The organism is Nostoc sp. 'Peltigera membranacea cyanobiont' 232, assembly GCF_002245985.1.
In the GTDB taxonomy this organism is placed as follows: domain Bacteria; phylum Cyanobacteriota; class Cyanobacteriia; order Cyanobacteriales; family Nostocaceae; genus Nostoc.
The window spans coordinates 1-57,671 of sequence record NZ_NOLK01000034.1 but is presented as its reverse complement, the minus strand read 5'-3'; the positions used below and the strand labels follow the sequence as shown (position 1 = coordinate 57,671).

General features: G+C 41.7%; 47 protein-coding genes. 19 read left to right on the top strand and 28 right to left on the bottom strand.

All coding sequences use genetic code 11. The features are described from left to right. Positions 1–132: 132 nt before the first annotated feature. From CDG79_RS14080 to CDG79_RS14060, 5 genes are all read right to left on the bottom strand, one after another. Complete coding sequence (locus tag CDG79_RS14080) at positions 133–1,185, bottom strand: serine/threonine-protein kinase (protein WP_094342666.1); 1,053 nt, start codon at positions 1,183–1,185, stop codon at positions 133–135. A gap of 273 nt (positions 1,186–1,458) precedes the next feature. After that, complete coding sequence (locus tag CDG79_RS14075; RefSeq protein ID WP_094342665.1) at positions 1,459–3,693, bottom strand: glycoside hydrolase; 2,235 nt, start codon at positions 3,691–3,693, stop codon at positions 1,459–1,461. Positions 3,694–3,795: 102 nt separating this feature from the next. Continuing rightward, positions 3,796–4,026 (bottom strand): NifU family protein, encoded by a 231-nt coding sequence (locus tag CDG79_RS14070; RefSeq protein WP_012408256.1) that lies wholly within the window; start codon positions 4,024–4,026, stop codon positions 3,796–3,798. 472 nt (positions 4,027–4,498) lie between these two features. Next, positions 4,499–6,259 (bottom strand): ATP-binding protein, encoded by a 1,761-nt coding sequence (locus CDG79_RS14065; RefSeq protein ID WP_094342664.1) that lies wholly within the window; start codon positions 6,257–6,259, stop codon positions 4,499–4,501. Between the two features lie 173 nt (positions 6,260–6,432). Further along, positions 6,433–6,669 (bottom strand): hypothetical protein, encoded by a 237-nt coding sequence (locus CDG79_RS14060; RefSeq protein ID WP_094330513.1) that lies wholly within the window; start codon positions 6,667–6,669, stop codon positions 6,433–6,435. 588 nt (positions 6,670–7,257) lie between these two features. Between CDG79_RS14060 and lepA the strand changes: the two genes are divergently transcribed. Beyond that, positions 7,258–9,069: a translation elongation factor 4 gene (gene lepA / locus CDG79_RS14055; RefSeq protein WP_094342663.1), complete on the top strand. Its 1,812-nt coding sequence runs from the start codon at positions 7,258–7,260 to the stop codon at positions 9,067–9,069. A gap of 186 nt (positions 9,070–9,255) precedes the next feature. Here the strand turns inward: lepA and CDG79_RS14050 are convergent, their stop codons facing one another. Beyond that, positions 9,256–10,329 (bottom strand): 2-aminoethylphosphonate aminotransferase, encoded by a 1,074-nt coding sequence (locus CDG79_RS14050; protein WP_094342662.1) that lies wholly within the window; start codon positions 10,327–10,329, stop codon positions 9,256–9,258. A 242-nt stretch (positions 10,330–10,571) separates the two neighbouring features. Here CDG79_RS14050 and CDG79_RS14045 point away from each other — a divergent pair, with 242 nt between their 5' ends. The 3 genes from CDG79_RS14045 (at position 10,572) to CDG79_RS14035 (ending at position 17,065) form a co-directional block, all read left to right on the top strand. Further along, a complete protein-coding gene (locus CDG79_RS14045) occupies positions 10,572–11,927 on the top strand; it encodes an AAA family ATPase (protein ID WP_094342661.1) in 1,356 nt (451 codons plus the stop codon). Positions 11,928–12,063: 136 nt separating this feature from the next. Further along, positions 12,064–16,260, top strand: a complete 4,197-nt coding sequence (locus CDG79_RS14040) for a WD40 repeat domain-containing protein (protein WP_223278144.1) — start codon at positions 12,064–12,066, stop codon at positions 16,258–16,260. 190 nt (positions 16,261–16,450) lie between these two features. Further along, the gene (locus CDG79_RS14035) at positions 16,451–17,065 is read left to right on the top strand and encodes a hypothetical protein (RefSeq protein ID WP_094342660.1); all 615 of its coding nucleotides are present in this window, start codon (positions 16,451–16,453) and stop codon (positions 17,063–17,065) included. 301 nt (positions 17,066–17,366) lie between these two features. Here the strand turns inward: CDG79_RS14035 and aepY are convergent, their stop codons facing one another. Genes aepY through CDG79_RS14020 form a run of 4 tightly spaced genes read right to left on the bottom strand, consistent with a single transcriptional unit; the run spans position 17,367 to position 21,177 of the window. Next, the gene (gene aepY, locus CDG79_RS14030) at positions 17,367–18,530 is read right to left on the bottom strand and encodes a phosphonopyruvate decarboxylase (protein ID WP_094342659.1); all 1,164 of its coding nucleotides are present in this window, start codon (positions 18,528–18,530) and stop codon (positions 17,367–17,369) included. Between the two features lie 22 nt (positions 18,531–18,552). Then, positions 18,553–18,705, bottom strand: a complete 153-nt coding sequence (locus CDG79_RS42355; protein ID WP_189524992.1) for a hypothetical protein — start codon at positions 18,703–18,705, stop codon at positions 18,553–18,555. A gap of 18 nt (positions 18,706–18,723) precedes the next feature. Continuing rightward, on the bottom strand, positions 18,724–20,379 hold the full coding sequence (gene aepX / locus CDG79_RS14025; protein WP_094342658.1) for a phosphoenolpyruvate mutase: 1,656 nt from the start codon (positions 20,377–20,379) through the stop codon (positions 18,724–18,726). Positions 20,380–20,421: 42 nt separating this feature from the next. Continuing rightward, a complete protein-coding gene (locus CDG79_RS14020; protein WP_094342657.1) occupies positions 20,422–21,177 on the bottom strand; it encodes a phosphocholine cytidylyltransferase family protein in 756 nt (251 codons plus the stop codon). Between the two features lie 107 nt (positions 21,178–21,284). Between CDG79_RS14020 and CDG79_RS14015 the strand changes: the two genes are divergently transcribed. Then, positions 21,285–21,629 (top strand): hypothetical protein, encoded by a 345-nt coding sequence (locus tag CDG79_RS14015; protein ID WP_094342656.1) that lies wholly within the window; start codon positions 21,285–21,287, stop codon positions 21,627–21,629. Positions 21,630–21,649: 20 nt separating this feature from the next. On the opposite strand, the gene CDG79_RS14010 is transcribed toward CDG79_RS14015, so the two are convergent. The 5 genes from CDG79_RS14010 to hpnJ all read right to left on the bottom strand — a co-directional run bounded on the left by CDG79_RS14010 (position 21,650) and on the right by hpnJ (position 27,300). After that, the gene (locus tag CDG79_RS14010) at positions 21,650–22,363 is read right to left on the bottom strand and encodes a 2OG-Fe(II) oxygenase (RefSeq protein WP_094342655.1); all 714 of its coding nucleotides are present in this window, start codon (positions 22,361–22,363) and stop codon (positions 21,650–21,652) included. 127 nt (positions 22,364–22,490) lie between these two features. Further along, on the bottom strand, positions 22,491–23,096 hold the full coding sequence (locus CDG79_RS14005; protein ID WP_094342654.1) for a CDP-alcohol phosphatidyltransferase family protein: 606 nt from the start codon (positions 23,094–23,096) through the stop codon (positions 22,491–22,493). Between the two features lie 412 nt (positions 23,097–23,508). Next, the gene (gene hpnI / locus CDG79_RS14000) at positions 23,509–24,711 is read right to left on the bottom strand and encodes a bacteriohopanetetrol glucosamine biosynthesis glycosyltransferase HpnI (protein WP_094342679.1); all 1,203 of its coding nucleotides are present in this window, start codon (positions 24,709–24,711) and stop codon (positions 23,509–23,511) included. 131 nt (positions 24,712–24,842) lie between these two features. Further along, the gene (gene hpnK / locus CDG79_RS13995) at positions 24,843–25,718 is read right to left on the bottom strand and encodes a hopanoid biosynthesis-associated protein HpnK (RefSeq protein WP_094342653.1); all 876 of its coding nucleotides are present in this window, start codon (positions 25,716–25,718) and stop codon (positions 24,843–24,845) included. A 127-nt stretch (positions 25,719–25,845) separates the two neighbouring features. Then, on the bottom strand, positions 25,846–27,300 hold the full coding sequence (hpnJ, locus tag CDG79_RS13990) for a hopanoid biosynthesis associated radical SAM protein HpnJ (RefSeq protein WP_094342652.1): 1,455 nt from the start codon (positions 27,298–27,300) through the stop codon (positions 25,846–25,848). 547 nt (positions 27,301–27,847) lie between these two features. On the opposite strand from hpnJ, the gene CDG79_RS13985 reads away from it, so the two are divergent. The 3 genes from CDG79_RS13985 (at position 27,848) to CDG79_RS13975 (ending at position 29,882) form a co-directional block, all read left to right on the top strand. Beyond that, a complete protein-coding gene (locus CDG79_RS13985; protein WP_094342678.1) occupies positions 27,848–28,039 on the top strand; it encodes a CbtB-domain containing protein in 192 nt (63 codons plus the stop codon). Positions 28,040–28,077: 38 nt separating this feature from the next. Next, positions 28,078–29,289, top strand: coding sequence for a hypothetical protein (locus CDG79_RS13980; RefSeq protein WP_094342651.1), 1,212 nt, complete (start codon positions 28,078–28,080; stop codon positions 29,287–29,289). A 158-nt stretch (positions 29,290–29,447) separates the two neighbouring features. After that, positions 29,448–29,882 (top strand): DUF1636 family protein, encoded by a 435-nt coding sequence (locus tag CDG79_RS13975; protein ID WP_094342650.1) that lies wholly within the window; start codon positions 29,448–29,450, stop codon positions 29,880–29,882. Positions 29,883–30,092: 210 nt separating this feature from the next. Here CDG79_RS13975 and CDG79_RS13970 read toward each other — a convergent pair whose 3' ends face one another. Then, entirely contained in the window at positions 30,093–31,748 is a 1,656-nt protein-coding gene (locus tag CDG79_RS13970) for a B12-binding domain-containing radical SAM protein (protein WP_094342649.1), read from the bottom strand. Between the two features lie 161 nt (positions 31,749–31,909). On the opposite strand from CDG79_RS13970, the gene CDG79_RS13965 reads away from it, so the two are divergent. After that, entirely contained in the window at positions 31,910–33,529 is a 1,620-nt protein-coding gene (locus CDG79_RS13965) for a cyclic peptide export ABC transporter (protein WP_094342648.1), read from the top strand. Positions 33,530–33,760: 231 nt separating this feature from the next. Here the strand turns inward: CDG79_RS13965 and CDG79_RS13960 are convergent, their stop codons facing one another. After that, the gene (locus tag CDG79_RS13960; RefSeq protein ID WP_094342647.1) at positions 33,761–34,219 is read right to left on the bottom strand and encodes a TOBE domain-containing protein; all 459 of its coding nucleotides are present in this window, start codon (positions 34,217–34,219) and stop codon (positions 33,761–33,763) included. 94 nt (positions 34,220–34,313) lie between these two features. Here CDG79_RS13960 and modA point away from each other — a divergent pair, with 94 nt between their 5' ends. Next, positions 34,314–35,108, top strand: coding sequence for a molybdate ABC transporter substrate-binding protein (gene modA / locus CDG79_RS13955; RefSeq protein WP_094342646.1), 795 nt, complete (start codon positions 34,314–34,316; stop codon positions 35,106–35,108). Between the two features lie 440 nt (positions 35,109–35,548). Here the strand turns inward: modA and CDG79_RS13950 are convergent, their stop codons facing one another. The 4 genes from CDG79_RS13950 to CDG79_RS13935 form a co-directional block, all read right to left on the bottom strand. Further along, the gene (locus tag CDG79_RS13950) at positions 35,549–36,106 is read right to left on the bottom strand and encodes a peroxiredoxin (protein WP_094329424.1); all 558 of its coding nucleotides are present in this window, start codon (positions 36,104–36,106) and stop codon (positions 35,549–35,551) included. A gap of 57 nt (positions 36,107–36,163) precedes the next feature. Continuing rightward, positions 36,164–36,406, bottom strand: a complete 243-nt coding sequence (gene sipA, locus CDG79_RS13945) for a regulatory protein SipA (RefSeq protein WP_094329425.1) — start codon at positions 36,404–36,406, stop codon at positions 36,164–36,166. A 234-nt stretch (positions 36,407–36,640) separates the two neighbouring features. Then, on the bottom strand, positions 36,641–37,162 hold the full coding sequence (locus CDG79_RS13940) for a ubiquinone biosynthesis protein COQ4 (RefSeq protein WP_223278143.1): 522 nt from the start codon (positions 37,160–37,162) through the stop codon (positions 36,641–36,643). Positions 37,163–37,226: 64 nt separating this feature from the next. Then, on the bottom strand, positions 37,227–37,745 hold the full coding sequence (locus tag CDG79_RS13935; protein WP_094342645.1) for a Spy/CpxP family protein refolding chaperone: 519 nt from the start codon (positions 37,743–37,745) through the stop codon (positions 37,227–37,229). Between the two features lie 365 nt (positions 37,746–38,110). Between CDG79_RS13935 and CDG79_RS13930 the strand changes: the two genes are divergently transcribed. Together CDG79_RS13930 and CDG79_RS13925 are read left to right on the top strand one after the other, a co-directional pair. Then, the gene (locus CDG79_RS13930; protein ID WP_094342644.1) at positions 38,111–39,376 is read left to right on the top strand and encodes a sensor histidine kinase; all 1,266 of its coding nucleotides are present in this window, start codon (positions 38,111–38,113) and stop codon (positions 39,374–39,376) included. After that, positions 39,376–40,038, top strand: a complete 663-nt coding sequence (locus CDG79_RS13925; RefSeq protein WP_094342643.1) for a response regulator — start codon at positions 39,376–39,378, stop codon at positions 40,036–40,038. Before CDG79_RS13930 ends, CDG79_RS13925 begins: the two co-directional genes overlap by 1 nt. Before the next feature lie 272 nt (positions 40,039–40,310). Here the strand turns inward: CDG79_RS13925 and CDG79_RS13920 are convergent, their stop codons facing one another. Continuing rightward, positions 40,311–40,736 carry a nucleoside deaminase gene (locus CDG79_RS13920; protein ID WP_094342676.1) on the bottom strand — a complete coding sequence of 142 codons (426 nt, stop codon included), beginning with the start codon at positions 40,734–40,736 and terminating at the stop codon, positions 40,311–40,313. Between the two features lie 88 nt (positions 40,737–40,824). Here CDG79_RS13920 and CDG79_RS13915 point away from each other — a divergent pair, with 88 nt between their 5' ends. Continuing rightward, a complete protein-coding gene (locus CDG79_RS13915; protein ID WP_094342642.1) occupies positions 40,825–41,616 on the top strand; it encodes an ion transporter in 792 nt (263 codons plus the stop codon). Positions 41,617–41,680: 64 nt separating this feature from the next. After that, complete coding sequence (gene fghA, locus CDG79_RS13910) at positions 41,681–42,538, top strand: S-formylglutathione hydrolase (protein ID WP_094342641.1); 858 nt, start codon at positions 41,681–41,683, stop codon at positions 42,536–42,538. A gap of 101 nt (positions 42,539–42,639) precedes the next feature. On the opposite strand, the gene CDG79_RS13905 is transcribed toward fghA, so the two are convergent. The 3 genes from CDG79_RS13905 to CDG79_RS13895 all read right to left on the bottom strand — a co-directional run bounded on the left by CDG79_RS13905 (position 42,640) and on the right by CDG79_RS13895 (position 44,820). Then, positions 42,640–43,791: an endo-1,4-beta-xylanase gene (locus CDG79_RS13905; RefSeq protein WP_094342640.1), complete on the bottom strand. Its 1,152-nt coding sequence runs from the start codon at positions 43,789–43,791 to the stop codon at positions 42,640–42,642. Between the two features lie 106 nt (positions 43,792–43,897). Beyond that, entirely contained in the window at positions 43,898–44,263 is a 366-nt protein-coding gene (locus CDG79_RS13900; RefSeq protein WP_189524991.1) for a Lin0512 family protein, read from the bottom strand. Between the two features lie 188 nt (positions 44,264–44,451). Beyond that, a complete protein-coding gene (locus tag CDG79_RS13895) occupies positions 44,452–44,820 on the bottom strand; it encodes a Crp/Fnr family transcriptional regulator (RefSeq protein WP_094342675.1) in 369 nt (122 codons plus the stop codon). 304 nt (positions 44,821–45,124) lie between these two features. Between CDG79_RS13895 and ileS the strand changes: the two genes are divergently transcribed. Further along, the gene (ileS, locus tag CDG79_RS13890) at positions 45,125–48,001 is read left to right on the top strand and encodes an isoleucine--tRNA ligase (RefSeq protein WP_094342638.1); all 2,877 of its coding nucleotides are present in this window, start codon (positions 45,125–45,127) and stop codon (positions 47,999–48,001) included. A 367-nt stretch (positions 48,002–48,368) separates the two neighbouring features. Continuing rightward, positions 48,369–49,514 (top strand): histidine decarboxylase, encoded by a 1,146-nt coding sequence (locus CDG79_RS13885; protein ID WP_094342637.1) that lies wholly within the window; start codon positions 48,369–48,371, stop codon positions 49,512–49,514. 66 nt (positions 49,515–49,580) lie between these two features. Here CDG79_RS13885 and CDG79_RS13880 read toward each other — a convergent pair whose 3' ends face one another. Next, on the bottom strand, positions 49,581–52,964 hold the full coding sequence (locus CDG79_RS13880) for an EAL domain-containing protein (protein WP_094342636.1): 3,384 nt from the start codon (positions 52,962–52,964) through the stop codon (positions 49,581–49,583). A 233-nt stretch (positions 52,965–53,197) separates the two neighbouring features. Continuing rightward, positions 53,198–54,082 (bottom strand): ParA family protein, encoded by an 885-nt coding sequence (locus CDG79_RS13875; RefSeq protein ID WP_094342635.1) that lies wholly within the window; start codon positions 54,080–54,082, stop codon positions 53,198–53,200. Between the two features lie 589 nt (positions 54,083–54,671). Here CDG79_RS13875 and CDG79_RS13870 point away from each other — a divergent pair. After that, complete coding sequence (locus CDG79_RS13870) at positions 54,672–56,099, top strand: site-specific integrase (RefSeq protein ID WP_094342634.1); 1,428 nt, start codon at positions 54,672–54,674, stop codon at positions 56,097–56,099. A gap of 290 nt (positions 56,100–56,389) precedes the next feature. Continuing rightward, positions 56,390–56,575: a hypothetical protein gene (locus CDG79_RS13865; RefSeq protein WP_094342633.1), complete on the top strand. Its 186-nt coding sequence runs from the start codon at positions 56,390–56,392 to the stop codon at positions 56,573–56,575. Positions 56,576–56,884: 309 nt separating this feature from the next. Here CDG79_RS13865 and CDG79_RS13860 read toward each other — a convergent pair whose 3' ends face one another. After that, positions 56,885–57,079, bottom strand: a complete 195-nt coding sequence (locus CDG79_RS13860) for a hypothetical protein (RefSeq protein WP_094342632.1) — start codon at positions 57,077–57,079, stop codon at positions 56,885–56,887. A 124-nt stretch (positions 57,080–57,203) separates the two neighbouring features. On the opposite strand from CDG79_RS13860, the gene CDG79_RS13855 reads away from it, so the two are divergent. Continuing rightward, a partial coding sequence (locus CDG79_RS13855) for a hypothetical protein (RefSeq protein WP_223278142.1) occupies positions 57,204–57,671 on the top strand: 468 nt, incomplete at its 3' end.

The window sequence follows — 57,671 nt, the reverse complement described above, 5'->3', positions numbered from 1 at the left end:
CAAAAGGTTGTTTGAAAAGTACACCATAGCTAAAAAGGGGGCAAAAACTACTCGAAGTCACCCAATTTATCGAGAGATTTCGGCGGATCTATAAGTCTTTGAGACATCACAAATAACTTTAAAACATCGTCTTTACTTAAGCCTTGCTCGCCATTTCCGAATAGCACTAGCAGTTCTGGCAACAGGTGGCAGGTACACATCAGGAGTTTCGTTAGAGTTTTCGTATTGTGTAATACTTTTATTACTTAATTTTTGCGTAGTTAGACAGTTAGCTAAAGTAGGCAAATAGCTTTCATAACTTAAAGCTTTTATCACTTCATCAGCAGCCTTAAACCGATCGGCTAAGGTCATCTTCACCATTTTTCCTAAAATCTGGGCGAAGCTATCGGTAATACTTACTTCTTTTTGCCACCATATCTCACCAGTATTTGGGTGATAATCAAATTCTAAAGGACTTTTAGCGGTCAACATATAAATACAAGTTACACCTAGTGCATAAATATCACTGGCATAAACCGGACGCAGAGAAAATTGTTCTGGTGGCGCAAATCCTCTAGTACCAATAAAATTGGTATTAGCGGCTTGATTGGTAGAGTTTTCACAAGCATCAACTAATTGTTCTTTCACCGCACCAAAATCAATCAGCACTACCCGCCGATCGTACTCACACCGCAATAAATTTTGGGGCTTAATATCCCGATGAATCACATGATGTTTATGAAGATACTGTAATACTGGTAATAATTCTCGTAAAAACTGTTTAACTGAGGCTTCACTTTTAGGCCCAGTTCGCCGCATTTCTTGGGCCAAAGTCAAACCCGGTATGTATTCTTGAATTAAAAAAAACTCTCCATTGGACTCAAAGTAGTCTAATAGCATGGGAATTTGCGAATGACTACCGAGTTGACCTAAAGTTCTTGCTTCTTTTTCAAAACGCGCACATGCCTTTTGCCAACTTTGGGGACTAGTCACTTTCGGACAAAGCTGTTTAATCACACACAGAGGATTCCCTGGTAATACGGCATTTTTGGCTAAAAATGTAATGCCAAAACCACCTCTACCTAGAATTTGCAATATTTCATAGCGATCGCGAAACAGCTTCTTGGAACCACACATCTGACCAAGTTGACTTTGCTGTGAAATGCTCTCTTGAGAATTCGTTATTTTCTGAGAAAAGCGATTCATTAGTATAGAGTATCTGCTCTGAAATGTCTCTAATCTTACGACGAATATTTCTTGATAACAGTAATCTTACTGGAACTTTGCTAAATCATCACTACTTTTCTGTTAAAAATTTAAAAAGCAAAAATAAATCTCTGTAGAACTAGCGCTTTTAAAGTAACTCCAAAAATCTCTTTTGTCTCTGCGTTCTCTGCGCCTCTGCGGTTTAAAAGTAATTTATTTGACTAGCAAACACGCAGATAGCACAGGGTAAGAAGTTAAAAACGGTATTGAGTTCTAAGGCACCTCAATGGGAATCAAAGCATTTTCTGGCAAATAGTTGCAAAAACGCCCTTCATCTGCTAGCACCAAAATCAAGCGCAGAGGATAATCTGGCGGAACTTGCAAATCTGCCCACGGGACAGCTAATTCTAAACAATTATTTAAGGCTACTTGAGCGCGACTGAAACGGGGCTGCCATTGATAATTGTCTCCAGCTTCCCGAAACTGAATCGATTGCGTGAGCAAGTTAACTTCCAGAAGATGGTGAAAAAGGTAATTAAGTGGGGCTGCATCTGGTAAATCTGCCAAGGGAACTGGGCTATTAACCATTGTTTTTTCTGGATAAAACCACAGCAAATTTAACTCTGTTGGCAAATCCTGTCCTGGCGTAGCGCCACTTTTAAAGTCCAGCCGCAAATAGAAATTCAGGTGATCCACCCCATACCAAAGTCGCTGGATGACACTGCTATTGTGCATTGTTCCCCGCGCCCCGCCGATTTCTATGCGTCCAGCTTTGTCCCAATCTTGCTCGTCACCCTTACCATCAATGACGGGATGGATAAATCCTTGTGGGGTCTGGTTTGTCTGTGCTTCGTGGATTTCCACTGGTTGCTTGAGATAGGGCGGTATAGGTTCGTTTAATGCTTTGTAAATGCCAAACAGGTGTTCTCGAAATAACTGGTCAAAAATGGCATCTTGATTTGAAGAGTGTCCTGCACCAAACCACCAAAACCAGTCTGAACCCTCTGCGGCATACAATGCTTCCCATGCTTCTGGGTTGTTTTCTTCCGTCGCTTCGGGATGACTTGCCAGCATAATCCTTGCCTCTGTCAAGTAATCCCAAGCACGATTTTTGGCGCGATCGCCGATCCAGGTGGTGAAGCTACCATCCACCCAAGAACCACTATGTAGTTGCCCTGCGGGAATGGTGGCTGTGGCGGGAAATTCTTCGAGAAATTCGGAGGCGGTGACGAGTTTGAGATGAGGTTCATCGCTCAAACTTTGATATAAAGCTTCTAGGAAGGGTTTACCGTCTTGGGGATAAAATTCCCAGCAATTCTCCCCATCCAAGGCGATGGTAACTAGCCAAGGTTGTTCACTTTGACTATCTCTTTGCATTTTTGCGATCGCTTGCAAATGTCCCACCAAGTCTGCTGCTGCCTGCTTTGCTGGCATCGCACTGTAGGTAAAGCCAATCAAATCTGATAATCTGTGGTCGCGAAATACAATTGACAAATCACCCTCTGCGGTTTGCAGGCGATAGGGCCGATACAACAGTTCTGGTTGCTGTACATTTCCCGCTCCATCCCGATGAAAAAAGTGTTTCAGCGTCCACCCTAAGACTGCTTCATCTGAGCATATCCACTTAAATCCTTGGTTAATAATGTGTGGAAGGATTGTCGGGCTGACTGACTGTTCCGAAGGCCACAAACCACGAGGGATTTGTCCAAAGCGGTCTTGATAAAAGTTCCAAGCTTTCCGTAAGTGGCGGGGAATATCTTCTTCCCACTGAAAGCGCTGCTGAGGTAGTGTCATATTGGGCACAGCTACCCGACCAGAGTTAGTATCAGCTAGCAAGGGCAAAATTGGGTGGGTGTAAGGCGTGGTAGTAACTTCTAGCTGCCCCGCCTCTTGCATTTTGCGATGTTGAGGGATAATGCGGCTGAGAATTTCTCGTTGTTTGGAATAAATGCGCTGGCGATCGCTTAAAGTAAAATTCCGACCCTGTTTTAACCAAGTCGCAATTTCCGGGTCATCCCAAAACAGAGGATCGATCCAAGCCAAATTATGCCAAGCTAGCAAATCACCATAATCTGGCAATTCCCAATTTGCTAAACACCAAGCTTGCCCCTTCTCCTGCCTTTGCTGATATAACTCGGCATAGCGAGGATGGGGGTCAATTAGCGTATGGTGATTGGCATCAAAAAAGTGTTGGATAATAAATTCGCGCTGTTGCTGGGTGAGTTGTTCATCCGGTGTCAAGCAGGCTGTGAGATAAGGGTCAAAAGCAGTCCCAGCAATATAATCTTCGAGTTGTAATATCAGCGATGGTACTAAATTTACCGTTTGGTGTAACTTAGGATACCGTTCTAAGAGCAATACCAAATCTAAATAATCTTTAGTCCCATGTAAACGTACCCAAGGTAGACGGTACTGCTGGCTCGCAGATAGTGAAACGCCACTACCAGGAGATTTGTACAGAGGCTGATGTTGATGCCAGATAAAAGCGATGTAAAGAGGATGGGGCATAGCGAGTGACTAGGGGTTAGGAAATGGGGATTAGGTATTAATGATAAATTATGAATGAAAAAATCCATTCTTCCCCAGTCCCCAATCTCCAGTCCCCAGTCTCTACACTACTTGTTCAATTTCCGCAATTTCAGGAATCATTTCTTTTAAGCGACGTTCAATACCCATTCTCAGGGTCATTGCCGAACTGGGACAAGAACCACATGCACCTTGCAGGCGCAGTTTTACAACAGGCCCATCGAGTTCTACGAGTTCCACATTGCCGCCATCAGACATGAGATAAGGGCGCATTTCATCTAAGACTGTTTCAACGTTGTCAATTGTGAGTTCCATAGTTTTAGACCTGCTAAGTTAATGATGGGCATTGGGAATGGAGCTTTGGGAATGGGGCATTGAATAATGGTGATTACTGTACCCTATACGCCGTTACTGGTTAACCATTATCCAAAATTTTATTTTTCATGTTGTCTGGAACAGAGTTTTCGTCTGAGCCTCCTACTTTACTTTAGCTTTTAGGTTCTGCTTTGCAGTCTGACGGAAGACAGGATTTTAAGTAAAAGGGGTCAAAAATCTATTTTTCGCAAATTTGAGTAGAGCAAAACAAAAGCCAACATTTAGGTGTTTGTTGTGTTTTGTTCTTCACAACCCAGCCCATAATTATACAATTGTGTGGACTAGGGGCATAATTCTTTCCAATCCCCCATCCCCAATTTGATGATTTCTTAACTAATAATTACTAAAAAACTTTAAAATTTAAAATCCAAAACCTAGTATTACTAATGACCAATGACCAATGACTAATGACTCATTCAGCACTATTTATAGAGTCGCCATCACCAGACGAAACCATAACTGGTTGTTGATATAGTGGCACGGTGAATGTGACTGTTGAGCCAAGTCCTTCACCCAAACTATAAAAATGTACCTCGCCGCCCATAGCCTCCACTAACTTCTGGGATATTACCAGTCCTAAACCTGTGCCGCCGTACTGGCGAGTGCGGGAGCCATCCACCTGAGAGAATAATTGAAAAAGCTTATCTTGTTTGTCTAAAGAAACACCAATACCCGTGTCTGCAACACGTACTTTCACCATCCCAGGAAATTGCTGACCTTGAAAGTTCGCCTTTTTGAGTACTAAATCGGCGCTGACAGTAACGCCGCCTTCATGGGTGAACTTGATGGCATTGTTCACCAAATTAAGCATCACTTGTAGTAACCGTTGATAGTTACTTTGGACAATGATTTCATCAGAGGTAGCAGGCATTTGCATCCGAAAGCTGAGGTTTTTTATTTGTGCTTGGGGACGCATGAAACCTTCTACATGACTAAATAGCTCATCTAGCTTCACTGGAGCGTAAGCTAGTTCCATTTTGCCAGCTTCGATTTTGGCAATGTCCAAAATGTCGTTGATGATATTCAGCAGATGTATCGATAAGTGATGAGCTTCTGCCAAAAACTGGTTTTGTTCTTCTGGGTCGTCTGCCATCCCTTCCAAAATCAGCTTCAAGAAGCCAATCATGCCGTTGAGAGGGGTACGAATTTCATGAGACACATTGGCCAGAAACTCGCTTTTGAGGCGGGAAGCTTCTTCGGCTTTTTGACGCGCTATTTCTAATTCTTCATATAAAGTAGCATGAGCGATCGCAGTTCCCAATTGATCTGCTGCTTCTTTAGCTAGTTCTAATTCCGATTCTGTTAATGTGTAACATTCATCCTGCCAATTCAAGGCAACCAATCCATTCGCTTGGTCTTGATAGCAAGTTGCAACCACCAAAGTTTTCTGCCGCCCAGACTCCTTGTATCCAGCCACTTCCATCACAACTGGTTCTAGGGTTGTCAAAGCCTGAGTAAAAGCAGGCTCAGAAGCTATATCTATTTCTGAGCCAAGCATTGATTTGAGTTCTGGCTGGCGATACTCAGCCTTCACTTTTACTTTTGAGCTAGAGGGTTGATAAGGACAAATAATACAGCGCTCTAGCCGCAGTGCTTTCCCCAAACTGTCAACTGTTTGCTGCCAAATTATATCTAAATCCAATGTCCTGCGGATATTTCTGGTAATGCGATTTACCAGTTTTTGGTGTTGCTGCGATCGTAAAGCCAACTCTATTTGTGTGGGCGTTTTGGATGCTACACGCGCTTGTTTTTTGTTCAGCGTTGCTTGCACTAACCGTCCCATCACTAAAACTGTAGTGGCAGTTGTTCCTAAACTCGGCATAATCGGACTAATCACTAAGTCCAACTCAAATAATTCCTGGTGGTAGCTAAACCAACACTGAAACCTTTCTGGCACCAAATTTGTCAAAATTCGGTGCAATCGTTCCAAATAATTAACCTTATCCACCGGGACAAAGGTTTGGGTCTGGTTCAGATCGTCAACTATTTTTTCGGTATTTAACCCCAGGAGTTCGCTGTGCTGCCAACAAAAGGTCAGATAGCGCCCTGCCCCATCTTGCGTATATACCAACTCGGCTCCTAGAGCTGGTAATGAGCCATCAGTCTTACTGGTAATAGATTCCAGATTTTGGGAAAATACATTTGGCAATTGGGAATTGGCAGTAATAGTCATTAATTGAGTTGGATAGACAAAGGGTATCCGACCGTGATTGTACTAAAGCTGCTCAAATTTTTGCATAAATTTTTACAGCTTTTTTATTTTTGATTATGTATTTCTTAATGTTTTGAAATCCGGGTTGGCAAACTTCACCTTTTTTAACTTACATTGACAGATGAATGATGGCATCAATCGTTCCATTCACCTCGAGGAGGAACGGGGGTACGCACAGGGGTGCGCGTCAGTTCGTCATCTCTGAGGATTTCACCGCGTAACCACTGGCGAATTGCTACCTCAATCACTTTACTTGGATCGTTGGTGAGATGCTGAATTTGCTCTAGTAACTCGGAATCCAGGCGGACAGCAATTTCTACCTTATCGGCTCGTGTGTTTTCCGCTTCGGTAGTTCTCTCTTGCATATTCATAGGTTTGATATACTGTGAATTGGTTTTGTCTAAAGCTTTGTAAAGTAGTTATATTCATCATTTGGGCTAATTCACTGAAAAATCTTCAAGGGGACAGTTAAATAGTTCCCCCAAATAGCACCAAAGTAACAGCTTTAAGTTTCAAATCGCATTTTACATATAACTGGCTAGACAATGGCTTTAGAAGTTTTGCCGATAAATTCAGTGATTATGGGGAATTACGAGTCGCAATTGCCCACGATCGCTACACGATCCTACATGTACTTATTTACATTTATTGTACGCTCCTAGATGTTGAATACTAGCAGCGACAAATAGACTTTCATAATATTCTTAAAAGTCCACCTATTTAGATCGAAAGTTAAAGATGGGGTGAAGAAGGGACTGGGAATTGGGTACTGGGTATTGGGGACTGGGTATTTTGGGTATTAAGTTAGGAAAACTCTTCCCTAGTCCCTAGTCCCTAGTCCCTCGTCCCCAGTCCCCAGTCCCCATTAAAAGCAAGCAGCGTCTTGGCTAAGAAAGCATTAAAATACATTAAGTAAATTGCTCTTTTAACTTTGGTTGCTGCTAAGGCAAAGATAGTATATGACTGACGTTCCCGCAGTTCGCATTCGCAATTTTTGTATTATTGCTCACATCGACCACGGGAAATCAACCCTCGCCGATCGCTTACTACAAGCTACTGGCACTGTTGAAGACCGACAGATGAAGGAACAGTTTCTCGACAACATGGATCTGGAAAGGGAGCGCGGCATTACGATTAAGCTGCAAGCTGCCCGGATGAATTACACAGCGAAAGATGGTCAGCAATATGTGCTGAACTTAATTGACACTCCAGGACACGTTGATTTCTCTTATGAAGTCTCCCGCTCTCTTGTTGCTTGTGAAGGAGCGCTATTGGTAGTAGATGCGTCCCAAGGTGTAGAGGCGCAAACTTTGGCAAATGTATATTTAGCGTTAGAGAGTAACCTGGAAATTATCCCGGTTTTGAATAAAATTGATTTGCCAGGGGCAGAACCAGAACGGGTAATTGGCGAAATTGAAGAAATTATTGGTCTAGATTGCAGTGGTGCGATTCTGGCTTCTGCTAAAGAAGGAATTGGTATTAATGAGATTTTAGAAGCAGTTGTCGAGCGGATACCGCCACCGCCCAATACCATAAATGAACGCTTACGAGCGTTAATATTTGATAGTTATTACGACAGTTACCGGGGAGTAATTGTGTATTTTCGGGTGATGGATGGCACACTAAAAAAAGGCGATCGCATCCATTTAATGGCATCCGGTAAAGAATTTGAAATTGATGAGTTAGGCGTTCTTTCTCCCACTCAAAAGCAAGTTGAAGAACTGCACGCCGGAGAAGTAGGCTATTTGGGGGCGGCAATTAGAGCTGTAGCTGATGCACGAGTAGGAGACACAATTACCCTCAGTAAAGCGAAAGCGGAGTCACCCTTACCAGGTTACGCAGAAGCGAACCCAATGGTTTTTTGCGGGATGTTCCCCATTGATGCCGATCAATTTGAAGATTTGCGGGAAGCCTTAGAAAAGCTGGAACTCAACGATGCAGCGCTGCACTACGAACCAGAAACTTCGAGCGCGATGGGGTTTGGCTTCCGTTGCGGGTTCTTGGGCTTGCTGCACATGGAAATTGTCCAGGAACGTCTAGAGCGAGAGTATAACCTCGATTTGATCATTACAGCCCCCTCGGTGGTTTATAAGGTGATCACCCTTAAAGGTGAGGAACTCTACATCGATAATCCTAGCCGCTTACCTTCGCCTAACGATCGCGAAAGGATTGAAGAACCCTACGTCCAAGTAGAGATGATTACGCCGGAAACTTATGTTGGCAGCTTGATGGAGTTGTCACAAAACCGCCGTGGCATCTTCAAAGATATGAAATATCTCACTCAAGGACGAACCACACTTACGTATGAGCTACCCTTGGCGGAAGTTGTAACTGACTTTTTCGATCAAATGAAGTCGCGATCGCGCGGCTACGCCAGTATGGAATATCACATCATTGGCTACCGTGAAAATCCTCTGGTGAAGCTGGATATTATGATTAACGGCGATCCTGTGGATTCCTTGGCGATGATTGTCCATCGGGATAAAGCTTATAACGTCGGGCGGGCAATGGCAGAAAAACTCAAAGAGCTAATTCCCCGCCATCAATTCAAAGTCCCAATTCAGGCATCTATTGGCAGTAAAGTTATCGCCAGCGAACATATCCCTGCTTTGCGGAAAGATGTGCTTGCCAAGTGCTACGGTGGTGATATCAGTCGGAAGAAGAAACTTTTGCAGAAGCAAGCAAAAGGTAAAAAGCGGATGAAATCTGTAGGTACTGTGGATGTACCCCAGGAAGCTTTTATGGCAGTACTGCGCTTGGATCAAAACTAAGAGAAAGAAGAATTCAGGAGTCAGGAATCAGAATAGGCTAAACCTTAGCTATCCGCTAACAGAATGAATTGAAGTCCGAGTGGCGGATAGCGTAGCGATAGCGAGTTTGCGTTAAGTTATGCGTAAGTAAAATATTCTGAATTCTGAATTCTGAATTCTTTTTCAACGTTATCCCTTCTGTGAATATTACGAATTACGAATAATTTGTTTAACAACAACAATAAAACGTTCCATGTCAGCTTGGGTAATAGCTCCCATTGTTGATACTCGGAAGATAGATTGAGCTAAATTTCCCTGTCCAGAATAAATGATATAGTTTTGTTGCTTGAGTTGGTCGTGAAATTTCTCATAGCTGAAACCATCGGGTAAGTAATAGGCATTCAAGACAACGGATGAACTGCCAAGAGGAAGTAGAGGTTTAATTCCCATTGAGGCTAATCCGTCTCTGACTAGGCTGGCAAGTTGGTTGTAATGGCTGTGTCTGGCACGCCAACCCCCTGCTTCGGTCATTTCTTGCAAAGCTTCTGTTAAGGCATAAAATGTCTGTACTGATTGCGTAAAAGGTGTACCGCCTCGGTCTTGCTGCTGGCAATAGGTTCCTAAATCTAAATATAAAGTGCGGGGAATTGTGTCTACTGGTAGTGCATCCCGTTGCAGGATGACAAAGGACACTCCAGGAACCCCATGCAAACATTTATTGGCTGTTGCAGCGCAAGCAGTAATTCCCCAATCGGCAAAATTTAGTTCCTCTGCACCAAAGCTGCTGACACCATCTACTAATATTTTGATCTGGCGTTCTTGACAAATGGGTGCAAGTTCTAGCAAATTATTGAGGCGACCGGTAGTAGTTTCGTGATGAACGACAGCCAGGTGGGTGATGTCAGTGTTTTCATCTAAAAGCTTGACTAAAGCGTTGATATCTATTTCGGCATCCCAAGGATGGGAAAGTGTGATGTAATTAATGCCGTGGATTTTGGCGATTTTGGATAGTCGTTCGCCATATACACCGTTTTCAATGACTAGTAATTTCCCGTCTGTGGGTACTAAACTGCTAATCATCGCTTCCATCGCGGCAGTACCAGAACCAGTTAGGAGAACTGCTGCCCAGCCGCTTCCAAGACCATAAACTTGAAGTAATTGTTCGCGGATTCTGCTCTGAAGTTGGGAAAATTCTACTTCCCGATGACACAAATCGGGATGTAATAGGGCATTTCTGACGCGATCGCTTAAATTGACGGGGCCGGGATTTAGTAAAATCATTTTGTTATTTGTTAGGGAACTCCAAAAAATAAATTATTCAATTTGTCTACTCAACTAGACTTCTTTCTTCCTTGTCTCCCTTGTCTTCCTTGTCCCCCTTGTCCCTCTCCGACGGAATATTTTTTTACTTGGAAATCCCTTATTGGTCATTTGTCATTGGGCATTTGGCATTAATAAATTAAAAGTTTGTATTTTGAACAAGAATATCTAGGACAATACGAGATAATTGCACTACCAGCGTTATGTCCATAGATTTACGGGAATTTTATCAGGCTACCGACCCCAGCAGAACTCTGTTTGTTAACAATAGCTCTGATGGCAAGTATTATATAGATTTTTCTTCAGTTCGAGGTGGTGATATTCTGGGCAAGCTGAAGCAGAAAATTACTTTTTTTAAGCCCAATGAACCCACTTGCACTTTATTTACTGGGCATATTGGTTGTGGAAAATCGACGGAACTATTACGGTTACAGGCAGAACTGGAAAAATTAGGCTTCCAAGTGGTCTATTTTGAGTCCAGTGACGACCTGGAAATGACTGATGTTGATATTGCTGATGTGCTACTAGCGATCGCTCGACGGGTAAGTCAAAGTTTGGATAAAATTACTCTGGAGTCACCTAACAAGTTTAACGAGTTGCTCCAAGGTGCTTGGAAGGTCTTAAACTCCGAGGTGACGGGGGTAAAAGTTAAGGTTCCCAATGTCGGCGATTTTGGTGTAACTTCTGAAAAAGAAAAGCTTTCTCTATCTGTGGGCATTGGTGAAATCACCGCAAAGATGAAAAATGACCCCACGCTGCGAGAAAAACTCAATCAGTATTTAGCACCGCAGAAAACTAAACTGCTAGAAGCAATTAATCAAGAATTATTGGAACCTGCGATCGCTAAACTCAAACAGCAGGGTAAAAATGGTCTGGTGGTAATTGTCGATAATCTTGACCGCATAGATAATCGTGTCAAACCTTGGGGTCGTCCGCAGCAAGAATATCTATTTGTCGATCAAGGTGAGTTTTTGACTAAGCTTAATTGTCATCTCATCTACACCATGCCCTTATCTTTGAAGTTTTCCAACGATTACGGAATGCTGACTCAGCGTTTCCCAGAAGATCCCAAGGTGTTACCAATGGTTCCTGTACAAAAGACTGATGGCAGTGTTCATTTACAGGGAATGGCACTGATGCAGCAGATGGTACTAGCAAGAGCTTTTCCTGAGTTGACACCAGAGGAGCGTTTAAATAAAGTTACCGAGATTTTTGATAGTGCGGCTAGCCTAGAACGGTTATGTAAAATCAGCGGTGGTCATGTGCGGGACGTGCTGAGGCTGTTGAATACCTGGATTATGGAAGAAATGAGTCTTCCCTTAACCCGTGACACCTTAGAGCAAGTTATTCGTTCTCGGCGGAATGAAATAATGTTGCCGATTTCTGATGATGAGTGGCAATTGTTACGTCATGTCAAGGAAAGAAAAAAGGTGAGTGATGACCAAGGATATCAAAAACTGATCCGCAGTCGGTTTGTTTTTGAATATCGGGATGGTGGCGAGTCTTGGTTTGATGTTAATCCCGTCTTGGCTGAAGCCAGAGAGTTGAACGTTCCTTAACAGTAGGGTGTGTTACGGCTTCCGTAACGCACCATCTCTAGTACACAACCGACATCTTCCGTAACGCAGCATCTCAGGTTTTCGGTGCGTTACGCTTCGCGGTAACACACCCTACACGCACACTGTACATAAGTTTATGATTCCAGAACAACCATCAGAAGATGAGCATGTAAACAGCGATGTCTACGACGGGCTACACCTACGCTCTCTGAAACAATTAGCTTGGGCGATTGAATCTTCCGTGGGACAGTTTAAGCTGATTTTGGCACGGTGTAATTATGCTAGCTTGCGCGATCGCTTAATCTCCAGATTGCGAGAAATTTGTCAAGTCGAAATTCGTGTCTTGGCGGTGCAGCAATCTCGCAAAACTCTTTATACTGCGATTCAGGAAGAATTCACCGAAGAGATACCAGCCTGTGTAATGGTTGTGGGTTTGGAATCAGTGCAGAATTTATCTGTGATGTTAACTTCTGCGAATCAGGTGCGGGAAGAGTTTCGCAAGAATTTTGCTTTTCCTTTAGTGTTGTGGATTGACGATGAAATCTATAAGCAACTAATACAGCTTGCGCCAGATTTGGAAAGTTGGGCAACTACGAGAAATTTTGAGATATCAACACAAGAATTAGTAGATTTTGTTACTGAAACGGCTAATTCTTGGTTTAATAATAACTTAAAATTTAGCGTAGATGTATATATCAAGCTGGAAAATGAGTTAGAAGCAGCGCAAAGATATTTACTCAATAAGCCAGATGTTTATAATTTAGAAATTCAAGCTAATTTAGAATCTTTATTAGGTTTTCTCAAACAGATAAATAATCAAAAAGATTTGGCTTTAGAATATTATCACAAAGCTGATAAGCTCTGGCAGCAAAGTAATGATTTAGAACGTCAGATAAAAATCCTCGGTGAAATCGGTTTTTGTTATTATCTCAAAGCTTTTAAACATCAAGATATTAATCATCCCGATTGGCAAGCGACTTGGCATTATCTTCAAGAATATATAAATTTTATTAGCCGGTTGAGAAGTCCAGATTTAATTGCTAATGCAGTAGTTAAATTCGGTGATATCTTGCGAGACTTGCAAAAGTGGGAAATTTTGCAGAGTCTTGCAGAACAAGCTTTAGTAGTACATCAAACTAATAACCAGCTAAGGGAATTAGCCAAAGATTACGGTTTTTTAGCTGAGGTGGCTTTGGCTAAAAGAAACTGGGTTGAAGCAAATCAGCTTGTTCAGCAAGCTTTGAAAGTTTTTGCTGCAATTCCCAGTGTGGAATCAGCGAGTATATCAGGGGTTGTATCGGAGATTTCCGCAAGAGATTTTAAATCAAAAGATTTGAGTTTATATCAGTTTATTTTAGGTCGTTCTCAATACCATTTGGGTCAAATTCAACAGGCAAATCTCAGCTTAGAAACTGCTAGGGATGTGGGTAATCCCCTAGAAGATGTCAGGCTTTACTTGGATATTCTGAGATTTTTGCAGCAGATTTATTTTGAACAGAAAGAATATCTCAAAGCATACAAAATCAAACAGCGACGGCGTTCTATTGAACAGCAATTTGGTTTGCGGGCTTTTATTGGTGCGGGTAGGTTAGAAGCTACAAAGCAGGCGCTTGTAGAGACATTGCGCTTAAACTCTCCCCAAGGAAACATTGCCCCAGAAATTGCTGCATCTGGTCGCCTATTGGATGTAGAACGTTTGATTGAACGCATGGGTCGCCCTGATTATAAATTGATAGTAATTCATGGGCAATCGGGTGTTGGCAAAAGTTCCCTAGTGAATGCGGGACTGATACCAGCTTTAAAGAATAAAGCGATCGGTGTTCAAGATTATATGCCGGTAGTAATGCGGGTTTACACCAACTGGGTAGAAGAATTAGGCAGGCTTTTGGGAAAAAGTGAGGAGTGGGGAATTTGTAGAGACGCGATTCATCGCGTCTTTCCTGAATGGCGAGAGTCAGAACTCGGAACTTCAGCCTCAGAACTCGGAACTTCGACCTCAGAACTCGGAACTTCAGCCTCAGAACTCGGAACTTCGACCTCAGAACTCGGAACTTCGACTTCAGAACTCGGAACTTCGACTTCAGAACTCGGAACTTCGACCTCAGAACTCGGAACTTCGACCTCAGAACTCGGAACTTCGACTTCAGAACTCGGAGGTTCGACCTCAGAACTCGGAACTTCGACCTTTGATATTCAAAATACCCACTCCTTACTTCTTTCTTCTTCTTCACGCCCTAGTGCAGACGCGATGAATCGCGTCTCTACAAAGTTTCTAATCACTCAACTACGGGAAAACGAACAGCGCAATCTCCGCACAGTGCTAATTTTCGATCAATTTGAAGAATTTTTCTTTGTTTACACCGAACCTGCACAAAGGAAGCAATTCTTTGAGTTTTTGGGAGAGTGTCTGAATGTTCTATCGGTGAAGGTTATCTTATCGCTGCGGGTGGATTACATTCATTACTTGCTCGAGTGCAATGATTTGCCCAGTCTCAAGATTATTGGCAATGACATTCTCAGTAATAATGTGCTTTACAAGTTGGGGAACTTCTCACCTGCGGATACGAAGTCAATTATTCAGCGTTTAACTGCAAATACTAGTTTTCACTTAGAGGATGCTTTAGTTGAACAACTGGTGCAAGATTTAGCCGGGGAATTGGGCGAAGTTCGTCCCATTGAGTTGCAGGTTGTGGGGGCGCAACTGCAAACGGAGAATATTACAACTCTGGCAGAATATCGGCAGCGTGGTACTAAAGACGAATTGGTTAAGCGTTATTTGGATGAAGTTGTTAATGATTGCGGCGTTGAGAATCAGCAAGCAGCAGACATATTACTGTATTTGCTGACGGATGAAAAAGGAACTCGCCCGTTAAAGACTCACGCTGAGTTGGAACGCGATTTGTTCGCGTATTTCTCGGAGATCCCCCCAACCCCCCTTAAAAAGGGGGGCTTAATTTCTTCTACCCCCTTTTTAACAAGGTTTGGGCGTTTAATTCCCCTACCTCAACCAATAGTATCTTTTGCAGTGGGGTTCAAATCTCCATTCCAAAACTTAATTACGAATTACGTTAGCGTAGCGGGGCGTAGCCCATTACGAATTACGAATTATTTAGAGGCGGGGGGATCAGAAGGTAGGGCGGAACAAGCTTCTGAAATCAGTAAATTAGATTTAGTGTTAGAGATTTTTGTCCAATCTGGCTTAGTGGTTTTGTTACCAGAAAACCCCGCCGACCGTTATCAACTGGTACACGACTACATCGCCACCTTTATCCGCCAGCAACAAGAACCGAAGTTAAAGCAGGTGATGGCGGAACTGGAAAAAGAACGAGAACAAAGAAAACTGAGTGACGCAAAACTCAATGGTTTTCTCAAACGCGCCCTTTTTGGTTCAGTTTCAGCCGGATTAGTCTTAGCTGGCCTCACATTTACAGCCTGGGATGCAGCACAAAGGGCAGAACAGGAAAGAAAACAAGCTGAAATCAGTGAAATTTACGCCCTTGCTAACTCTTCAGCTAGCTTTTCTGCCTCTGGGCAAATCTGGGATGCACTGACAGAAGGCTTAAAAGCGAATGGAAAACTGAAAAATGCCGGGAAGGTGGCAATAGATACCCAGATGCGGGTTGTGGGAAGTTTGCAGAAAGCTGTGTACTTACAACCAGAGAACAAATTCCAAGAACTGAATACATTAGAAGGGCATAGCAGTGCGGTCTTAAGCGTGGTGTTCAGCCCCGATGGGCAAAGGCTGGCTTCTGCAAGTCGTGACAAGACGATCAAACTCTGGGATGTCGCCACAGGCAAAGCTGTGCAAACCCTGACTGGGCATAGCAGTCGGGTCAATAGCGTGGTGTTCAGCCCCGATGGGCAAAGGCTGGCTTCTGCAAGTGGTGACAAGACGATCAAACTCTGGGATGTCGCCACAGGCAAAGCTGTGCAAACCCTGACTGGGCATAGCAGTTTGGTCAATAGCGTGGTGTTCAGCCCCGATGGGCAAAGGCTGGCTTCTGCAAGTGATGACAAGACGATAATTATATGGAATTTAGATTTAAATAAGTTAGTCAAAGATGGTTGTGGCTTGCTCAACAATTATCTGGTTGTCCATCCTGAAGTGCTGCAAGAACTAACGGAATGCCAAACTCCATCTCGGCTGGTGCAAGCCGCTACAGTATTAGTCATCCAAGGTGATAAGTTAGCGCGAGTTCATGATATTGACGGCGCTGTTGAAAAGTTCCGCCAAGCGCAGCAGTGGGATAATAAATTAAAGTTTGATTCCCAGGCGAGGGCGAAAGAGTTGGCGAATCAAGCCAAGGTGCGATCGCAGTCAAACTCACCTTAAAAGGGCGGTTAGAATATCTACGTGGGTTGGGTTGAGGAACGAAACCCAACAAACCCGCGAAAAAGTTGGGTTTCGCAAAGCCTCAAGCCAACCTACGATTTTCTTGACTGCGATCGCTCCCATTCAATAGGGCTAAGATTGAGTTGTATCAATATGGAATAGACAAAATAGATAATCACAAGGCAAAAGGATGGCATACAGCGATTTTAGTCTCGCTAAGGTGAAAAAGAGTTTTGACTTAACACTCGATGAAACTCGGAATTTGTTTGCTGATACAAAACCTGTTACACCATCAGAAACTCTTAGAACGATTTTAATAGATTACATTCCTTTAGCAACTGCGATCGCCACCGAAAAAGCTAGGTCAGAGTTTTTAATTGCCCCAATTCTCGCAGAAGTCAGACGATTATTAAATAATAAAATATCACTGTTCTCTGGAAATGAATTTAATGTTGATTCAACTCAAGGCTTGCAAGGTTTTTGCGATTACATCATCAGCAATTCCCAAGAGCAATTATTTATTTCTGCTCCAGTGATGTTTATTTTTGAAGCGAAAAAAGAAGATATTATCGGCGGTCTTGGTCAATGTGTAGCGGCAATGATTGCGGCGCAGTTGTTCAATCAAACCCAAGGTAATGAAGTCGGGCGAATTTATGGCTCGGTTACTAGTGGAACTAACTGGAAATTTTTATTTTTAGAAGAGACGACTGTTTATATAGATTTGACTGAGTACTATATTAAAGAAGTTGATAAAATCTTGGGTATTTTATTGCAACCTTTTCAACCTGTTTTAACTGCTGTTTGAATATATGGATGCAATACAGTTTGACCTCACTTCCATTCCTCTCCCCTAAGAGGCTACGGTTACACACAAGTCGAATTACCCCCCTTAATCCCCCCTTTCCAAGGGGGGAAACAAGAGATTCTTGTTCCCTCCCCTTTATAAGGGGAGGGTTAGGGTGGGGTAATTCAAGGACTGGTAGTGATTCAGATAACTTGTGTGTACACCGTAGCCCCTAAAAGGAGAGAGGCTTAGAATCTTACTCCCCAACGCTAGTAGGGAAGGGGCTGGGAGTTAGGTCTGTATTTCATGCAATTGAGATCCGCTATAGCTCAGAACCAATATGTTTCATGAAGCGTTGCAAAACTGCTTCTGGGGTGAGGTTGGGACGGGGTAGCTTTTCTAAAGTCCCTGGACGGATTTTTAAATGAGCAAATTTAGGTCTAGTGTTAGTATCTGTGGTAAATAAAGCATCTAAAAGCGCTGGATCGTCTCCGGCGAATGTAAGGCCATAACCGCACGCTTCGGCAATTTTGGCAAAGGAGATACCCGCAGAGACAGTGGCTTGTGCGCCTGTGGAATCGTGGACTTCATTATCTAAGAGAATATGGATCAAATTAGCACCGCCATAAGTGCCAATAGTCGCAAAATTACCCATTCGCATTAATGCTGCTCCATCGCCATCAATCACTACTACCTTCAAGTCTGGACGGGCTAAGGATAGTCCCAATGCCATTGAGGAAGCGCATCCCATCGACCCAACCATGTAAAGATGATTGGCACTATCTTTACTAGCGAAGAGTTCGCGCCCCGTGTATCCAGTGGTGGCAATTATTACAGTGTTTTCTGCATCAATGAGTTCCACAATCCGAGCTAATGCTTCGCTGCGGGAAATGCGTTGTTCTTGACGATCGCGAAAAAAGCTTTGGTAAATACGAGTGCTATTACTATCTTTTGGTTCGGGGATAGAAGAACGGGTGAGTGCATGGGGGGCGATCGCTCCTTTACGCATAATTAGAGCATAAGGGCGGCGCTCTTGTTGCATGTAAGCTGTGGCTCTTTGGAGAACTGGCTCTATTTCTGCTGCATCTGTAGGAAAAAATTCCCAAGGTACAGTCATTGTTTCCAGCAATTTATCTGTGATTTGCCCCATTAATTGATGTTGTGGTTCATCTTGTAAGTTGCGATCGCCCCGCAGGGTACAAATCAGCAGCAGTGGAATCCGAAATATATAAGTTAGGGAAGTTAGCGGGTTAATTGCATTCCCCAAACCAGAGTTTTGCATCATCACTACGGCTGGTTTACCCGCAATTGCGGCTCCAGCTGCGATCGCTACAGCATCTCCCTCATTGGCTGCGGAAATATATCTAAGTTGAACGTCATTGATGACGTAGTTAATAAAAGGCGTGAGAAAAGAACAGGGTACGCCAGTGTACCACCCAAAGCCAATATTACGCGCAGCTTCTACAAATTCCTCTGCCTGAATCATAATTAAAAATTTACAGCAATTTTCAGGTATTTAAACGATTGAGATGGGGATTAGGAAGTTGAGAGTGGGGATAAAAAATTATTACTTCGACTTCAGAAAGCAAAACTTGCGCTTCAGAACTCAAAACTTTAACCTCAAAGCTTCGCCGATGAACCTCAGAGTTCAAAATTTCCACCTCCTCACTCCCCACTCCCTATTGTTTCAATTGAAAAGCAAGGTCAAGATCGTCTAAAGAATTAACATCTAACCAGTTACCACGAATATAAAGCACCTTAATAGGTTTGCCTTGCTCGATTAAATAATTGCATAATTCCGGCAAACCCAAACTGTTGAATTCCGGTCGTTTTTGCAATTCATTGAGTGCTTCACTCAGCCACTCTCTACCTTGACTCCGCAGGCGCAGCATCCCAATCCAGCGGCCGCTAGAGTTTCCTAATTGCGTTTGTGTCGTTTTAGAAATATCCAACAAGTTGACATCCTGTCCAAACAGAGAAAGATCGTCTGGAATTGAGCAATAAGCGTAGTCAGGTGAACCGCTAACAGACTTGCTGTTCGCCACAGAATCAACTACAGCCACAATTTCTCCGGGACATTCTAATAAATCACGCAAGATGTAGCTTCTAAATAGTAAATCGCCGTAAAGCACCAGCATTTCTTCGCTGAAGCTACTTTGAGCGCAAGCTAAGGATGCTAATTCTCCCGTTGTTTCATAATCTGGGTTGCGGATGACTTTAGTCCCCGGAACATTGATAGTTTCTGCTTTGTAACCTGCGACCACTGTAATATCGTTGATGGCAAGTTTCTTAAATTTGTCCACCAACAACCTGAGTAGAGGTTTACCTCCAAGGGGTAGCATGACTTTTGGTTTATCTTGCGTCAATCCTGCTAATTCTTGGCCTCTGCTAGCAGCCAAAACGATCGCTTGGATATCATGTCGTCCGTTGTTGAAGTAGCGCTTTTCAGCTTCTAACAGTTCATCCGCACCCTGTAGCCGGAAAATTTCTTTTACAGGCGCAATATCATCTTCAATGTTGATTAAAGTTTCACTAGCTTTTACTTCGCGTGCGATCGCTTGCATACTAGCAACAGCAGATCGAATCAGATGGTTTGCCCAGATGACCAAATTAACTTCAGCTTTGCGAAAAACATCAGTAGGCGTGCTGTAATATTTAGTCGGTATAATCACTAACGGCGAACGACCCGCCCATTCTTTAGCAAAGGCTAGCACTTGATCGGGGCGCGATGATTTACTGTGAATTAAAATAGCGGTTGCTCCAGCGGCGTGGTAAGCTTCGGCTCGGCGTAATGCCTCTGAGAGATCCCAACCGGCAATCAAAGCTTCGAGTCGGGCGACGATGCAAAAATCTGGGTCTGTCTGACTATCCTTACCTGCTTTAATTTTGCCGCAGAATTCATCAATATCAGCCAAAGGTTGGCGACTACCGTTAATAAAGCTGTTGGTTTTGGGAAAAAGTTTATCTTCAATACAAACTCCAGCAATACCTCGCTGTTCTAACTTCTTGACTAAGCGACGCATGTTGTTAAAGTTGCCATAACCTGTATCTCCGTCTAGCAAGATGGGGATGTTGGTGACATCAGACATGAACTCAAGCATTTCCACAATTTGAGTCCAACTGGCTTCATTATTATCTCGAACGCCATATTGAGCCGAAAGGGCTAATCCACTCGCCCAAATTCCTTTAAATCCAGCCTCTTCCACAATCCGGGCGCTAATCCCATTGTGAGCTTCCATAATGAAGTCGAGTTGAGGCGATTCTAGTAATAGCCGCAATTGGGCACACTTATTTAAGTTTGCAGTGGTATCTGTGGGTGCAAATATTTGATGCATCTATTCTGCTTTTTTCAACCTATATATATGATGAAGATATTTTTAGAGATTTTCTACAACTTCTATCTGAGGTAAAATCTCATTTTGGGCGCGTTGAATATCCTGGGGAAAATCAATTTCGAGCCAAGGTAATCCAGTGATGTCTTCGTAACCAAATGTTTCTGGAGTTTCTAACAATAGATCCCGAATTACTTCTTCATAAGGTTCATTATCGCGTCCGTCTGCAACATATTGTTCTGTGCGAGTCGCAAGACGTTGAGCAACAGCACTTCCAAAACGAAAGAATCCCACTGACTCGCCTGCAAAATCGTAAGTCAAACCAGGAGCTACTTGTTTGCGAAACTCCACTAGATAATTATCTCTCACACAAAGCTTCACGGGTTCATCTCCCGGTTCAAAATCTCGATCCAGCAAGAAGCAGTTAGGGACATTTGTCTTTACTAGTCGTTCGACGATGCGGCGATCGCACAACACATCTGCATCCATTAATAATATGTCATCACCAGCAGCTAGATGCTGACGTACAGTCCAAAGGCTAATTACACTACCTTTGGTATAATCAGCATTATAAACAGTACTGACCCACTTTTCGGCTCCCAGTGCTTTGATTTCATCCTGAATTCTTTGTGCTTGATAACCCACAGCAATCACTACTTCATCAATCTGGTAATGACGGAGATGGTTCAAATGGCGCTCTAATAGAGATTTGCCGTTAAAATTCAGTAAGCATTTGGGTTGGATTTGCCCGTCTTTACCTAAGCGTCGTCCAACGCCAGCAGCTAATATAATTGCCTTCATCGTCAAGTCACCAACAAAGCTAAAACACCAGGAAATCTATAAATTTTCCCAGTATTTTATAATGACTGTTTTTTGCTCAAGACAATATTTGTTAATTAATTCTTAACATGGAAGAAACAGTAACTCTGTATCGCCCCACTGGGCCAAAAGAGCTAGAACTAGTTAAACAAAGCGATTACACCAAATGGCCGGCGAGATTACCTGAACAGCCAATTTTCTACCCAGTTACAAACAAGCAGTATGCCCAGGAAATTGCGACTAAATGGAATATTCGGGACAGTGGCGTGGGTTATGTTACACGATTTGAGGTTAAGAAAGTTTTCATGGATAAGTATGAAGTTCATCAAGTTGGGGCTTCATATCATACAGAATGGTGGATTCCAGCCGAAGAACTAGAAGAGTTAAACAGCAATATTGTGGGTAAAATCGAGGTGATTGGAGAATACAAGTAGAAGGCTGGGTACTAGTTACCTTAACTGCGAAACACTTGGCGAAAACCAAAATAAGCGATCGCATCTTTCATATTCGAGACAAAACGTTTTAACATACCCATACGGGTGTCGGTGACGTACTCCAAAGTCAAGACAATGCGCTGTTCGTTGTTACCCAAAGGCGTAACTCGATGGTAAAGTTTATCACCATTGAATAATACTAAAGTACCAGGGCTTAGGGAGAGCGATCGCGTTTGTGTCTCCCGTTCTGCAATATCTTTGTAGAGTTGATATTCCAGCTTACTGGATGAATTATCAACTAACCCAAGCAACACTGTATAGCGTTTCCCGTGATAGTAAGAGGTATCGTAATGATACTGAATGTGGTCTCCAGGCTCAGTGTAATAGTACAGCGCGTAAGTATGGGGATCGGTATCAGGACAGGGAAGGAGTTTTTCTACCGTAATTTTGTTCAGGAACTCAAAAAAGGCACTGAGTTGATAAAACTCTCTAAAAATCGGAGCGAGGCTGTCTAAACTATAGCGGCTGATACTACCGCCCTTTTTATAATTGGGAATATAGTTGCGGTTGATAGCAGGTTGCAAAGATGGCAACAGGGTTAGAAACTGCTTGATGATGGAGTTAGGGAGAAAGTTCTCAACCACCAACAATTCATTCTGTGCTTGAAACTCAGCTTGAAGTTTTTGGTAATCAACAACTGCTATAGCTTTATCAATTTCAGTTTGAAGCTCCATTGATAGTTTGATACTAGTACAGGATTGCAAAAATCAACATTCATTGAATTTTAGTTCAAGGCAGGGAAAAGTTCATCGAACTCACCTTATTTTGTGCCCAATTCCCAATTCCCAATTCCCAATTCCCTTAATTTGCTTCAGACTGTGGGAGTGCAAAAAATTGCCAAATTACCCATAAAGCAAAGGTTGGTGCCCCAATTGTAGCTGCTATTAGTAACGGCTCTAGTCCATCTAGTAAGGTAACTATGGGAAACAAATACAGCACATCTTCGATGTCAAACCCGGCGAAATTTGGTTGACGACTGGCGTTTTTACCTAAACGCTGTTCCATTTGGTTTCGCAAATGAAAGATGCAAGCAACAGACACGCCAGATACTATCCCCATCACCAACGCCCACCAACCAAGTTTTCCCTCCCTAATACCATATCCAATACACACAAACAATAGAATATGGATGATGGCATCACTAACAAGGTCATATTGATGTCCCCATTTGCTGCTTTTCCCACTCAAACGAGCTAATTCACCGTCTGTATGATCGAGAAAGTTAGATAAAGCAAATAGCCATGCCCCAATGTTAACCCAAATGGTATTACCAACTGCGAGGGCGATCGCAGCCGCCAACCCTGTCAAAAGTCGCACTGTAGTAAGATGATTGGGGTTTACCCAACTGTCTTTTAGAGGTTTAACTAGCCAGTAAGCAAGTTGAGCATCCCAAGGCTTTGCGATCATAGATAAACTTGAATTTGATCTGGTCTTTGAATATATATAGCGGTTCTCGTTTGGATGCAACACGCGCTAGGGCAGCACTGCTATCATACGTGTCAACTTAAGCCGAAAACTATATCAGACAGGCGTTTTGCAAATCCCTCGCGCCCTCATCCCCTAACCCCTTCTCCCAAAGGAGAAGGGGAATTGAATGTCTAGCTCCCCTCTCTCTTGGGAGAGGGGCTGGGGGTGAGGGCAAAACGTTTTCACCAAGCGGGTTTAGCTATGCGCCCCTATTAGTCAAAACCTTAGGGATTTCCAAGTAAAAAAATATTCCGTCGCAGAGGGACAAGGGGGACAAGGAAGACAAGGGAGACAAGGAAGAAAGAAGTCTAGTTGAGTAGACAAATTGAATAATTTATTTTTTGGAGTTCCCTTAATTGATAATTGATAATTCATAACTTTTGTCTTCTTGTACTAATAGCTTTCCATCTTTAGTTAGCTTCAGTTGTTGTCCTCGCCACTCTATAGTGTTGCCAATCAAGCCAAAACACCAAATAGCAAAGCTGAACAAGTCGCATACAGGAACAAGCCACAGAAACTTTTTGACTATTGGATCTTTCAAACTGATAGTACCAACAACCCAAGCCATCACCAATCTTGTTATCCAACAGATAGATAATCCTAGCCATCCTAATATTGAACCATCCGTGGCAATTAACAGCAACAAGCTACTGACTACACCATAGGTAAAAATGAGTCCTACATAACCCCAAGGACGAGATACTCGTTTACCACGCGCCCAACGAATCTGCCGTCTGATGGCATCAACTAAATTGTTGCTTATCTGTACGTGTTCAACGATGTAGTCGGAAAGCACAACCTTGTAACCTGCTTGCACAGGTAGATAGCCAAGTTGGAAATCATCTGCCAGATAATCAGCGATCGCTTCAAATCCACCGATCGCTTCTAGTACTTTTTTCGGGATGGCAATGGTGGAACCAAAGGCAAATTTTATACCATTTTCTTTGATATTGCTGACTAAAACCCCTGCATGAAATTCTGTAGTAGTAGCAATAGCTTCTAATATCGATATCCATCCTTGAGCTAAGGTTCGATACATACAGGTAACTACACCCACACTTTCGTCTTGAAATGGCTGGATAACTCTTTGCAAGTAGTCTCTTCCAACTCGAATGTCACTATCAGCAAGGACGAGAATTTCGTATTTCGCTTTGGTTGCAGCATTGGCTAAGTTGCTAACTTTCAAGTTTGTACCAATGACGCGATCGCTTACTATTAACGAAATATCCAATTCTGAGAAATTGTAGATAATTTTCTCTACAACCTCTATGCAAGGGTCTTCAGAGTTTTGCACAGCAAAGATGATTTGATATTTTGGATAGTCCTGCTGACAAAATGAGGCGAGATTTTCGTAAGCATTGCTATCAAGCCCACAAATGGGTTTGAGGATACTAACAGGTGGATGAAACTCTAGATCGATTGGCTGGGGATCGGCAAAAAAAGTTATTGCTGCATAAATTGCATAGCAATAAAACAAAACAGATAATATGCACAAAGTTATCAGAAAATTAATAAAAATCAGGTGAAGATTTGTTAAGACAGTAGATGCAAACATAGCCATTGATTACCAGGCAATTAATATTAGTATTTTCTAGATTCACTGCCGAGAAGTTTAAGATTTTTATATGTACGTTAAATGTAATTTGGATGACAAAGCTATTACTTTTGAATTATGGAAAATCAAATTTAGGTAATACGTTGGGATAGGAAATAATGGTTGGTAATTTCAAAGCCGTTATTAAGGAGCGCTTCGCGGACTCGATCGCTTAACAATGCAGCCAGTTCTGCTTCGCCTGTGCCTAGTTCTCCATTTGCGTTGGCGAAGCCCCCCGCAGGCATCGCTGGATGAGAGTAAATCTCTACCAAGTTTGCCTGGATTTGGGGTATCAACCCAAGTAAATATTCCTCTGTAATGCCACCAGTTTGCAATAAGCCGTAAACTCTTTGAGTAAAGCTAATACCTTGAGACTCTAGCAGCTTCTCACCATAGCGGCGTAGTCTGCCAAATACTGCTGACCAAACTAGCTTTGTCAGTAGATTATTACGATTAACTCTCAAGGTAATCTCTAGTTCCTCACTGGGAAGACGAATTACTTTAATATCAAATTCTGGTGCCAAGTCAACTAAAATACGCAAGACTACCGGATGTACATGCAAATGCAAATGTCCATCAACATGAGAGAGAGGCAAACCAGTAGAACGGTATTTTTCTAGCTGGGCGCGAATTTCTTGCCGCAGTTCTTGACGGGTTTCCCTAACAAATTGATAGCGCAATCCAGCGTTTAATGGACTGTTGGAAAAGTTACCTTCTTTGTCAACTAAATGGGGAATCTGCTCTGGCCGTAAGACAGACTTTCCACATACCAACACAAGATGTAGACCAACAGCCAGATTTGGGTGGGCACTTGCTAAGGTGACAGCCTCTTTTGCAGCATCAGCGCTCACCATCAGGCTGGTACTAGTTAGCACTCCTTGTTTGTGTGCTTTGATAATTGCTTGATTAACTCCTTCAGAGAAACCAAAGTCATCACCATTAATGATGGCGAATCGCTGTGCTTGCATAAGTTTTATATTTTTAAGACAGAATTAATTACACAGTGTCATTGCGATCGCAATCACTGTAAATATTTTTGTTCATTTACTTATTTAGCTGGGTTCCTGTCACTTCCTCCATAAAAATAACCAACAACTAACCAACAACTACTGATTCTGCTTTTGCAGTTGCTTGAGTGCGACGGTCTTTTAAGTAAGAGAAAAATTCTCGCCCTTCACGCAAGCGGCGTACTAACATTTGGGGATCGGTAAGCATTTCACCAACAATTGGGATAATCGCTTTGGGACGGAAGTAGAACTTCCGATACATTTTCTCAACTGCATCCTCAATCTCAGCACTGGATAGATTTGGATATTGCAGTGTAGACATTTGAATTCCTGAACTAGCAACTAAAGAACTGTTGCTAAACCAATTATTTTCTTGTGCTTGACGATAAAGTTCTGTTCCGGGATAGGGAGCGGCGATGGAAACCTGAATTGTATGAGGACTAATATCGCAAGCAAACCGGACTGTTTCTTCTATTGTTTGTGGGGTTTCGTCGGGTAAACCAATGATAAATGTGCCATGTACGGTGATGCCAAGTTTATGACAATTTTCCATAAACTTCCGCGCGACTTCTAGCTTGATTCCTTTTTTAATCCCGTCTAGAATTTGCTGATTGCCAGATTCAAATCCGACTAAGAGTAGACGTAAGCCATTATCGCGTAGTTGTTTGAGGGTGTCATAGTCGAGATTGGCGCGGGCGTTGCAACTCCAAGTCAGTTTGAGTCGCCGCAGATGTTCGCTAATTGCGATCGCTCGATGTTTGTCAATCGTAAAGGTGTCGTCATCAAACATATATTCTCGCACCTTGTCGCCGAAGATCGCTTTGGCTTCTTCCATCTCCCGCCCAACTGCTTCAGGGCTTTTAGTGCGGTATAAGTGTCCGCCAATTGTTTGCGGCCAAAGGCAGAAGGTACATTTTGCCGGACAGCCCCGCCCAGTGTAAAAGGAAATATATGGATGCAGTAAGTAGCCAATAAAGTATTTGGTAATATCCAAATCGCGGTGATAAACCGGCAACACACTGGGCATAGAATCCCAATCGTGAATCAAAGGGCGGTCTTCATTATGACGGATATTACCCTGGCGATCGCGGTAGCTTAGACCTGTGATTTCTTCCCAAGATTTCCCTTCGGCGATTTCTTTGCAGGTATAGTCGAATTCGTGGCGACACACAAAGTCAACGATCGGGTTTTCAATCAGCGTCTGTTCTGGTAATACTGCTACGTGCGCTCCAATCAAACCAATCTGGACATTAGGGTTTTGAGCCTTGATTGTCTCGGCGCACTTCACATCATTAGGCAGCGAAGGCGTGCTGGTGTGCATGATAATTAGCTCGTAATCTTGAGCAATTTCAATGACATCTTCTACTGTTTGACCGTGTGGGGGTGCATCTATAAGCTTGCTACCAGGCACAAGGGCTGCGGGTTGCGCCAGCCATGTAGGATACCAGAAAGAAGTAATCTCACGCTTGGCTTGATATCGGGAACCGGCTCCACCATCAAAACCATCGAAGGAAGGAGGGCTGAGAAACAAAGTTTTTTTCACAGGTATATTTCCTTATATGTAGTTCGGCGGTTCTATAGGAATCCGGTTTGATTTNCTGAAAAGATACGTAGGGTGTTATCGCGGAGAGTACGGCACGAAACCCTTGATAGTGGTGCGTTACGAACTTCGTTCTAACACACCCTACATACCTAATTTTGTTCAAAAATCAAATAGGAGTCCTATACTTAACACTTTTTTAGGATAAAACCTAAAAAGTAGCATAGCCGATCCCAGTCCTAAATTTTTTTGCTAATCCCTAATTGGCTTGTCTAGGGAATTCTTTCTGAGTGCAGTTGTCTAGTTAGTCACACTTTTGACATAAGATTGCAATACGTCTGTCATTTAGATAGGTTTTACTAAACCTTACGTCGATGTCAATATAAGTAATTTTCATGAATGACAACGAAATAGCTGGCTCAGTATGCTAAGACGGCTCATATAGAGTCTTATTCATCTGTTTTCAGTCATTTACCGTTCACTGCTGACTTTAGAAGTCAGAATGCCTACCGAATCAACCATTAATATCGTTTTATCTGCGAGGTACAAAATGACAGTTCAATCTTCTAATTCGATTCAGCAACAAGTCACCACTCAAGTGCTATCAGTGCCTGTACAATCTGCGCTCTATATTGCACTGTGTTCTTTGACTTTGTGGACAATTTATTTCACTACATACCCCGCTATCCATGACACGACTCATACTCTGCGTCACCACACCCTGATGGTGAGTTGCCATTAGTTCATTGAGTCAATGATTAGCAGGAGTGAAGAAATCAAATGACTTTATTTAAGTGGTCTAAGCCGATTGGTGCGATTTGCGCGATCGCAATTATCCTGTATGGTTGGATCGGACTTGCCCAATCCCCTCAACCATCGGTGCGGCTAACAACTAATCCACCGATTAATCAGGTTCGACCCCTTGAGGCTGAAGCCACTACAGTGTTGGGTTCGGGACACTACAATCCGCCAGTGCATCTGATGCTGCAAGCCTTCGATGCTCAAGGGCAATCTTTAAAGGATGCCAAAATCCACTTGCAATTGTTCACCCCTCTTAAAAACCCTTGGTTCACAACAGATTTTCCCATCGTCGAGGGGACAAAGTTGCTGGATATTGAGGGCAATGCACCAACAGGTCAGTTGCAGGTTCAACAAACCCTGCCGATCCGGGGAACGTATCAACTCCTGGTAGCAGTTACTCCGCTCGTTGCCAATGCCTTTGAGCCGATTCAGCAAACGCTGACGCTGACGCTGCCGGAAAATCCCTTAAAGTTCCGCTACTTTGCCATTCTGGTTGTGATTTTACTGGCAGTTGGGCTACTAGGAGGTTGGGTGATTGGGGGCAGACAAGCGATTCAACCGGGAGAAATTGCCCCGCAACAGGTGCGATTGTTGTTGAGTGGATTGATTGTAGTAGCGATCGCTGCACTCCTCTGGGTCAATATCAGCGCTGAACTTGCCGAATCGCACATGTCGATGCCAGGTATGGGAGAAGAAGTTCCGTCCTCTGGTAAGCCCGCTAAATTGCAGTCTCAAGGACTTTATATGCAATTATCGGGTGACAAAAGTGCAACGGTGGGTCAACCCGCCAAATTGCAGGTCAGCGTCAGCGATCCTAAAACCAGCCAACCTGTAACAGATGTGGTGTTGAAGGTAACAACCACCCAACTCGAAAATAATTGGGTGGCGTTTGCTTATGAGGGGACTCCAGATAGCAACGGAAAATTGGCGTGGGAGCAGGAATTCTTTGACGGTGCCCCCCATAGCGTTGTTATCGAGGTTGCGCCGCAAGCAAAGGCAAAAGAGCAATTTCAGCCATTCCAAGTTGCAGAGAATATTCCAGTTGAAGGTGTCGCTCCGCCGATGGCTGTCCGGTTGATTTCGCTGACTTATTTCACCGGAATTGTGGTAATTGGTTTGCTGCTGGGACTCTGGCTGCGACACAGGCAGACTCCGCGTACCGGGTTGACTTGGAAGCGTAGTGTTTCCTAAGTCAGTATCGACCATTCGGTTGGTAAATACATTTGCTCTGAGTTTCTTCACCAATGACCAAACAGGCTGATTGCCTAATAATTCATGTCGGATACATTGAGTGTTCGACATGAATTTTTATAGACACAGGATGAGAAATTGAACCCTGCAATTTATCTATGAATCATCAACACATTATATTTGTCTGTACGAGATGTGGAAGTAGTCATCAGGCAAAACCGGATGTTGCGAAAAGCGATGGTGAACGGCTGCTAGAGAAATTACAAACCCTATATCATGACTGGGTATTGCAAGATGAGTTCTCGATTCAACCCGTTGAATGTATGGGTGTTTGCGATCGGGCTTGTGCAATTGCTTTCGTCTCTCCTAACAAACACACCTACTTATTCGGCGATCTGCCTGCTGATGCTGAACGTGTAGAGAAGACAGCAACTGCCATACTTGACTGTGCTAGTCAATATCACGCCAAGCCAGATGGTTTGCTCGCCTACGCCTTGCGCCCGGAACTGCTCAGAGCCGGAGCGATCGCCCGGATTCCACCTCTGCCGCCGTGTCAAGTCGCTTCTCTACGAGACGCTGCGCGAACGCTCTAATTAAAAATTAAAAATTATTAATTAAAAATTGCAAGACGCTCGCTCTAAGCGATGCCATGCCGTTGGCATTCGCGTAGCGTCTCTGAAAGAGAAGCCTCTCGAAGAGAAGACTTTACGCTACGCTATCAGTGGGCGCTTGTACCCCAAATTAATTAAAAATTATTATTCTTCTCAATTTTTAACTTTTAATTTTTAATTAAAAAAAGGTCATTAGCTACGGACTTTGGTGAGGATTTTTTGGGAATAAAACGAAGCTGATTCTTCGTTTTTGGCGCAATCTTGGGCAAATTTAATCAAATGATGTCCGACAAGTCCAACGTGAATCAAGTTTTCAATATTACCTGCTTTTAGTGCTGGCTTCGCCATTTTCCAGAAAGTTTGACGATAGTTACTAAATATGCCTACCCGCAGCAAAATATTACTTAAATAAGTTAAACCTTTGCGAATATTAGCTCCAGAAACGCGAGACGGGCTGTTAGGAATTTTGATGCGGTTTGGATAGGTGTGTTCCATGTTGTAGGCGAACCGCTCATATAAAAATTCCGGCTCATAAGCAGTTGTGATACAACGCCGCCACATCTCAATAACTTGCTCGTAGGGCATTAAAAACTCAACATTTGATTCGCGGTTTTCATCAAAGAGAAGTCGTCCTTCTGCTTCTAACCGCCGCCATAAAGGAGTTCTTGGTAGTGCATGAAGTAGGTTAATTGTCAACATCGGAATTTGCGATGCTCGAATAAATTCGATAATTCGGTCTGCTGTTTGTGGTGTATCTGTATCTAACCCAATGATGATTCCTGATACTACTTCCATACCATAGCTATTCAAAACCTGAATTGCTTTTAAAATCGGCATACTCAGATTTTGGTCTTTGGAAATGGCATGGAGAGCATTTGGTTCAGGTGTTTCGATCCCGCAAAAGATTGTGCAAAAATAAGCTTCGCGCATCATCTCTAGCAGTTTGGGACTTTGAGCTAGGTTGAGTGTTGCTTCACAGGCAAACTGGATGGGGTAGCCATTGCGTTTTTGCCAGTCAATCAGATGAGGTAGTAACTTCATAGCGGCGCGGCGATCGCCAACAAAGTTATCATCGACAAAATACACTGCCCCCAAATTGCCAGATTGTCGCATTGCGTCTAACTCGGCGACTACTTGCTCTGGTGTTTTCATCCTGGGACTGTTGCCATAGAGTTCGGGAATATCACAAAACTCACAGTGATAAGGGCAACCACTGGAAAACTGGACATTTGCCAGAAAATAATCATTGATATTCAGCAAATGATAAGCTGGGGTGGGAAACTCTGTTAGGGGCAAACGTTCCTTGGTTTCAAAGCGGATTTGCGCTTGGGGACGTTCCAGATTTTGGTCTAGATACTCGATCGTGCGATCGCTTCCATCTCCTAATTCACCCAAATTTAAAATGTCAAATTCAGGATAATATTCTGGACACCCGGATACCGAAGGGCCACCGACAACTGTAATTTTCCCGGCTCGATGGGCAAGTTCGTTAATTTGATTAATCTGTGGTTTTTGGATATGCATTCCACTCACAATCACCACATCAGCCCATTGATAATCACCCCTCGTTGCTGATTTGACATTCTCATCAATAAACCGCACTTCCCATTCTTGAGGTAAGTAGGCAGCCACAATTAAAATACCTTGGGGTGGCATAAAAGCCCGAACTTTACCCATAAGTGGGTAAGCGTGATGAAAAGTACCAAAGGAGCGGCTGTACTTGGGAAAAATACACAGAATGCGTCGATGGTTTGAGGGAACGTAGCTGGTTCTCTTAGTGATGGGAGCGGTCTTTGAATCGGCCGCTATATAAGTTGGGTTCTCTAAAGACTTCAGATTTACAGTCATCGCAAATTTCACCCCAGAAGACTGAACAGCTAATTTGACAATCTATTGACGTAATCAGCTGTCATCCAAACTAGCTTACCGCGATCTTTCAGAAGTTTTTAACTGTAAGATATAAAATTTCTCCTAGAAAAGCGAACTGAATTAGTTTGCAAGCCACTGTCATGAATTTGATTTACTTTCTTTTGCGTTCTTCATGGGGAATGGTAGCGATCGCGATCGCCACCGGATTCCTGAGTGGCGGTAGTAGTGCTGGCTTAATTGCCTTAATTAGCCATACAGCAAGTAGCAGTTCCGCTTCCCGCTTCACATCCATCGCTTGGGGTTTTGTGGGGCTGGCGATCGTTGCACTGATTACCAGTATCATTTCTCAAGTGATGCTGATTCGTCTTTCTCAGAATGCCGTTTTGCAATTACGGATGCGTTTGAGTCGCCAGATTCTCACTTCTGAATTGAGTCATCTGGAACGCTTAGGGAATCCTCGATTATTGGCAACTCTCACAGAAGATATTCAGGCGGTTGCTAATGCTGTTTATCAGATGCCTTTCATTTTTATTAATTTAGCGATCGTCCTGGGCTGCATAGCGTACATAACTTGGCTTTCTTGGTTAGTACTGGTGATGGTTTGTGGGATTTCAGTAGTAGCGATCGCTAGTTGTCAGTGGCTACTCAACAGAGGTGGGAAATTGCTGGCCTTAGCTCGTGAAGATGAGGATCATCTGTTTAAACATTTTCGCACTATTACCGAAGGAGTCAAGGAACTCAAACTAAATTACAGGCGACGTGAAGACTTTTTAGCAGAAAAACTGCAATCAACTGCTAACGAGTTTCGTCATCACAATGTTAACGGCCTGACCCTTTTTGCCATAACATCAAGCTGGGGTCAACTCATATTCTTTTTTGCCCTCGGTTTTGTCCTATTCGTGTTGCCGAATCTGCTTACCATCAATTCTGAAACTCTTTCTGGTTACATTTTGACTTTCACTTACTTGGTGTTACCAATGGATAACATCATCAGCAAACTTCCCCTATTAAGCAAAGCCAGTATTGCCTTGCAAAAAATCGAGTCATTGGGTTTATCTCTAGCTAGTCGAACTGAAATATCAACTGTTCCACCTGCTCTGAAAGATGATTGGCAAAGCTTAAAATTTAAAAGTGTTACCCACACTTACTACACAGTTCAAGAAGACAATAGCTTTACCTTTGGCCCCATCGATTTGACACTCTCTCCTCAAGAATTAGTCTTTATTGTCGGCGGGAATGGTAGCGGTAAATCTACATTAGCTAAACTAATTACCGGACTCTATATCCCTGAAAATGGCGAAATTTGGTTTGATAATGAGTTAATTAGCGAACAGAACCAAGAATGGTATCGCCAGCATTTTTCCGTGGTGTTTTCCGACTTTTATTTATTTGAAGAACTTTTGGGATTAAAAAATGGCGACTTGGATATTCAAGCCAAAAAATATTTAAAACAACTGCAACTAGACCATAAAGTGAAAGTTGAAAATGGGCAACTTTCCACCACAGCACTTTCTCAAGGACAACGGAAACGGCTAGCTTTGCTTACAGCCTATTTGGAAGATCGACCAATTTATCTATTTGATGAGTGGGCAGCCGATCAAGATCCAGTATTCAAAGAAATATTTTACACTCAACTACTACCAGAACTGCGATCGCGGGGCAAAACAGTACTAGTGATTAGCCACGACGACCGCTATTTTCATTTAGCCAACCGAATTATTAAACTTGACTATGGAAAAATCGAGTCCGACAAAACTTAATCCAAGAGTATTAAAGTAAAGTTTAATGAAAAGGAGTCAGAAGTCAGAATTCAGGAGTCAGAATACCCCATGTCTGTTCGCGCAGCGTCTCCAAGAGTTGTCGAGGGCTGTCTTAGCATGATTCAGACGCTCACAGACTCGCTATCCACCAGTCGCACAGAATTCAATTCTGAATTCTGGCTCCTGACTCCTGAATTCTTCTTCGGTAAAATCACAAATCTTTTCCTACTCCTATTCTCTGGCAATAACTATATCGTTGGACTTAATAACGGCATAAGCCTCTTTCCCCTCAGACAAATCTAACTCTTCTACCGATACTCTGGTGATAATCGAAGTTAACTCAACTCTGTGAATAATCTCCAGTGTCACCTCACTATTAACTGCTCCTGTAACAACTCGTTTAACAACACCCTTCAGAATATTGCGGGAGCTAACTTTGAGTGATTTCTTTTGAGTACTAATTTCTATCTCAGGGTTTTGAGTACTAATTTTTATCTCCGGGTTTTGAGTGTAGATATGTTCCTCAGCTGGTAGGGAATTGGATGGTGAAGAGTGTTGATTAAGACCGCGTACTAATTCCCGCAGAATTTCGGTCTTGGTTCGCTGCGACTGGCCGCAAAACTCTTCTAAAATCTTTCGTTCCTCTTCTGAGGTTTGGAATGTGACCCAGCCTTGTTCTTTTTTAGGCATAATTTTACCGATATAGTTGGGAAAATCTTGGTATTATTGGTACGATTCTACCTAGCATCAATTTTAGAAAAAAACCTCTCAAGCACCTTATTCTATGAAAAGAAGACAAATTCTTGGTTTCCTGGGTGTAGCAGTTGCTGGCTTGTTCTTGGCAATCGGTTTACCGTTAGTTACTCCTTCTCCTGTAATAGCACAGTCAAACACCACTATCCTCGTGTCCGCAGCCGCCAGCTTAAAAGAGGCACTAGAAGAAATTAAGCCTTTGTACCAACAAAGTAAATCAGATGTCAACATTAATTATAATTTTGGGGCTTCTGGTGCTTTGCAGCAACAGATTGAACAAGGTGCGCCAGCCGACATCTTTATTTCTGCCGGCAAAAAACAAGTGGATGCCTTAGAAGAAAAAGGACTTTTGGTACCAGGTAGCCGGACTAACCTGGCAAATAACCGTTTAGTCTTGATTGTGGCTCAGGATGTTGTTGGCATTAATAGCTTCTACAATTTAACAGATAGTAAGATTAAAAAAATTGCGATCGGTGAACCCAGAAGTGTACCCGCCGGTCAATATGGGGAGCAAGTATTAAAGAAATTGAAACTTTACGATCGGGTAAAGTCCAAATTGGTTTTTGCTAACAATGTGCGTCAAGTTTTAGCAGCAGTAGAAAGTGGTAACGCCGAAGCTGGTTTAGTTTACGCCACTGATGCCAAAATCTCCAATAAGGTAAAAGTTGTAGTCGCTGCTGACGATAAGTTTCACTCACCAATTGTCTATCCAATGGCAGTAATTAAAAGCAGTAAAAATATTCCCGCAGCCAAAGAATTTATCCAGTTTTTATCTGACAGTCAAGCGAAGGATGTACTCAAAAAATATGGGTTTATTATACGTTGAAGAACAAGGGGCTTAAGCCCCTTGTCTTAATTGAGGTCTAAGAGGATGAATGAACAAGTATTTCGCTGTGATTTTAGGTACTCAGCGATCCCCCCTAACCCCCCTTAAAAAGGGGGAAGAATCAAATTCCCCCTTATTAAGGGGAGCCACTGCGGTCTTCTCCCAAAGGGAGAGGCTAACCCCGCATTTCTCACAAGCTTGAAATGCAGAGGGGCAGAGAGGCAGAGGGGCAGAGGGGAAAGAACTTGTACAAATCTCTCCCCTGCTCCCCTGCTCCCCTGCTCCCCTGCACAAGGTTTTGAGAGATGTGGTGAGAAATCCGGGTAACGCCTTCGCGGAGCGTCTCGTAGAGAAGGGGTCTCCCCAAGTGAAGCAAGTGGCGTGGATTTAGGGGGATCTAGAACGTTTTAATACCTACAATAGGACTTTTCAAACATCCTCTAAGAAGCTGTGGATTGCAACTTTTCTAATCGTGCCAGCACTTCTGAACTGTGAATGTTTGGGTTGACTTTGACAAAGGTCTCGCGCAAGATGCCTTGAGGATCGATGATAAAACTATGGCGGCTCGATAAGAAACCGAGCCACGAACCATAAGCTTTGCTCACTGAACCATCGGTGTCAGCCAATAGTGGGAATTTTAGTCCCTCTGAATCACAAAATTTGGCATGAGAATCAATGTCATCAGCACTTACGCCAATAATTTGGGTATTTTTATCAAGGTATTGAGGTAAGTCTTGCTGAAAACGACGAGCTTCTATGGTGCAACCAGAGGTGAAGTCTTTAGGGTAAAAGTAGAGGACTAGCCACTTACCGCGCAAGTCAGAGAGGGAAATTTTGCCATCACCTGTGTTAGTTGGCAAAGTAAACTCTGGTGCGGGTTGATTAATTGTAGGAAGTTTACCACCAAGAGCATCAGCAACAGGGGTAAAGTTCAGCCAGCTGATGACAGAAATACAGCTGGCAAATAATATGTTTAAAAAAGTGCGGCGGGAAATCATGGTGTAAACCAGAATCACAACTTTACACAAGTTTACAATTCTTGGTTGCAGCAAATCTCACTTAGAGTCAGATTTGGGAGGGTTATCTGTGCTTTCGATGTATTGGCTATCTAGCAGAAAGGCTCCCCTGGTGAACCGAATACCCCAATATCCACCGGGACGGCGGTCAATCACTATACCCTCTTCACCAATGCGAATAACATCAGGGGGGCGCAGCATGGGCATAGGTTCAGCTGTTTTGACGTAGGGCGGTAGTGCCACAACCCGCACTTTACTACCAATTGCGAATTCTTGAGACATCTTAATCAAGCTAGGAGTTTTGATTAACTCATAACTCATAACTATCTTGAAAGTCTAGTAAATGGGGAATTGGGCAGATGTGGTTCAATAAATCACTTTTAAACCGCAGAGGCACGGAGAGCGCAGAGAGGAAAGCAGAGATTTTAGAAGTTACTTTGAAAGAACTAATCCTAAAAAAGGGAAAGGGAAAGGGGATGAAATTTTCCCCTTTCCGCATCTTCTGCAAGAAGTCTATTAATTTTTGACTGTGGAAAATAATGACTGGACATCAGTCAAGGGTAAGTGCCACAGTAATTCTGGTTGCCAAGTATCTGGGTCAAGGTGGGAGTTACAACCGCGTTGATATGCTTGCCAGAGTCTGTCCCAGCTAAATTGTTGTTGAGAATTTAGGTTTTTATGGATGACTCGCAACAGTCCTAGCCCCAGCATCAAGTTACTTGTGCTAAATTTTGTTCCTAATAAAAATGCTTGTACTTCTACTTCACCAATCAAGTCAGCACCATAGCCTGTAAGGACGTGAATCCCATCATGGAGTTGTTTCCGACGGCTACCAGTGGTAAAAGGTTGTAGATTGTGTTCATTGAGGAAATTCGCCCAAGTTCTGCCAAAAGTGCCAGTAGGGAGAAAACGCAATCTCTCTATTTCCACAATTTGGGGAACATCTCGTCCTTGTGCTACGGCGACGCGATCGATTAAATCTAAAACCTGTTGCAGGCGAGGAGTAGGATTTGGAGAAGCAGCAAAGGGTTGCATCATAATCTATCTTGGGATGAGATGGGCAGCACTGCCCATCCCAGAATTATTATTTTTTGAAAGATTATTATTGAGGATTGCTTTGTTGACGGCGAGAAGGAGCATTTTGACGGAATTGCTCTATTTTCTGGCGCTGTTCGGGGGTTAAGACTGCTTGAATCTGTTGTTTCTCAGACTCCCGAATTTGTCGCATTTGGGTTTTCTGTGCTTCACTCAGATTTAAATCAGCAAAATTACCTTTTTTGCGACCATGATGCTGACCTGGTTGCCCTTGACCTGTTTGCCCCTGAGCCTTACGCGCTTGCCGTTCAGCCTGATGCGCTTGTTTCGCCGCTTCTAATTTTGCCTTTTGTTCTGGGGTCAAAACTGCTTCAAATTTGGTGCGGCTATCGCGGCGAATTGTCTGAATTTGGGTTTTTTGGGCATCTGTTAGATTTAAGTCTTTCCAAGGGCCCCTTTCTTTTTGTGGAGTTTGTGCCAGTAACAAGGGTGAAGGAGAGGCTGTTTGAGCGTCAACAGCAAAGGAGGTTGCAGTTAAAGTTAGAGCGATCGCTCCAGCGACTAGCGATAATACTTTGAGTTTCATTACTTATCCTGTGGGTTTTTCCTGGTTGGTTGTCACCATCATAAGAACTTATCTTTAGTAGTTACATGAGGAGAAGGTCATGGTTTTACCCATGACTTTAGTCATGATTGAATTTTGACAAATTTGATTGACAATAAATAGTTAGGAGGTGGGAGTTAGGAGTTAAAAGTTATAAATGATGAATATTTTTATGATGATTGATTTATAAATCTTTATTTAGCTTATTGCATAATGTTTTTATCCCCTGCATTTACTATTAATTACTCACTTGGCGAAAATTTTAAACTGCCGAAGTAACCGTTAAAAGAGTTAGGATTTATAACTCCAAACTCTTAACTCATTCATTAACTGGAGCAAAATGACTGATGAATAGTCAATTTAAAATTAACAAGCATCCTTTTCCATCTCTACTTTATCTGGAGTGGATACTACTGGCGATCACTGCATTAACAGCAGTGATCCCACCTCCGTTACGGCGATTTCATCCCAAACCTCCAGAGCTATCAATTTGTGGTACATTTCCCGACTTATCAGTTTGCAATCTATTGCCAGAACTGTCAATTTATAGTCTGGTTATTTTTGCATTAATGGGCTTAATATTACCTACCAAGAGCAAGACATCTAAAATAATATACACGGCGATTGAAATTTTATTAATTTTAACTACTGGATTATTTGGTGAAAGATTTGCTCGTCTTTTCCCCTTTCTGTACATAATTTTAGTTACTCGCAGCTGCCTAATATTTAACTTACCTGGACGTTTATTTGTTACCTCCCTATCCTTTACGTTATTTCTATTTACGACACAGTTAAAATATCAACTATTCAATTTACAAGCATCTCCACAAGCACAAGAAAAATTCAGATTTCTTAGCTTGAATTGGTCGCTAGTATTTGGCTTAAGTTTGGTTTTTGTGTTGTTGATGATGAATGCAGTGTTATCTGAACGCCACAGCCGAGAAAAGCTAGCGATCGCTAACGAAAAACTCCGCGAATATGCTATGCGAATTGAAAATCAAGCTACCTTAGAAGAACGTAACCGCATTGCTCGTGAAATTCATGATTCATTAGGACATTCTCTAACTGCTTTAAATTTGCAATTAGAAACAGCTTTAAAACTGTGGCAATCTAACCCAGGTAAGGCTGAAACATTTCTAGCAACAGCAAAAGAATTAGGTTCCAAGGCGCTAAAAGATGTCCGCCAATCTGTTTCTACTATGCGTTACAATCCCTTACAAGAGCAGTCTTTAGATAGTGCGATCGCTAGTCTTTCAGAAAATTTTCATCGCTCTAATGGCATTTTACCAATTTGCCAAATCAACCTGGAATATTCTCTACCACCTGAAATCAATACTGCTATTTACCGGATTATTCAAGAATCTTTGACAAATATAACTAAATATGGTTATGCAACCGAGGTTAAACTGGAACTCACGACAACCAGAGGAAATTTGCGATTGATAATTCAGGATAATGGTAGAGGTTTTGATTTAGGGCAAAATACTACTGGTTTTGGACTTCATAGTATGCGCGATCGCACTTTAGCACTTGGAGGTGAGTTTAATATTAATAGCGCTCCTGGTTCTGGTTGCAAAATTACAGTTAATATTCCTTTAATGAGGTTGAGATGATGATTAAAGTATTGTTGGTAGATGACCAAAGTTTAATTCGTCAAGGATTAAGAGCGTTATTAGAATTAGAACCAGATTTAGAGATAGTCGGAGAAGCAGAAAATGGCGAACAGGCAATTAATTTGGTTGCTGAATTCCAGCCAGATGTCGTATTGCTAGATATTAGAATGCCTATTATGGATGGAGTTGCAGCCACGCAGGAGATTCAAAAACGTTTTGCAAAAACTAAAATTTTAGTCCTAACAACTTTTGATGATGATGAATATGTATCAGCAGCATTGCAAAATGGGGCAATGGGTTATTTATTGAAAGATACACCATCAGAAGAATTAGCTGTTGCTATTCGTGCTGTTTATAAAGGATATACTCAATTAGGCCCAGGTATAGTTAAAAAGCTATTAACTCAGTTTTCTAATGGTATAATCACCCAGTCACCGCCTGTGCCATCAACTTTAGCCGAACTTACTCCTAGAGAAAAAGAGGTTTTGCGGTTAATTGCTACAGGCGCTAGTAACCGAGAAATTGCTCAACAACTCTACATTTCTGAGGGTACGGTCAAAAATCATGTGACGAATATTTTAAATCGGTTAAATTTGCGCGATCGCACTCAAGCAGCGATTTGGGCAAATACATATTTATCCTATTTGAAGGAAGCAAGTTAAATAATTCGTAATTTTAATCTTTATAGGAATCATATTTGATTTTTGAAAAAATATAAGTATCAGTAGGGGAGCCAGTCGTGTGGGCGGGTTTCCCGACTTGAGCGTTAACGTCACTGGCGTTGTGTTAGACGGAACGTCGTAACGCGCCATAAGCGTTTGGGTGGTGCGTTACGCTACGCTAACGCACCCTACGCATATTTCAAAAATCAAATAAATAAATTGATAGAAATAAACCAAATTATGTTAAGAAAAATGTCGAATTAAATTACAGCCTATTTAAATAAATCCAAACATTCGTGCTTTAAAACACCTTTGGTGACTTTGATATTCCTAAATGATTTAGCAATTATCTCTTCACAAGATAGGTTAATTTGTGACTGATTTATCGAGATTAAATCTGGAATTGAAGCACCATATACAATTTCTGATAAACCACTCCAAACACAAGCAGTTGCACACATCGGACAAGGTTCGCCAGTTGTATATATGCTATAACCTTCTAAAGAAGGGTTTTTAAGTTTAGCTGTTAAACTACGAATAACATTGATTTCTGCATGGGCTGATGGATCGTTATCTCTCTTCACAGTATTATGACCTACGGCAACAACTTCGTTATCTTTAACAATCACAGCACCATAAGGTGCATCTCCTTCTTTTGCTTCTGCCAAAGCTAAACGCATAAAATATTCTGGGTTCATATAAGCTGGTGTTAACATAAGGATAATGATTAATAATATCGTATTTCTAATGCTATAACTGGGAATTAAGATTAGTTAATGGTCGAATATGTTACTGAGCAGACAAGAAACAGAATTCTACTTAACAGACCTAGAAACACCAATAGGTAAAGCGATTAATTTAACACTTGCCGCTATGGTGTTAATATCATCAGGAATTTTTGTGGCGGAAACTTATAATATCCCTGATTCTGTGCGGTTTCAATTGCATCTTGTTGATACTGCGATCGTCATCATATTCGCGGTGGAATATTCACTCCGTCTGTGGAGTGCAGAAAATAAAGTTCAGTATATTTTTAGCTTTTATTCGATTATTGACTTAATGGCGATTTTACCATTCTTTCTAGGAATGGTGGATATTAGCTTTATCCGCCTACTGCGATGGTTTCGGATTTTAAGATTAATTAGATTTATAGATAGAAAATTTTTATTCGCCAGTATCAGTACCGAAGATGGAATGATTTTTGCGCGAATATTATTTACATTATTTGCAATTGTTTTTATTTATTCTGGTTTAATTTATCAAGTAGAGCATCCAGTTAATCCTCAAAATTACGGGACATTTTTGGATGCATTCTATTTCTCTGTTGTCACAATGACAACTGTGGGATTTGGCGATGTTATTCCCATTTCTGAATTAGGGCGCTTGCTAACAGTATTGATGATTTTTACCGGAATTGCGCTGATTCCTTGGCAAGTGGGGGATTTAATTAAGCGAGTGGTAAAAACTGCTAATCAGGTAGAAACCGTTTGCTCAAATTGTGGTTTGGCTTTCCATGATGTAGATGCGGGGTTTTGTAAAAGGTGCGGAACTAAGTTACCAAGTCGGAGGGTTGATTGAAAAAGGAAATTTCACGGTAAAATAATCTTTCTTTGGCAACTGCTCAGAAAAGAGAATATAACCAATGCCTAACCTCAATCTCATTTCAGAATATAAAAGCTTTGGTGGCAAACTCGGCTTTTACAGTCATCCCTCCTCAAGCTGTAACGGTGAAATGCGCTTTGCTGTCTATCAACCACCACAAGCAACTCAAAAAACTGTGCCAATTCTCTATTTTCTCTCTGGTTTAACTTGCACGGAAGAAAATTTTATGGTTAAGGCGGGGGCGCAACGCTACGCAGCTGAGTACGGTTTGATGCTGGTTGTACCAGATACTAGCCCCCGGAATAGTGGCATTGCAGGTGAGGATGATGATTGGGACTTTGGCACAGGTGCGGGCTTTTATGTTGATGCTACAGAGGAACCGTGGCGTAAAAACTACCAAATGTATAGTTATATCGTCCAGGAATTACCTGCTTTAATTACCGCAAATTTCCCAACTAAACCCGAAAAACAAGGAATTTTCGGTCATTCAATGGGGGGACACGGGGCGCTAGTCTGTGCGATGAGAAACCCAGAACTCTATAAATCAGTATCAGCTTTTGCACCTATTACTGCACCTATGGGTTGTCCTTGGGGTCAAAAAGCTTTCAGTGGTTATCTTGGCAGCAATCAAGAAAGTTGGCGTGCTTATGATGCCAGTGAATTGGTCAAGCAAGTGGGATATCATAGTCTAATTCTCATCGATCAAGGAACTGCCGATAAATTTTTAGCTGAACAATTACTGCCAGAAGTGTTTGAACAAGCTTGTGCAGATGTTAAGCAACCCCTAAATTTGCGTTACCAAGAAGGCTATGACCACAGTTTTTATTTTATCGCCAGTTTTATTGAAGATCATATCCGCCACCATGCGATCGCTTTCGGAGTTACAGTGACTAAATAAACACCCTCTTAGCTTCAGCTTTCTAATTGCTTTTTTGTCAGTAAAGCTGATTTCGCTCAACTGATAGCTTCCATCTGACGATTTATTTAGTGAGTGGAGTCTTAAGGTGCTTGCTGAAAAGCCTGGGCTATAGCATTGCGGGCAATCTTAGGTTTTAGGTTCTCATCGAAGGGAAGCGGACGCAGAAATTTCCACAGGCTTGGATTGCCCCTATAGGTTTTCTTTGGCATCCAGTCGGGATGACGTATCCAGGTATGACGGTCGGTAATTCCCCATGTAATCACAGTATCAACTTTAGCGGCAAAGCACAGGTCAAGATATCGCTTGTAACTGTCGGCTACCATCTGGTCTAGCTTTTGGATACTATCGGGTAGTGGAGTATCAATGATAATATCTAATTCTGTAATCATTGGTTTAACTCCCAAATCGTTAAGCCGTTTTAAGACAGAACTAAATCCTTTGGCATCAAAACCATAAGCGGTAGAAAACCATAGATGTGACTGGATGCCTGCGCCGTCAATTTTAACGCCACTATTCTTCAGATACTCAACCATTTTTAAGAAACGGCTTGATTTCCATGTAGCGCCTTCGATGCCAAAATCGTTTAGGTAAAATTTCTTGGTGTTATCAACTGAAGCGGCAATTTTAAACAAGTCTCGAATTAATTCTGGTTTTACCCCTTTACGCAAACCGTAGGTAGCGTTATCAGTCTCATTTTCATTATCAGCGATAATTTCATTGGCAATATCCCAAGACTTTAAAACGGGGCTATTACGATAATGCCCCATGACTCCTTTAACATGGCGTTCCATCATCTCAAGAGTTGGGGGATAAGGAAGCCAGTCTGGTCTTCCCATGTGCCAGAAAAGGGTATGCCCATGTAATGCTATATTATTCTTCTGGCAGAAATTAGCGATCGCATCTGCTGATTCAAAGGTAAATTTTCCTGGCTGTGGTTCAGTGGCGTTCCATTTTAATTCACCATTCGGTGTCACAATCGAACACTCACGAGCAATTAGGTTAGCGTAATCTTTATCTTTCAGCAAAAATTCACTATCAACTGCTGCGCCATAACGCTTACCTTTAGCAGCAGCTACTTGCCGAAGCGGAGAATCTACATTTGTATAAGTTCCTGCAATATAATTCGTACTCTGGTCTTCTTTCTGCTTATCTTTTTGTAAAAAGCCCATAGTCAATAAGGCAGAAAGGGTTGTGTATCCTGCTCTTGTTAAAAATTTTCTCCGATAAGGCATAAATTTTACTTAATCTAAGAAACACACGAATTATTATATTACATAATCATTTCTGAGACTTTTTGAGGTTTGGTGATGATTCCCACTGTTCTATTTTTTACCTTAACTAGTCATCTTCGATCAGAACTGTAACAGCTGCGATCGCAATCAACATTTCGTCATTTTTATCATTGAGTTCGGGAATCGCCCGCCCTTGAACTATCATCCCCCCAGATTCTACGGTGAGGGTTTTTCGCCCAAATGGTAATACAGCAAGTACTTCTTCTTCTCTAACTTGTTCTGGGTATGGCACTGCTACCTGAACCTCTATAATCATTTGATTGGGGTGACTTAAACCTGCAACTTCCCAAACACCAGGTAAAGCATTGTGAGCGATCGCATTTCGTACTGCCCTAGATGCTGCTACAGTTGGTTCTTGTCCATGCTGATCTATTCCCATCCCCATCTCGATAATCAAGCGTTTACGCGTCATTGCTATCTCCAGTAAATTTTGCACCTTTCACTTTATATAAATCAGGAGTCAAAAGTCTGAATCTAGAGTTATCTGAATACTGACTTCTAACTCCCCAAGCAAGAGAATATATTTATGTCCTTCTGGGAAAGAGGTAAAATTCGTGGCAGATTCTGATTAGTTTTGGAACTTATACCGGCTGAGGTGATTTAGATCATACGCTGCAAGCGACTCAGACGCTCTGAGTAACTTTTCATCACCTGTATAGCAAACATGGGTGTTTCCTGAACAGCAAAGAGAAACCCTTCGTGATTAAGGAAAGCTAGTTTGCTATCCACCTTAGCAATGGCTCTGTAAGTTCTATTTTGCACTCCTACAAGTACCCCAACACCAAAAACTTCGCCCGTTTCAATGGTTTCTACAACCTTGCCATTGACTAATATATCTACCTCTCCTTCCAGAATGCCGTAGATTTTATCACCAGACTGTCCTTCTTCAAAGATGACTTCGCCTGCTGAAAATACTTGAGGATCGGGTTGTTTTTGAAAGATACTGACTGTTAATACAGGACTTAGCATTAGAGCAACCCCAAAATTATTGGTTTTTAGACGAAACTTTTTGATAGCTTTAGGCGAACCCAAAAAAGTATACTACTTTATGTCGATTAACTCTCAATCTTTGCAAAATTTCTGATTAATCGCCTAAAAACCTCTCCCTGGTTTGACTACACAAAACCTTCCCTCTGCGAGTTGGAGAAAAATTTGAACGAAAATTCAAGGTAGGGAGAGGTTTATTGAACTCACGTTCAAATAGGAAATTTTGGTTTCCATACCATCTTCTATAATTGATAAAACCTGCACACCTAATTCTAGGCATGAGACTGTGACCGAATCAGGAAGTTACAAAGATACTGTAAACCTACCCAAGACTAACTTTGAGATGCGGGCAAACGCCATCAAGCGTGAGCCGGAAATCCAAAAATTTTGGGAAGAAAATAAGATTTACGATCGCCTCTTTGAAAATAACCCCGGCGAATTATTTATACTGCACGATGGGCCTCCCTACGCTAATGGCTCACTCCATATTGGTCATGCCTTAAATAAAATTCTCAAAGATATTATTAACCGCTACAAAATGCTACAAGGGCGTAAAGTTCGCTACGTTCCTGGTTGGGATTGTCACGGTTTACCGATTGAGTTAAAAGTTTTGCAGAACATGAAATCAGCAGAACGGCAAAATTTAACGCCTTTACAACTGCGCCAAAAAGCGGAAGAATTTGCTTTAACTACGGTAAACGACCAGCGCAATAATTTTAAACGCTACGGTATTTGGGGTGATTGGGAAAACCCTTATCTAACTCTGAAGCCGACTTATGAAGCGGCTCAAATTGGCGTGTTTGGTCAGATGTTCTTAAAAGGCTACATCTATCGCGGTTTGAAGCCTGTTCACTGGAGTCCCAGTTCTAAAACTGCTTTGGCTGAAGCTGAGTTGGAATATCCTGAAGGGCACGTTTCCCGCAGTATCTATGCAGCTTTTGCAATTACAAGTTTGGCGGAAGCTGTAAAACCACTGTTGGCGGAATATCAGTCTGATTTGGGTGTGGCTATTTGGACAACTACACCTTGGACTATTCCGGGGAATTTGGCGGTGGCGGTGAATGCAGATTTGAACTATGCAGTGGTGGAAGTTTCCCACTCAGAGGCGCAAAATAATTTCAAATACCTCATCGTTGCTGCTGATTTAGTCGAACGTTTATCTTCAACCTTGGGAGTTGAGTTAACTGTCAAAGCCACATTTAAAGGGAATGACTTAGAACACACTACTTACCGTCATCCCCTATTTGACCGTGAAAGTCCGATTGTTGTGGGTGGCGATTACATCACAACTGAATCGGGTACTGGGTTGGTACATACTGCCCCCGGTCATGGTCAAGAAGATTACATCGTTGGTCAGCGTTACGGTTTACCTATCCTTGCACCAGTGGATGATAATGGCAATTTTACTGAAGAAGCGGGAGAATTTGCGGGGTTAAATGTGCTGGGTGATGGTAATCAGGCGGTGATTGATGCCTTAAGTGCGGCTGGTTCTTTGTTGAAGGAAGAAGCATATCCTCACAAGTATCCTTATGATTGGCGGACGAAGAAGCCGACAATTTTCCGCGCTACTGAACAGTGGTTTGCTTCCGTAGAAGGATTTAGAGAAGAAGCACTAAAAGCGATCGCCACGGTAAAATGGATTCCAGCCCAAGGTGAAAATCGCATCACGCCAATGGTGGCGGAACGTTCCGATTGGTGCATCTCTCGTCAGCGCAGTTGGGGTGTACCCATTCCCGTTTTCTACGACGAGGAAACTGGGGAAGTACTGCTGAATGAGGAAGTTATCAACCACGCCCAAAAAATTATCGCAGAAAAAGGTTCTGATGCTTGGTGGGAACTTTCGGTTGAGGAGTTATTACCCGAATCCTATCGCCAAAATGGCAAGTCTTACCGCAGAGGTACAGACACAATGGATGTATGGTTTGATTCTGGTTCATCTTGGGCATCTGTCGTCCAACAGCGTCCAGAGTTACGCTACCCTGCTGATATATATTTGGAAGGTTCCGACCAACATCGCGGTTGGTTTCAGTCAAGTTTGCTCACCAGTGTAGCAGTGAATGACATTGCACCTTACAAAACTGTCCTAACTCACGGCTTCGCTTTGGACGAACAAGGCCGGAAGATGAGTAAGTCAGAAGGAAATGTGGTTGACCCAAATACAATCATTGAAGGCGGGAAAAATCAAAAAGTAGAACCGGCTTACGGTGCAGATGTCTTGAGATTGTGGGTATCATCGGTAGACTACTCCGGCGATGTCCGCATTGGGAAAAACATCATCAAGCAGATGAATGATGTTAGAGGTAAAATTCGGAATACGGCGCGGTTTTTGCTGGGTAGCTTGGATGATTTTGACCCCGAAAAAGATACAGTTCCCTTTGAGGAATTGCCAGAACTTGACCGTTATATGCTGCATCGCATCACCGAAGTGTTTGAGGAAGTTACTGAAGCCTTTGAGAGTTTCCAATTCTTCCGCTTTTTCCAAACCGTGCAGAATTTCTGCGTGGTGGATTTATCCAACTTTTATTTAGATGTTGCCAAAGATAGGCTGTACATCAGTGCAAAGGATGCTTTCCGCCGTCGCAGTTGTCAAACGGTGCTGAAAATAGCTTTAGATAATTTAGCACGAGCGATCGCACCAGTATTATCTCACACTGCCGAAGATATCTGGCAATATCTCCCTTATAAAACACCTTACAAATCGGTGTTTGAAGCTGGTTGGGTGCAGGTTGAGGAAAAATGGCGGAATCCAGAATTGGCGCGATTTTGGGAAACACTACGACAACTCCGTACCGATGTTAATAAGGTGTTAGAACAAGCCAGGATAGAAAAACTCATTGGTTCTTCCCTGGAAGCGAAAGCCTTGATTTACATATCTGATAAACAGTTAGGCGATGCTATCAAAGCCTTTAACCCGGTTAAGGGTAACGGGATTGACCAACTGCGGTATCTATTGCTGACTTCCCAGGTGGAATTATTAGATTCTGCTGAAGGATTGCAAGGATTAAAATATACGGCGCAAACGGAAGACTGGGGAATTGGGGTAGTGAACGCAGAAGGGCAAAAATGCGATCGCTGTTGGAACTACTCCACTCATGTGGGAGAATCAACAGAACATCCCTTAATTTGCGATCGTTGCGTTGCAGCCTTAGCTGGAGAGTTCTAGTAAATATACGCTAATTCGACGAACTTCTCCCTATTTTTAACTAAATTTCAAGTCTTTCCCTCTCCAAATCGGAGAGGGATTGTTTTACGTAGTAAAACGAGGGAGAAGTTTTTTGAGTCAGCGCTTGAAATAGATATTTTCCGTGATACACATTATAGTCCTTTTGTCCAGCACGTAAGTCCTAAGGGTAATATAATTTGGAACAAAAAAATCGAGTATTTTTACTGAAGATAGCTACGTGTTTTAACTGTATCTTCTTTAAAGAAAGGGGGACTGCTAAATTATTAAGAAAATATAAAGGTATGGATTAATACGTATAATTTAGACTAAAACATCCATTAACTCAAAATTCAAGAGAGAAAAAGATATGTCAGATAAAGTTGCTAAAGAATTGGCAGATTTTTTGCTGCAAATAAAACAGCGATCGCAGTTTCATGCAGGCTACCCATATAATTTAAGTTGTGATTACAGTGCGATCGGCAAATTTTTCAATCATCTGTTAAATAATGCTGGAGATCCATATATTGAACCAGATTTTGGTCTTCATTCTCGTAAGTTTGAGCAAGAAGTATTATCTTTTTTTGCTCACCTTTATAAAATTCCAGAAAGTCAGTTTTGGGGTTATATTACTGCTGGGGGGACTGAAGGTAATTTATATGGAATATTCTTAGCAAGAGAAATCTACCCGAATGGGATTCTTTACTCATCACAAGACTCTCACTACTCAATTCCCAAAGCCGCGAAATTATTCCGCATTCAACATAACGTTGTTAATTCGCAAGCTAATGGAGAAATGAATTATGACCATTTTGAACAACTCCTTAGGGAAAATCGTAGTTATCCAGCTATCATAAATTTAAATATTGGGACTACTGTCAAAGGTGCAATTGATAACTTAGACAAAGTTCTAGAAATTTTAGATCGCAATCAGATTAAAAATTACTATATTCATTGTGATGCTGCACTTTCAGGATTAATATTACCGTTTTTAGATGGCGCTCCACAAGTTAATTTTCAAAAACCTATAGATAGTGTAGCTATTTCTGCTAAATTCATTGGTTCTCCATTACCTTGTGGTGTAGTTTTAACAAAGAAGAAATGGGTAGAAAAAGTTGAAACAGAAATTGAATATATTGGTTCAAAAGATACAACAATTCTGGGTTCTAGAAACGGTCATACTCCCCTAATTCTCTGGTATGCATTACAAACCAGAGGTTATGATGGATTAGCCAGAGAAGCAAATACTTGTATTAACAATGCCCAATACCTTTTCCAACAACTTCAAATCAGAGAATATCCATGTATGTTAAATGATTTTTCCAACACCGTAGTGTTTCAAAAGCCTTGTCAAAAGTTAATTAAAAAGTGGCAATTAGCCGTGTTTGAAAATTGGGCACATATTATAGTCATGCAGAATATTAATCGGGATAAAATCGATAATTTTATTAATGAACTTTTGCTAGAAGAAGGGTTAATTAATAATGTAGAAAAGTTTAATTTACAGACAGTCTGACACTGATATAGACTATCAATTGGAATTAATTTCCCAATTTTACAATGTGTTTATTCAAACGAGACTTTATCTATTTAAAAAGTTTTTGCAACACAAATTAGCAGCAAGTAATTTTTCTACTTCTGCACCTTCTATAGGTGGTAAGAAAAAATACCCTTGTCCATAATCACATTGTAATGCCTTCAGTTGTGCTAGCTGTTCTATAGTTTCTATGCCTTCTGCTGTTACAGACATATTTAGATTATGAGCTAATGTCACAATTGCTCTCACAATTTCTAAATTTTCTCCTTGACTACCGATGTTAGTCACAAAAGAACGGTCAATCTTAAGGGTTTTGATTGGTAGGCGGTGTAGATAACTCAAGGATGAATAACCAGTCCCAAAATCATCCATGTGCATCTCGACATTTAGCTCTGTTAACTGGGAAAGCACAGTGGTAGCTAATTCAAAATTATCCATCAACAGGGTTTCAGTAATTTCCAACTTCAAACAGCATGGCTCCAGTCCAGTTTCCTGCAAAATATGTTTAACTTGTTTAAACACATCAGCTTGCGTAATTTGTTTCCCAGAAAAATTTACGTTAATTGTCAAGGGTAGTGAGCTAGGAAATTGTTGATGCCATCTATGCATTTGCTGACAGGCTTCAAAAAGTACCCATTCCCCGATACTAACAATCATTCCAGTTTCTTCGGCCAGGGGAATAAAATCTTGAGGCGAAATAAAACCTCGTTCTGGATGATACCAACGTATCAGCGCCTCAAATCCAATAATCTTACCAGTTGTTAGTGAAATAATTGGCTGGTAATCAAGCCGAAACTCTTCTTGCTTGAGCAGCGCATTTCGCAGAGCAGTTTCTAACTCTAATAGTAAAGATGCACTCTCGTGCATCTTTTGGTCAAAGACCTCATAGCGTGCCTTACCAAGTGATTTGGCACGATACATTGCCACATCAGCATCGCGTAGAATCTGCGCTGATTGTTCATAATCTGGTTTACTTAAAGCGATGCCAATACTAGCATTAGTAAACACCAGATGCTCATTTAATTGAAATGGCAAAGCTAGGATCTTTTTAATTCGCTCGGCTACCTGTATGGCGATATTGATATCCTCAATTTCTTCAATTAAGATTGTGAACTCATCGCCGCCAAAACGGGCAACTATGTCTCTACCTCGTAGAACTGACTTTAAGCGATGAGAAATTGCAATCAAAAGTTGATTTCCCATTAGATGTCCCAAGCTATCATTGACAACTTTAAAGCGGTCTAGGTCTAAAAATAGTACGGCAAATAAATAATTACTTTGCTGTTGAGTACGTTCTATTGCTCGCTGCACTCGCTCCATAAATAATCTTTGGTTAGGTAATCCAGTTAGCTCATCATGAAGACTATTGTGTAGTAATTGCTCTTGTGCTTGTTGCCGCTTAATAATATCTTGTTGAAGTTGTTGATTTACTCTAATAAGTTCAATAGTGCGTTCTAGAACAAGTCGCTCAAGCTGATAACGATATTGGATTAATTCTTCTTCTACTAATTTTCGTTTAGTGATATCACGAACAATAACAACATACTCTCTTACTTGGGAATTAAATGGCTGCGAAATAGTTGATTCAACAATTCGTAGACATTGATTTATTCTTAAGGTTTGCTCGCTCCTAATAGACCACTGTTTTGGTTTACCCCGATAGTATCTTAATATTTTATTCAACTTTTTTCCAAGCAACTGCTCAACACTTATTTGAAATAATTCTTCAGCAGCAGCATTTGTTTGACAAATAGTACCGTTTTCATCTAAGACTAAAACAGTATCGGGAACAGTATCGAGAGTAGTAATAAATAGGTTTCTTGCTTGTTTACGTGCCTCGTCAATAGCAACAATTTGTGGTAGAGTTGTCCAGCAAGCGATCGCTACCCCAATAAAAGAAAGCGTCACTAACAAAATAGCTAGTAAAGAGTTTTGAGGATTAGTAGAAACTCTGTCTAGTAAATCGCGGATAACCCAACTACTGGTGGTAGTAATACAAATTAATGATATTAAGACAATTACCTGTAGTACCACAAAATCTGAGTTGTTTTTACTAGACCTAGTGTAGTAACGCTGTGTCCACCATTCCGGGTGTAATGGCGCAAATCTTAAGCGACTTAACGCTACATCTCCTATCATCAGAACAATGGGTAATAGTAATCCCACCGAAAAATCTCTCCAATTCCAAGCCAAACCTCCCACTATTAGAACTACTGTTTCTAGAAAGAAAAAACTAAGTGACCACCAAGGCCATAAGACTTGTGGTTCGCCTCGACACAGCCATAATCCCAGATGTAATCCCATAATGGACATGAGATAACAAGTGCCTGCGACTGTGACAAGTTGAGATACATTTCCTAAATTGAGACAAAGCAAACTGATTATAAAGGTAACTAAAATAGCAGGCGCAAGGACACCTTGATGAGAAACCAATGCAAATATGGGAGAAAGCTGTCTATCTAAGGCAAGTTGATATAGTATCCGAGGAGAGTTGGAAACTGCCGTAGCAGAACTTAGAAGGCAAGATACAGTAATCAAAAGTGTTACTAGAAAGGGGGCATATTCACCCCAAAAAGGCTTAGAAGCCGCTACTAGATTTAAGAATGTATCGTCACCTATTCTTGGATTGGGAGTCGAACACATTAATACCCAAGAACCACCTAAAAATACTGGAGGAATTAGCCAAGCAGCTACGGTCAAGAACTTTAAAGTTTTATACGGATGGTGGCTATCAGCAACAAAAGAAGAAGTGGTTTCACAAGCATAAATTGAATAGCTAGCTAGAAAAAACCACTTTGCCCATTCTTCAAAGCTCAGGGTATGTGTGCTAGTTGGGATAAGTTTAAAACTAGCAGTTGAAAAGCCTAACCATAGGACACCTTGAATAGAAAACAAAAGCAGTAATAAAATCGCTGGGAATACAAAAAATAAATGCAGGAGTGCTAAAGCACGGCTACCACTGAATGCCACAATAAAAGGAATTGCTGTAAATACAACTTTTAATAAAGTTTCTGGACAAGAAAGACCTAATGTTTCAAAATTGACTTTAATTAGGTCTGTGAGAATAATCGCATATAGTGCTGGTGCTGCTGCCCAGCTAAAAAAGTATCCCAATGCTACGTAACGACCTAAGCCAGGAAAATTTTTTAATAGCCTTTTAGTATAGTTTGGTGTCCCTCCAGCGACATCTGGCCAGCGTCTACCTAGACTTTGTACCTGCAAGTTCAATAAAAAGGAAACGATCGTACCAACAAACCAAACTAAGATTGCTTTAGACCCTAACGCTGCATGAATAATGGGAGCAGTACCAATCCATCCCACATGACCCGTTAAGCCAAAGCCCCAGGTTTCGAGATAACTCAGAGTCCGTGGTAGGCGGATTACCAAATTCTGATTTTTCTCTGCCTGTATAGAATTGTTAGTAAGCATTGTTTATTAGCGAGATTTACTGACCTTTTCACTCAATAGCCGAATCTCGCTGTATATAGCTTCCGTATAACTGCTGAACTTATAATAAAAGATAACTTACTTGTAGCAATACTATCTGATTTATGACAATTCGCACTGTCTAGATCCCCGACTTTTTTAAGGAGTCGGGGATCTAACTTTTCACGAATGATTTAGACTGCTATATTAGCCTGATTAGTTTACTGGCTAGGTCTTTATAGCTTTTGCAACAACTCCTGAGTTAACTGAAAAAACGCTTTTGAACCAGCTGATTGGGGAGCATTTAAAACAGCTGGCATAAAACTATCAACAGCCTTAGCAACATTGACATCAACAGGTATTTGTACTTTACAAATTTTCTCTACCCCGAAATCTTCCACAACGCGGTGCATCACTTGTTTATAGTATCTACCAGTGAGCAGGTTAGCGCTGGACATGCTGAATACAATTCCCAGCATTTTTATATCTATTTTGGTTTCATGTCCATGACTGTCTTTCAATTGGGCAATGCGTCTTTCTAGCAGTTGAATCCCCACTACAGACAAAGGTTCTGGTTTTGCAGGAAGGATGTAGAAATCGCTAGCAGCTAAAGCGCTACGAGTCAATAAATTATATCCAGGGGCACAATCGAGAAGAATAAAATCATATTCTTGACGGACTGGTTTTAAAATGTTATTAATCAAGACTCTTTCAAAGCGATTCCAAATCGTTTCAAAGTCCTGTTCACCTAATGCAGTTGCTTGTTGATGTAGCATTTCTGAAACAACGAATTCATCATACAAATCGATGTCTCCTGGTAATAAATCCAGTCCGGGAAGATTACAAACCTGGGATTGAATGATATCTTGAATTGTTAGTTTTGCTTGTGGATCTGGATTGATTACTTCATCGATCAGATACCTAAATGTCTTGCTTTGTTTACGACGCTTGGCAAAATCTAAAGGCGACATCAAACTGAGTGTGGCGCTAATTTGGCTATCTAAATCAAGGACAAGCACCCGCTTTCCATAATTTTTAGCTAAACAGGTAGCTAAGTTTACGGTGAGGGTGGTTTTACCAACGCCACCTTTCATATTTGCAGTCGCAATTACATATCCCATTGGTTGAGTCCTCTGTTGACGCATTCACCTCTAGGTAGCGTACACCTCTCTCGATTTATTAAATCTTCCATTAAATTTAATATTTTCGGAAACTCATTTCAGTGAGATTGCCTAAATTGTAGGCGTTGAGTAAGGGCGCACATCTGTCATTGGTGTCAACAAAAGCCTAAAAATAGCAAAACTTTCGGCGGACTCACCCGCCTGGAACTAAAGTTCAAGGTAATAGCTCAAGTCTACTTCAGTAGACTAAAGATTTTTAGGTGTATTAAGTCATCTCTTGATGACTTTTGCTATTAGCAGGGAACTGAAGTTCCTTGCGGGGCATAGCTTTTACGTTAAGTGTACACGTAGGCACAGATGTGCGCCCCGACGTTCGCGGAGCGTCCCGCAGGGATGGGATATTTTTTTACTGGAAGTCTCTAATCTCAGCCTTGGTAATGTTTTTTGATGAAATGAGCTAGTTAAATTACTATCACTTTAGTTGAAAGCTAGATAACACGCGAAATCGCGTGTTTACGTTAACATATAATGCTTGTTATTCGGTCATTTTAAAACTGGCATCCACGCTTTGAGCATAAAACGAGCATTTATGATGAATAGCGCTAAAACTGCCACTGGTAAGGCTAAGAAAGGTGAAGTATCAGTTAGGTTAGACTCTGGGAATGTTAAGGCTTGTTTCCCGCGTCCATACTTCCCAGGTGAACCGCACCAAGTGAAAAGAGGCACGGGTATCTCAAATATAGAAGGGTGGGAAGATAAGGCAAGACTGTTAAAGCGTAGGTTACAGCTAGAGGTAGAGGAAGGAAAGCTCACAAATCCAGACGGGACATTTAACGAAAATAGATTCCGTGAGATTCTTGTTGAGCAAAAACTTAGACCAAGCTTAAAAGTACTGGAGAATCCCACAACGTCAGACGGTCAACTCCCGCCTAAACCAGAGTTATCTATTCTTGAGGTCTGGGATATGTATTGTGAGTACAGGAAGCAAGGCTTAAGAGAAAGTAATTACGAAAGTAAATGGCAGGGAGCGTATAAAAATTTTCTTGAGTCAGCAATAGAGGCTACTAAGTCCCAAGATGCAATAAAAATTAGAAATTGGCTAATTGAAAACAGAAACAGTAAAGACGTTAAAGACTTATTGAGCAATCTTTCTAAAGGTTATCAATCAGGGATGAAAAATAAGCTATTGAGCCATAATCCATTTGAGGGTATGGCGGAAGAGATTACAAGTAAAGGCGCTAGACGAAAAAACCAGAATGAAGTTGACACGGAAGGAGATGACGATGCATTTAATGAACTAAAGGCTTATACATGGGATGAAGCGCAAGCAATTTTGAATTTTACTAAAACAATTTATCCTTACTGGTTTAATTTCCTTAAATTCAAATTTCTTACTGGAGTAAGGACAGGAGAAGCAGTAGGTTTAATGTGGTGCGATATTGAATGGAACAGAGAAAGAGTTTTGATTCGGAGAACATACGATAGGGAAACAAAAAAGTTTTATCCACTTAAAAACGATAAAACTTACAAGGGAGAAGAGGTAAGAAAATTTCCGATGCCTAAAGATGGTGAGTTGTGGAATCTTTTAAAGTCAACTCCACAAAGGGAATCTAACGAAATCGTTTTTAAACCTAGACACGGAAAAATAATTAATAGTATTGGTTTTTTCAATGTCTGGAAAGGAAGGAAAGCTACTGAATCTACAGCACCTACTAGAGGTATTATTCCATCATTAATTGAGCAAGGTAAACTTACCCAATATTTACCCCCATACAATACACGACATACTTTCATCACTCATGCAGTTTTTGACTTGGGTATTGATGAAAAAATAGTAAGCAAGTGGTGCGGTCATAAAGTGGAAGTATCGAACAAACATTATCAGGATGTAGCGATATTTGCTGAAAGGATTAACCCAGAAGTGCCACAGCAACAATCAGAGATTGATTTGCTTAAGCAACAGTTAGCCGAACAGCAAGAATTAATTAATCGACTGATGGAAAATAGGGATATATAGGGAAGTATCTTCCAGATTACTCTAAGTAGAGACTCCAAGAAAGTCAAAAACCTCTAGTAACAAGCATTCTAGAGGTTTTTTGTGTATGCCACCTAATACTAAAGAGCCGATCAACAACTAAAATCACACTCACCCTTGAGGCGTAAAAATACTGACAAATAATTACTATTAACCGCACCTGGTCACTTTCCCAGAAGCAAATAGTAATCAGTTCTGAGAAAGAAAATTGTTTATTTTTAGGATGCAATAGGTTTCATATCACCAGAAAGTGAAAATCTTTCACCTTTTAGTTGAAAGCTATTATTTCAAGTTATATTAGATACAAGCAAGGTGGTGCTGCGGCAACACTTGGGGGTATCGGTGTACTTGCACCTGCTGCTGGTATTGCAGTCGGCATTGGTGCGGCTCCAGTTGTTGCGGCTGGTGCAGTTGTTGGATTAGCTGCATACGGAATTAAAAAAGCGTTTGGTTGGTAGTAGCAGCATTATTGCTTAATCAGACGTTACAGGTATTTGATATTAAGAATTAAAAATCCAGTAACTAGAAAATATAGACCCCTACTAACCCTAAGTGATTGGTAGGGGTTTTCTATGATTTATGGTATTACTTCAATACTTGGTTCATTCGCGGTCTATCATACTAACCGAGATAAAACTTTTTAGCATTATTGTAAAACTATAAATTTAAGGCTAGAGTCAATTTTCTAACCCTAGCCTTAAATTTGTTATATGTATTGCTTTTCAACTATCTGTAGTTTAGACAGAACGTTAGAAATAAAGCTCTAATTACTGTTGACTTCCTTTCTTTTCATCCAGTGCTTTTTGAATAGCTTCTCTACAAAATTCAGGAGGATTGTCTTGTTGCTGTACTTCCTCTTTCATGGATTTTGTCATGCGTAAGTTCATCTTCTCGGTAAGCGGCTCCTCTCGTTCTGACTTAATTGGCTTTAAATTTTCAGGAGTTCCTTTAGGATTAGGCATTATTGAGAGATGTAAATATAGCTTTAATCTTTTGGAAGCGAAACATTAGAGCGTTTATTCGATGGGTACAGAAGCCTGAGAAACTTGTTACCCACCGATACCACTTTTAAGGAATGGCTACTCTATGTTTACACGAACAGAACTTGAAAGCAAAACTATCCAGGAGTTACGTGATTTATGCCGTCGTTATGGTTTAAAACCAACTGGTAACGCTGGATATAAAACTAGCTACGTTACTTCACTTATAGCCCTCCCTGCGATCGCACTCAATCAGATGAAGGAAGGAAGAGGAATAAAAAAGTTGAGCTTTGAGGCTTTTCAAAATATTGGTGCTGCATTGGATCAAATGAATGATCCAACCGATGAACAGGCAGCACTTATCAAGCTGACGATGGAAGAGAGGAGGCTACACGCTCCTCAGTCATGGGAACAGCAAACGCTAATCAATCTCTACAAAGCTAAACAGAATCCCCAGAGAGTAAACTGGAAACGCACATGGGAAAACAGCGCACATTTGCCAGTACATTATCAACGCCTGCTAGAAGATAATGGACATAGCGCGGGGAAGGGTAAACTCTTTCTCAGTGGGGGA

Coding starts and splice junctions, on each gene's coding strand:
- CDG79_RS13980 (WP_094342651.1), top strand. CDS start 28,078: ATGACTTTATTTAAGTGGTCTAAGCCGATTGGTGCGATTTGCGCGATC.
- fghA (WP_094342641.1), top strand. CDS start 41,681: ATGCCTAACCTCAATCTCATTTCAGAATATAAAAGCTTTGGTGGCAAA.
- CDG79_RS14080 (WP_094342666.1), bottom strand. CDS start 1,185: ATGAATCGCTTTTCTCAGAAAATAACGAATTCTCAAGAGAGCATTTCA.
- CDG79_RS13960 (WP_094342647.1), bottom strand. CDS start 34,219: ATGCCTAAAAAAGAACAAGGCTGGGTCACATTCCAAACCTCAGAAGAG.
- CDG79_RS14045 (WP_094342661.1), top strand. CDS start 10,572: ATGTCCATAGATTTACGGGAATTTTATCAGGCTACCGACCCCAGCAGA.
- CDG79_RS13920 (WP_094342676.1), bottom strand. CDS start 40,736: ATGAACCCAGAATATTTTATGCGTTTAGCTTTGGCAGAAGCAAAAGAA.
- modA (WP_094342646.1), top strand. CDS start 34,314: ATGAAAAGAAGACAAATTCTTGGTTTCCTGGGTGTAGCAGTTGCTGGC.
- sipA (WP_094329425.1), bottom strand. CDS start 36,406: ATGTCTCAAGAATTCGCAATTGGTAGTAAAGTGCGGGTTGTGGCACTA.
- CDG79_RS13880 (WP_094342636.1), bottom strand. CDS start 52,964: ATGCTTACTAACAATTCTATACAGGCAGAGAAAAATCAGAATTTGGTA.
- CDG79_RS14070 (WP_012408256.1), bottom strand. CDS start 4,026: ATGGAACTCACAATTGACAACGTTGAAACAGTCTTAGATGAAATGCGC.
- CDG79_RS13970 (WP_094342649.1), bottom strand. CDS start 31,748: ATGACTGTAAATCTGAAGTCTTTAGAGAACCCAACTTATATAGCGGCC.
- CDG79_RS13925 (WP_094342643.1), top strand. CDS start 39,376: ATGATTAAAGTATTGTTGGTAGATGACCAAAGTTTAATTCGTCAAGGA.
- CDG79_RS14050 (WP_094342662.1), bottom strand. CDS start 10,329: ATGATTTTACTAAATCCCGGCCCCGTCAATTTAAGCGATCGCGTCAGA.
- aepX (WP_094342658.1), bottom strand. CDS start 20,379: ATGCATCAAATATTTGCACCCACAGATACCACTGCAAACTTAAATAAG.
- CDG79_RS13950 (WP_094329424.1), bottom strand. CDS start 36,106: ATGATTTCCCGCCGCACTTTTTTAAACATATTATTTGCCAGCTGTATT.
- CDG79_RS14020 (WP_094342657.1), bottom strand. CDS start 21,177: ATGAAGGCAATTATATTAGCTGCTGGCGTTGGACGACGCTTAGGTAAA.
- CDG79_RS13895 (WP_094342675.1), bottom strand. CDS start 44,820: ATGCTAAGTCCTGTATTAACAGTCAGTATCTTTCAAAAACAACCCGAT.
- CDG79_RS13885 (WP_094342637.1), top strand. CDS start 48,369: ATGTCAGATAAAGTTGCTAAAGAATTGGCAGATTTTTTGCTGCAAATA.
- CDG79_RS13930 (WP_094342644.1), top strand. CDS start 38,111: ATGAATAGTCAATTTAAAATTAACAAGCATCCTTTTCCATCTCTACTT.
- CDG79_RS13860 (WP_094342632.1), bottom strand. CDS start 57,079: ATGCCTAATCCTAAAGGAACTCCTGAAAATTTAAAGCCAATTAAGTCA.
- lepA (WP_094342663.1), top strand. CDS start 7,258: ATGACTGACGTTCCCGCAGTTCGCATTCGCAATTTTTGTATTATTGCT.
- CDG79_RS14015 (WP_094342656.1), top strand. CDS start 21,285: ATGGAAGAAACAGTAACTCTGTATCGCCCCACTGGGCCAAAAGAGCTA.
- CDG79_RS14040 (WP_223278144.1), top strand. CDS start 12,064: ATGATTCCAGAACAACCATCAGAAGATGAGCATGTAAACAGCGATGTC.
- CDG79_RS14065 (WP_094342664.1), bottom strand. CDS start 6,259: ATGACTATTACTGCCAATTCCCAATTGCCAAATGTATTTTCCCAAAAT.
- CDG79_RS13940 (WP_223278143.1), bottom strand. CDS start 37,162: ATGATGCAACCCTTTGCTGCTTCTCCAAATCCTACTCCTCGCCTGCAA.
- CDG79_RS13915 (WP_094342642.1), top strand. CDS start 40,825: ATGTTACTGAGCAGACAAGAAACAGAATTCTACTTAACAGACCTAGAA.
- CDG79_RS13965 (WP_094342648.1), top strand. CDS start 31,910: ATGAATTTGATTTACTTTCTTTTGCGTTCTTCATGGGGAATGGTAGCG.
- CDG79_RS13900 (WP_189524991.1), bottom strand. CDS start 44,263: ATGACGCGTAAACGCTTGATTATCGAGATGGGGATGGGAATAGATCAG.
- CDG79_RS14005 (WP_094342654.1), bottom strand. CDS start 23,096: ATGATCGCAAAGCCTTGGGATGCTCAACTTGCTTACTGGCTAGTTAAA.
- CDG79_RS13905 (WP_094342640.1), bottom strand. CDS start 43,791: ATGCCTTATCGGAGAAAATTTTTAACAAGAGCAGGATACACAACCCTT.
- CDG79_RS13985 (WP_094342678.1), top strand. CDS start 27,848: ATGACAGTTCAATCTTCTAATTCGATTCAGCAACAAGTCACCACTCAA.
- CDG79_RS14075 (WP_094342665.1), bottom strand. CDS start 3,693: ATGCCCCATCCTCTTTACATCGCTTTTATCTGGCATCAACATCAGCCT.
- CDG79_RS14060 (WP_094330513.1), bottom strand. CDS start 6,669: ATGAATATGCAAGAGAGAACTACCGAAGCGGAAAACACACGAGCCGAT.
- CDG79_RS14035 (WP_094342660.1), top strand. CDS start 16,451: ATGGCATACAGCGATTTTAGTCTCGCTAAGGTGAAAAAGAGTTTTGAC.
- CDG79_RS13870 (WP_094342634.1), top strand. CDS start 54,672: ATGATGAATAGCGCTAAAACTGCCACTGGTAAGGCTAAGAAAGGTGAA.
- CDG79_RS13975 (WP_094342650.1), top strand. CDS start 29,448: ATGAATCATCAACACATTATATTTGTCTGTACGAGATGTGGAAGTAGT.
- CDG79_RS14010 (WP_094342655.1), bottom strand. CDS start 22,363: ATGGAGCTTCAAACTGAAATTGATAAAGCTATAGCAGTTGTTGATTAC.
- hpnK (WP_094342653.1), bottom strand. CDS start 25,718: ATGCAAGCACAGCGATTCGCCATCATTAATGGTGATGACTTTGGTTTC.
- hpnI (WP_094342679.1), bottom strand. CDS start 24,711: ATGTTTGCATCTACTGTCTTAACAAATCTTCACCTGATTTTTATTAAT.
- CDG79_RS13935 (WP_094342645.1), bottom strand. CDS start 37,745: ATGAAACTCAAAGTATTATCGCTAGTCGCTGGAGCGATCGCTCTAACT.
- aepY (WP_094342659.1), bottom strand. CDS start 18,530: ATGATTCAGGCAGAGGAATTTGTAGAAGCTGCGCGTAATATTGGCTTT.
- CDG79_RS13875 (WP_094342635.1), bottom strand. CDS start 54,082: ATGGGATATGTAATTGCGACTGCAAATATGAAAGGTGGCGTTGGTAAA.